This window comes from Candidatus Pelagibacter sp. PS_28 (genome assembly GCF_059417885.1).
On the sequence record NZ_CM182070.1, the window covers coordinates 574,976 to 631,426 of the forward strand.

Here is a 56,451-nt window from a genome sequence, read left to right on the forward strand (position 1 = left end):
GAAAAATTATAAAAATAAATTGAAAATTAATAAAAAATTAGGCAAAGATGTAATTACACTTTACAAATAATATTATGTTTAATGGAATAATTTTTAACCAAGGTTTAATTACTAAATTTGAAAAAAGATCAAAAGGTATTAATATTTTTGTAAAAGCTAATTTAAAATTAACACGTAAAGATTTGGGCGTATCAATTGCTTGTGATGGTGTTTGCTTAACATTAATCGACATTAAAAATCAGATAATGGAATTTTATCTTTCTGATGAAACTATACAAAGATCAAAATTTAAATTCTTAAAAATAAATGATAAAATTAATCTTGAACTTCCTTTAAAATTTGGCCAAAAAATATCAGGACATATTTGTCAAGGCCACATCGATGCAGTAGGTAAAATACAAAGTATTAAAAAAATTGATAAATCATATTTATTTGATTTTGAAATTGTTAAAAAAGAACGAGCAAATTTAATTGATAAAGCCTCTATATGTATAAATGGAATTTCTTTAACAATTTCCAAAGTTACCAAAAAAGGTTTTCAAGTTTGGATTATTCCACACACTTTTAAGCTAACTAATTTATCTTCATTAAAAAAAAGCAGTCTAGTTAATATAGAGATAGATATCTTATCTAAATACGTTAGAAATTATTTTAATGAAAAAAAATAATTATGCACCCATTGAAAGTATAATAAATATCGCAAAGAAGGGCGGTATGTTCATCTTAGTTGATGATGAGAAAAGAGAAAACGAAGGAGACTTAATAATATCGACCACTGACTCAAGTGCTAAAAATATAAATTTTATGGCAAAATATGGTCGTGGATTAATTTGTCTGGCGCTAGATAGTGTACAAGCAAAGCGATTAAATTTATCTTTGATGTCACCAATAAATCAATCAAGGAATAAAACTGCATTTACAATTTCTATTGAAGCAAAAAAAGGAATAACAACAGGTATCTCAGCAAAAGATAGAGCAAAAACAATTAAAATTGCTTCAAAAAAAAATGCAAATAAGAAAGACATAGTTTCTCCTGGACATGTTTTCCCAATTATTGCGAAAGACGGCGGCGTTTTAGTAAGAGCTGGTCACACAGAAGCCTCTGTTGATATTTCAAAACTTGCTAAAAAAAATAACTCTGCAGTTATTTGTGAAATAATGAATGAAGATGGGACAATGGCCAAAGGCCAAGATTTATTTGATTTTGCAAACAAACATAATTTAAAGATAGGTAAAATCGAAGACCTTATTGCTTATCGTTTAAAAAAAGAAAAACTAATTAAACTTAAAAAACAATCAGATATTAAAGTAAAAAATCAAAAATATAAAATTCGAATTTATGAAAACCTTTTAGATGGATCTGAGCATTTTGCTTTGATTAAAGGAAATATTAAAAAAGGGATAATACCAAGAGTTAGAGTAATTTCTTCTAACGTAGTTCAAAATTATTTAATCAATCAACAATTACCAAATTCATTTGATAAAACTTTAAATTATTTTAAAAAATTTAATAACTGTGTTTTAGTTTTTATAAAAGATACAAATTTAAAATCTGTTACACAAACACTTAAGGATTATAAAAACAAAAATTTCTATAAAAAAGGAAATGATAAACTTATAAGAAATTATGGGATTGGTGCTCAAATAATTAAAGATTTAAAGATTAAAAATATGATATTAATTACTAAGTCTCTTAAAAAAGTTATTGGTTTGGAAGGTTATGATATAAAGATTACTAAACAGGAAATTATTTAATGAAAAGAAAATATTTAATAGTTATAGCTGATTATTATAAAGATATATCAAAGGGTTTACTAAGTAGCGCAAAGAGCATATTGCCCAAATCTAGTTTAATAAAAATTATTAATGTTCCTGGTGTTTTTGAAATACCAGTTACAATTTCAAAGAATATTAAAAAATATGATGCTTTTTTAGCACTTGGTTGTGTTATTAAAGGCCAAACACCTCATTTTGATTTTATTTCTCATTCTTCAACTGAGGCAATAATGAAACTTTCTGTAGATAGTAAAAAACCCATTGGTAATGGAATTATTACCTGTCTTAATATGCGTCAAGCTATAGCTAGAAGGAATAAGGGTAGAGAAGCAGCTCAAGCTGTAATATCTGTTCTTTCTCAATAACAATGAGAACTCCATATAATCCTAATCAAAGTCCGAGGGTAATCATTATCCAAAAATTATATGGAAATTTTTTTAATGATGACACAGACTTAACTTTTCCCAAACATAGATTTAAAAAATTCATTAAAGATGTTGTTTTAGGTACCATTGAAAGAGATGAAGTTATTAAAGAAGAAGTTAAAAAATATCTAAGCGAAGATTTGCAGTTAACTAATTTAGATCAGGTTTTTCAAGTGATAGTAAAATCTGCTATTTTTGAGTTTTTATACAAACCTAAAGTTTCTTCTAAAATAATTATTAAAGAATATCTTGATGCATCAAACTTTTTTTTAGAAGTTGGTCAAACTAAATATTTAAATGCAATATTAGATAAGATAGCTAAAAAAATAAGAACTACCAATGCATGAATTTGAATTAATAAAAAATTATTTTCAAAAACTTTCTAAAAAATCACCAAGTGCCTTAAATTTGAATGATGATGTTTTTTTTGATAAAAAAAATAAATTAGCAGTATCAGTTGATACATATGTAGAGGGCAATCATTTCATAGACTTTAAAAGACCTGAGCTTGTCATTAAAAAAATAATTAGATCATCAATTTCAGATTTAATATGCAAAGGTATTAAACCAAAATATTATTTTATTTCTGGTTCTGGTAATAAAAAAAGTTTTTCTAAATTAAATTTATCAAAAATCAGCAAGTCACTTAATCAAGAACAAAATAAATATAAAATATTTTTAAGCGGTGGAGATACAGTTTTTTCTAACAAGTTAAGTTTTACAATTACTTCATTAGGTTTTGCCGACAATATTATTCATAGAAACAAAGCTAAACTTTATGATGATGTATATGTCTCTGGAAATATAGGAGACAGCTATTTAGGGCTATTAGTTTTAAAAAATAAAATTAAGCTTAATTCAAGATTAAAAAAATATTTTACTAATCAATATTTTATGCCGAATATTCAATTAAAATTAATTGATCAAATTAAAAAGTTTGCAAATACCTCAATTGATATATCTGATGGACTTATAGCGGACCTTGATAAAATGATTAATAATCAGAAATTATCTTATAAAATTTTTTTAAAAGATATTCCAATTTCAAGTAACCTAAAGAAGATACTTGCTCTAAAAAAACTATCTAAGATTAATTACATTTCTAATGGTGATGATTATCAAGTCTTATTTACAGCTTCTAAAAATAAGATGAGAATCATAAGAAAAATTGCTACTAATTGTAGAGTTAAGCTAACTAAAATTGGCACAATTCAAAGCCATGTTAAAAAATCATCCATTGTAGATGATGAAAATCGGCAATTTACCCTTAAAAATAAAGGTTATTTTCATAAGTTTTAAAAAGTTAAATATTGCCTTTTATTGCTTTTTTTGTATTGTCCGGACTTTAATGAATAAAATTTAACAACCAAACAACCAAAGGCAAAATGAACTCACTAATTGAAACAATATTATTACTTACCATAGCAGCTGGATCTCTATCAATCGTTTATGGTTTTTTTACAGGAATGAATATCCTTAACTCAAGTGCTGGAAATGCCAAGATGCAAGAAATAGCATCAGCAATTCAAATTGGTGCTAAGGCTTATTTAGCAAGACAATACAAAACAATTGCCGTGGTTGGAGTTGTTGTTTTAGTTATTATTTGCTTTGTGTTCAGTCCATTAGTTGGTTTAGGTTATTTTATTGGTGCTACATTATCAGGTATAGCTGGTTATGTTGGAATGTTAGTTTCTGTTCAAGCTAACGTTAGAACTGCTGAAGCATCAAGAAAAGGTTTAGCAAACGGTCTTGCTGTTGCATTTAAATCAGGTGCTGTAACTGGAATGTTAGTTGCTGGATTAGCTTTGCTTGCAATCGCAGTTTATTACTATTTTTTATTAAAAGCAGGTATTAATGACAGAGAAGTTGTTAATGCATTAGTTGCATTAGGCTTTGGTGCTTCTTTAATATCAATTTTTGCAAGATTAGGTGGTGGAATTTTTACAAAAGGTGCTGATGTTGGTGCTGACTTAGTTGGTAAAGTTGAAGCGGGTATTCCAGAAGACGATCCTAGAAATCCAGCTGTAATTGCTGACAATGTTGGAGATAACGTTGGTGATTGTGCTGGTATGGCAGCAGATTTATTTGAAACTTATGCTGTAACAATTGTTGCAACAATGGTTCTTTCTTCGATATTTTTTTATGGTGATTTAAATATGATGATCTATCCTCTAACTATTGGTGGTGCTTGTATTTTAACATCAATCTTAGGAACTTTCTTTGTTAAACTTGGAAAAAGTAAAAATGTTATGAACGCTTTATATAAAGGGTTTGTAGTTTCTGCTGTTTCTTCATTAATAATTTTATACCCTGTTACTGATTATGTAATTGGATTTGCAAGCGAATATACTGTTAATGGTAAAAGCTTTACTGGTATGAGTTTGTATTATTGTGGAATAATTGGTTTAGTTATTACTGGACTATTAATTTGGATTACTGAATACTACACTGGTACTGAATACAGACCAGTAAGAAGTATTGCTAAATCTTCTACAACTGGTCATGGAACAAATGTTATTCAAGGCTTAGCTGTTTCTATGGAAGCTACTGCAGTACCAGCTTTAATTATTGTTGCGGGTATATTAGCAACAAATTCAATCGCTGGTCTTTATGGTATCGCTATTTCAGTAACTACAATGCTTGCATTAGCAGGTATGGTTGTTGCGCTTGATGCTTATGGTCCTGTAACAGATAATGCTGGTGGTATTGCTGAAATGGCTAAATTACCAAATAGTGTTAGAAAAACTACTGATGCATTAGATGCAGTAGGTAATACAACTAAAGCTGTTACTAAAGGTTATGCTATAGGTTCAGCAGGCTTAGGTGCTCTAGTATTATTTGCAGCTTATGTTGAAGACATCAAGCACTTTTCAGGTGTAGCAGGTTCAAAGCTTGAAGGAATTGTTGTAACTTTTGATTTATCAAATCCTTACGTTGTAGTTGGTTTATTAATTGGTGGAATGCTTCCATATTTATTTGGATCAATGGGTATGCAAGCTGTTGGTAGAGCAGGTGGTGCAGTAGTTGTTGAAGTAAGAAGACAATTTAAAAAATATCCAGGTATCATGAAAGGTAAACAAAAACCTGATTATGCTAAATTAGTAGATTTATTAACTTTAGCTGCAATTAGAGAAATGATTATACCTTCGTTATTGCCAGTTCTTTCTCCTATTGTTTTATACTTTGTAATACTAGCTATAGGTGGTCAAGTTGCTGCTCTAGCTGCAGTAGGTGCAATGTTGTTAGGTGTAATTATTACAGGTTTATTTGTAGCTGTTTCAATGACTGCGGGTGGTGGTGCTTGGGATAATGCAAAAAAGTATATTGAGGACGGAAATCACGGTGGAAAAGGTTCTGAAGCACACAAAGCTGCTGTTACTGGTGATACTGTTGGAGATCCTTACAAAGATACTGCTGGTCCTGCTGTTAATCCAATGATTAAAATTACAAATATTGTGGCTTTACTATTGTTGGCGGTGATTGCTGGTTAAATTAATTTATTTTTTTTTTACCAAGAGGGTCGTTTATTTTTTGTCTTACTGAGTACAAAAACTCATATATAAAATTATTTTTAGAATAACTCATTTGAGTTGTGTCTTCAGAAAATTTTATATTGTTCATATCTTCCTTAGTTAAAAAAACATTTTTTGATAAAAGACCTCTATTATCAATATCCAATAGTAAGATGTTATTTTTTAACAATTCTTTTTTCCCTAAATTTGATAGTTTTGAGGAGCTAGTTTGTATTTCCATATAAATCCATAATTCCTGATTAAAAGCCCCTTTTGTTGAAGGAGGTCCTAAAAGTTCAATTATATCGTTTTTATTTGTTTTACCAATTATAAGTTTTTCATTCTTCTTTTCTAAAAAATGTACTCCATGATGTTTTATAACTTTATTTAATGTACAATTTGAAATAAATAAAAAAATAATAATTAGATAAAAATAATTTTTCATGAGCAAAGAATATTTAAATATTTACAACAATTTAGTTAAATTAACTAGAAATAAAGATTTGTATAAGAATTTTAAAAATCAGGATACTTTTTCTGATAGATTGATATTTTTTTTACTGCATTTTGCTTTTTTTTTGAAAGTTTATAAGGAAAATAATGATAAAAAAATACTACAAGAGATTTATGATTTTACCTTCAGACAAATTGAATTAAGCATCAGGGAAATTGGTTACGGTGACCAATCAATTAATAAAAAAATGAAAGATTACTTAAACTTATTCTATGGAATGATCGACAAAATTCACAGTTGGGATGAATTAGATATAGAATCTAGAAACTCTATTTTGGTAAATTTTTTAGATAATTCATCTAATATTGAGTATTTGGTTAAATATTTTGAAAATTATAGGTTAAATTTAAAAAATAATACTTTAAATTCTTATATAAAAGGTGTAGTTAAACACTAAATTTTATTATGGCTGTACCTAAACGAAAACAATCACCGTCAAGAACTGGAATGAGAAGAGCTCAGAATATGAAGTTCAAATCTACAAATATTGTTGAGGACAAGAAATCTGGAGAATACAGATTACCTCATCACTTAGATCTAAAAACAGGTATGTATAGAGGTAGACAAGTTTTAGATCCTAAGGAATAAAATTCCAAATTTAAATGAGCAAAATAATAAAAATTGCAGTCGATGCAATGGGTGGTGATAATTCACCAAAAAAAATTATTGATGGAATTAATCATCATTATAAAAGTAACTCTAATACTTTTTATCAAATTTTTGGTGATAAGGAAAAAATACAAAATTATATAAATGATCAATTACCCACATCTTCATTTGAAATAAATCACACTAAAGATTTTGTTAAAGGAACTGATAGTCCTTTAGAAGGTGCTAAAAGAGGAAAAAACACCAGTATGTGGTTAGCCATACAAAGTGTTAAAGAAAAAAAATCAGACATAGTTATTTCTGCCGGTAACACTGGAGCATTACTGGTTATTTCAAAACTTAATCTAAAGATGATTGAAAATATTGATAAACCAGCTCTTTCTGCTTTATGGCCAAATAAAAAGAATATGAGTGTTGTGCTAGATTTGGGAGCTAATATCGAATGTAGTCCAAAAAATTTAATTGATTTTTCTATAATGGGATCTTCCTTATTTAAATCTTTATATCCTGATGATACAGCTAAAGTTGCTTTATTAAATATAGGTTCTGAAGAAATTAAAGGTAATGAGACTATCAAAGAAACTTACCAACAATTAAATCAAAGAAATAACACTGACTTTGAGTTTAAGGGTTATATAGAAGGTAATCAGTTAATGAATGGCGATGTAAATGTTATCGTTGCAGATGGATTTACTGGAAATATTGCCTTGAAGACAGCTGAGGGTACTGCAAATTTTATTACAAGTGAATTAAAGAAAGCCATGACAGGTAATATTATTGGTAAAATTTCATCTTTACTAAATATTTCAAATTTAAAAAAATTTAAAGAAAGATTAGATCCAAGACTTTATAATGGTGCAATTTTCATAGGTTTAGATTCTCCTGTTATTAAAAGCCATGGTGGAACAGATTATATAGGCTTTTCAAACTCATTAAGTGTTTGCACTAGAATTGTCACTGGTAATTTAATAGAAAAGATAAGAAACAACATAAGTTAATGCAAAGAACTAACTTAACAAAAAAAGATCTTATAAATTCAATTTATATGCAAATTGGTTTTTCAAAAAATATATCTGAAAATTTGATTGATGATTTTCTAATCACAATAGTAGACAATTTAAAAATAGAAAAGAAATTAAAGCTCTCTAAATTTGGTACTTTTTCTATAAGAGTAAAGAAAAGTAGAATTGGACGAAACCCCAAAACAAAAGAACAAACAACTATATCTAATAGAGATGTCGTTTTATTTAAAGCTTCTAAGGAATTTAAAGATTTGGTAAATTCTAAGAATGATTCATAAAAATAATGATGCTTATAAGTCAATAGGTGAGGTTGCTAAAATTCTTGGTCTTGTAAACAAAAAAAAAGGAACCTTGAATACACATACTATTCGATTTTGGGAGAAGGAATTTAAGCAAATTAAGCCAAAAATTTTAAATGGTAATAGAAGATATTATAATAATGATACTATTGAGGTTTTAAAAAAAGTTAAATATCTGCTCAAAGATCAAGGAATGACTATTATTGGTGTTAAAAAAGTTCTTAATTCTGATAAATCATTAAAACTTGACGAATTACCAAATAATTCTATAAATGCTGATTATAATTTAAAAAATAAACTTAAGAAGATTTCCGATTTAATAAAAAAGATAAAAAGTTTAAAATAAAATGGCAAAAAAAACACACGTTAAAGTTAGATTAGTACCAGAGGCTAAACCTGATAGTCCTTTTTTTTATTATGTTAAAAAACCTGCAGGTGGTGAAAAAGCTAAAGTTAAATTGTCTGCAAAGAAATACAATCCTTCTACAAGAAAACATGAAATGTTTGTGGAAAAAAAATTACCTCCACACAGTAAATAGTATTATTTTTTTCTAAAATTTCTTTTTTCGTAATCAATAAAAGACCAAATCATATTTTTCCAAATTCTATTAGTGATTTTTGGGTCTATATTAGTCTGTATTGATTTTTTTTTAATCTTTTTAAGTATAAAATTGATCCTTTTTTGATCAATTATTTCTTTTTTATGTATTTTTACTTTTAGCACTTCATTGACTAGTGAGGATCTTTTTTTGATTAATTTAAGTAAATCATTATCAAGTTTATCAAGCTTAATTCTAATGAGATTTAGTTTTTTTTTATTAGTAGGCGACATTTATTCAATTGGTTATTAAGATAATTATTATAAGTATAATTTATGTTTGTAAATAGCGACAACTATATAAAATATTTAAAATTGTGGTTAATAACTTTATTTTCATTAATTGTTCTTATGGTAGCTGTCGGTGGTCTTACTAGACTAACAGACTCTGGTTTATCAATCACAGCTTGGGAGCTCTTTACTGGAATACTCCCACCTATGAATATTAATGAGTGGAATTTTTATTTCACAGAGTACAAAAAAATACCTGAATATAAAAATATTAACTCCGGCATGTCCTTAGATGAATTTAAAGTGATTTTTTATTGGGAGTATGCTCATAGATTGTTAGCAAGATTTGTAGGTTTGTTTACTTTAGTGCCTTTGCTTTTCTTTACTCTCTACTTTAAAAAAACCCTGTATTATTCAAATAAATATTATTGGATTTTTTTTCTTGTGTGTCTTCAAGGGGTCATTGGTTGGTATATGGTATCTAGTGGATTAATTGAAAATAATGACGTTAGTCACTTTAGACTCAGCATTCATTTATCTTTAGCTTTATTTATCTTATGTTTAATTTTCTGGTATATTTTAGATATTCATAAAATTAAGAAATTTGAAAATAAAATTCCAAATTTTCTTTTATTATTCATACTTAAATTGATAGTTTTACAGATTGTATTGGGTGCTTTTTTATCTGGTTTAGATGGTGGTCTCATCTATAACTCATGGCCTGATATGAATGGTAGTTTTTTTCCAAATGATGTAAGTTATGGTGATTTAATTACCACTCAATTATTTAATAACCCATCAATTATTCAATTTTTTCATAGATCAACTGCATATTTGCTTTTATTTTTTATAATCATTTTAAATTTTATCTATTTTAAAAAACAATATGATTTTAAATATGTATTATTTTTTGATGTTGCTTTCTTGTTTCAAATTTTTTTAGGAATTATAACTTTGATTTCTGGTGTAGAGATTACATACGCTTCACTACACCAGCTAGGTTCAATATTAGTTTTGAGTTCTTATTTTTTGATATTATATAAAAACTCTAACTAACTGCTTTCAAATTTCCTTTAGAAGATTTATTTAAAGCTTGGTCTAAATCCTCAATAATGTCATCTATATGCTCAATACCAATACATAATCTTACGTATCCAGGAGTTACACCTGAGGCTAACAATTCTTTTTCTGTTAACTGACTATGAGTTGTTGTTGCAGGATGAATTGCTAAACTTCTTGCATCTCCAATATTTGCAACATGATAAAACATTTTTAAAGACTCAATAAATCTCTTACCTGCTTCAATACCACCTTTGAGCTCAATACCAACTAAACCACCATTTCCTTTATTAAGGTATTTTTTAGCACGATCAGCAATTTTACCCTCATGTTCTGTTGGATAGATTACTCTTGTTACTTCTTTATTTTTCTTTAAATAGTCAACAACTTTTGATGCATTTGAGCAGTGTTGTTTCATTCTAAGAGCAACTGTTTCAAGCCCTTGAATAATTCCAAATGCGTTGTCAGGTGATAGGGCAGAACCAAGATCTCTTAGTAATGTAACCCGAGCTCTTACTGCAAAAGAAACATTAGCCCCAGTTAATTCTGGAACCACTTTTCCCCATATAGCTCCACCGTAACTTGCGTCAGGTTCGTTAAATAAAGGTTGTCTTTTGGGATCAGCTGTCCAATCAAAATTACCTCCATCAACTAAAGCTCCACCTACAACTGTACCGTGACCACCTATATATTTTGTTAATGAATAAACTACTACAGCAGCACCATGTTCTAAAGGTTTGCAAATTACAGGGGCAGCTGTGTTGTCCATTATTAATGGTATATTGTATTTTTTACCAATATCAGAAACTTCTTTAATCGGAAAAACTCTCAAATAAGGATTTGGTAAAGTTTCACCATAAAAAGCTCTAGTTTTATCATCAACAGCTTTTTCAAAGTTTTTTGGGTCAGAAGGGTCCGCATATCTAACTTCAATACCAAGTTTACTTAATGTATGCGTGAATAACGAAATAGTACCTCCGTATAAATCCGTAGAGCTCACTATATTATCCCCAGCTTGTGCAACGTTTAAAATTGCAAAAGTTGATGCGGTTTGTCCAGATGCTACTGTTAAACAGGCTAATCCTCCCTCTAATGAAGCAACCCTTTTTTCAAGAGCATCATTTGTTGGATTCATTATTCTTGTATAAATATTTCCAAATTCCTTAAGAGCAAACAAATTCGCAGCATGTTCAGTACTATCAAATTGATACGATGTTGTTCTATAAATTGGAACTGCTACTGCTTTGGTTGTTGGATCGCTTCTATAATCACCACCATGTATAGCTATAGTCTCAGGGTTTTGTCTTTTTGTACTCATCTTAATACTCCTTTTTTAGTACTTTTGCTTTATGCAAGGCGTACAATACAGTTCAAATGCGCCTACCGATAATGTGGGTAAAAAATCCTTTTTAGCAATAACTAGCCTGCAATAGGAACAAATCGGCTATATAGAAATATCATTTAAGCAAGATATTGCAAGGGAAATATAAAATTGACATTATATCTAATAATAGTATTAATCCTCGCACAATGACAAAATTTCTAAAAAGTGGTGATTTAAACAGTAACTGGTTTGAGATTGATGCTAAAAATGCTGTAGTTGGCAGATTAGCTTCTATTATCGCTATGATTGTTAGAGGAAAAAATAAAACAACTTTTACACCTCATATGGATGATGGTGATTTTGTTGTTGTTAAAAATGTTGAACAAGCAAAGTTCACTGGAAAAAAATTTAAAGATAAAAAATATTATAGACATACTGGTCACCCAGGTGGAATTAAAGAAATTACTCCTGAAAAGTTATTAGAAAAAAATAAACCTGGAGAGACATTAAAATTAGCTATTAAAAGAATGTTACCTGGTGGAGTTCTAGGAAGAAAACAATTAACTAAAGTAAAAATTTATGCTGGTGAAGAACACCCTCATGCAGCACAAAACCCAAAACTTTTAGACCTAGGTAAATTAAACAGTAAAAATTTAATAAGAAATTAATATGGAAACAGAAGCTTCACCAAATAAAGTATCTACAAAAAAACCTAAAATTAAATTAGATTTTAAAGATAGTAAATACGCAACTGGTAGAAGAAAAAAATCTATTGCAAAAATTTGGGTGAAAAAGGGTACTGGCAAAATTTACGTTAATGGCAGAACTATGGATGAGTACTTCACTAGCGGAAGTCACAAAATGCAAATCACAAGACCATTTGAGATTATAAACCAAGCAACTGATTATGATGTAAGATGTAGTGTAGCAGGCGGTGGTCACACAGGTCAAGCTGGCGCAATGGTTCATGGTATTGCTAAAGCATTAATCTTATTTGACTCAGAGAATAGAGCAGTACTTAAGACAGAAAAGCTTAATACTAGAGACTCTAGATCGGTTGAAAGAAAAAAACCTGGTCGAAGAAAAGCAAGAAGAAGCTTCCAATTCTCGAAAAGATAATTCTTTTTTAACTCTAAACTGTTATAATAAAAAAATGCCTAAGCTTAATGTTTTAGTTGCTGGATCAACAGGTTATATTGGTGTTCAATTAATTAAATTATTAGTTAAACACAGCAATGTTAACATTAAATATCTTTGTGGTAATACGTCTGTTGGAAAAAATATCTCTAGTTATGATAAATCATTAAGTTCAAAAAAATTACCTAAAATTATTAGATACAATAAAGAACTTTTGAAAAACATAGACCTTGTTTTTACAGCTCTACCTAATGGTGAAGCACAAGATATTTCAAATGATTTATTAAAGCATAATGTATTAATTGATTTAGCTGCAGACTTTAGACTTAATAAAGCATCAGATTATCTAAAATGGTACAAACAAAAACACAGATCTATCAAAAATATTAAAAAGTCAATTTATTCATTACCAGAAATCAATGGTGGTAAAGTAAAGAAATTTAATATTATTGGATGTCCAGGTTGCTACCCAACATCAATACTTTTACCACTTATTCCTTTAGTTAAAAAAAATTTAATAAAAACAGATAATGTTATTATAGATTCAAAATCTGGTTACTCTGGTGCTGGGAGAGGTGTACATAAAAAATATAAGGATAAAAATCTTTATGAATCCTTAAGTGCTTATGGTGTAGGTTTCCATAGACATAACTCTGAAATTCAACAAGAAATTGAAAACCACACTACAAATAAATTTTCTTTTACATTCACACCCCATTTAACGTCAATGTTTAGAGGGATACTTAGTACTATTTACGTAGATCTTAGCAAAGGTGTAAGTATTAAAAATTTAGAAAATACTCTAAAGAGTCAATATTCAAAAAACAGATTCGTTAAAATTTTAAAAACAAATTCATTGTTAAGTACAAATGACGTAATTAACACAAATAATTGCTCTATAGTAATTTGTAAAACTAAGTATAAAAATAGAGTTATTATTTTATCTGTTATTGATAATTTAATTAAAGGTGGGGCAGGTCAAGCAATACAAAATATGAATATCAAATTTGGTTTTAATGAAACAAAAGGATTAATTTGAAATATTTATTTTTATCTTTAATTGTATTTTTAACTTCGTGCACATTAAACAAAGAGTCTATTAATTGGAATGGAGATTCTATTAAAAAGTCTACTGACGAAAAAAAACTTTCAAAGATATTAAAAAAAACTGGTGATTACAAATCTATGACTTTTGATGAATTTAACCTCTTTCTTAAAGATTATTCAAAAAATGCAGAATACCCAGATATTAACCAATAGATGAAAAATATAATCAACATTGCTGTAGTTGGTCTAGGACAAGTTGGCATTTATTTGTTAAATGAACTTAACACTAAAAAAAAAGATATTGAACTTAAGACAGGTAAAAAGATTAAAGTAGTAGCTGTTTCAGCAAGAAGCATTTCTAAAAAAAGAAGATTTAAAGTTAATAAGAAAATATTTTTTAAAAACCCATTAGAAATTTTTAATAAGACCAAAGTAGATATTTTATTTGAAGCTATAGGTATGTCAGATGGGATTTCAAAAAAAGTTGTGGAAACTGCTTTAAAAAATAGAATACATGTAATCACTCCTAATAAAGCACTTATCTCTAAACATGGTGATTATTTAGGAAAATTAGCAGAGGATAATAATGTTAATTTAGAATTTGAAGCATCTGTTGCTGGTGGTATTCCAATATTAAGAACCATTAAAGAGGGTCTTGCGACTAACAAAATTTCTAAAGTCTATGGAATTTTAAATGGTACTTCTAACTATATTCTTTCAGAAATGGAAAATTCTAATGATAGTTTTTCTAGCGTATTAAAAAAAGCTCAAAAATTGGGATACGCTGAACCAGGTAACCCTAAATTAGATTTAAATGGTTTTGATGCTTTTGCTAAAGTAAGAATTTTATCTGCTTTAGCCTTTAATACTAAAATTTCAAAACATAAATGCTTAATGGAGGGTATTGAAAAAATTGAATTAAAAGACATAGAAATTTCCAATCAATTAAATTTACGAATCAAACTCCTTGGCATTTCAGAACTAATTAATGGCCAACTTTTTGAAACTGTACACCCATGCTTAGTTAGCAAAAGTTCCTATATTGGTAATGTTGGAGGTGTTATGAATGCTGTTATTCTCGAAGGAAAACCTGTGGGTGAAAGTATATTACAAGGAGAGGGTGCTGGCCCAGGACCTACTTCTTCATCTTTATTATCAGATTTACTTTCAATTTTAAGAGGTAATATTAAGAAGCCATTTGGCATCCCTGGCAATAAACGTACATTAATTAAATGTTACAACGTTGATAATTATGTAAATTCACTATATTTGAGATTTGAAGTTAAAGACAAACCAGGTGTTTTATCAACAATCACAAACCGACTAGCTAAGTATAAAATTTCAGTAAAAAGATTAATCCAAACTCCTGATAAAAAAAACAATAAAGCTACTATTGTTATTATTACACATAAAACTAATGAACTTAATTCCAAGATCTGTCTTTCTGTTTTTAATAAAGACAAAAATATTCTCAGATACCCAACATTGATTAGAATTTATAATTAATGGAAATATATCTAAAACTGTTTGAGGTTTTATTTCCTGTCTTTTTTGTTGTTGGTATTGGTTATTATCTTGGCAAAAATAATCCAAAATTAGACACTTCTTTTATTACTACCTTTGCAGCAAATATTGGTACTCCTGCAATGATAATATATTCTTTAACATCAACTGGAATGTCTTTTGACATTTTTAAAAATTATTTTTGGTACTATTTGATAGCAATTTTTATTTTCACAATAGTAGGTATAGTTTTTTTATTTTTTTTAAATACTAGAGATATTATTCGTGAATTACCTCCCTTTGTTATGCCTAATACTGGTAATATGGGTTTACCAATATGTTTATTCGCTTACGGCACCCAAGGTTTAGGTGTCGCTGCTGCAATTTCAGCCTTAATAGTGCTATGCCATTTTACTCTTGGAGTATTTCTTGCTGATAGAAAATTTGATTTAAGTGTAATTCTTAAAAACCCACCCTTTTATGCGATTATAATTTCAGTAATTTTTCTATACTTTAGAATAGAACTTCCTCTCTTCGTTGAAAATACAACTTTTCTACTAATGTATGCTACGATTTTTTTAATATTAATGTCTTTAGGAATTGCTCTTACTCGTTTTAAGGTTTTTTCATTCAAAAAAGCATTTATATCATCAATAGGAAGGGTAATACTTGGCCCAATAATTGGTTTTTCAATAATAAAATATTTTAACCTTTCAGGTTTTGCTGCCGGCGTTCTATTAATTCAATGTTCAATGCCGAGTGCTGTTTTAAATTATCTTGTAGCATCAATTTATTCACCAAAAAAGATTGTAGATAGTGTTGCTAGTACCATTGTTGTTTCAACAGTCATGTCTTTTTTTACTATTCCCGTTGTCGTATTCTTTGCTTTAAAGTACTTTAATTAAACTGTATCTATTGGCTTATGAAAGCCATCATATTTAACCTTTTAGCCTGGGTAATGCTTCCAATCATGGATGGTTTTGCAAAATATTTAAGTGCCGATATGCCCGTTTTACAGATCACGTGGGCTAGATATTTTTTTACGGTCGCATTCACTCTTCCAATAATGTTCTTGTTTTACAATAAGCAGCTTGTTTGGACTGATAAACCTAAGTTACAAATAATAAGAGGGTTAATACTACTTTCTGCTAATATTTGTTTTTTCTACGCAATTTCTGTTATCTCTTTAGCTAAAGCTCTGACACTTGCTTTTGTAGCACCTTTAATTGTTACTGCATTTTCTCCTATATTTTTGGGTGAGAAGGTGGGTATAAGAAGGTGGACTGCTGTTATTATAGGATTTATAGGCTCTCTAGTAGTTATAAGACCAGGTTTTGTGGAGATTAACTTGGCCAGTCTAGCTGCATTAGGAACAGGTATAATGTATGGGTTCTATTTAATAATTACACGTAAATTGAGCACTTCAGATAACCCTTTATTAACTTTATTACTAACTGGATTAGTTGGGTTAATCGCCGTTTCAGGATTAATGCCATTTGTATGGGTTAATCCAACCCCTTCTCAATGGTCTATGATGGCCTCAATAGGCGTATTTGCCTGCATTGGGCACTTATTTCTTATATTATCACTTAAATACGCTGATGCCTCTAAATTGGCTCCATTTAGCTACTTTGAAATCATTACTAATATAATTATTGGGTATTACTTCTTTAGTGACTTTCCTGATAATTGGACATTCTTAGGCTTATCCATTATTATTATGAGTGGAGTTTATATCTCAAGAAGAGAATCTTATATTAAATCCTACTGACTAGGTATTACTTGTTTACTAATATCTAATATTATACATTAATAGTATATTATATACTACTGTAATTATTAGTTTAATTATAATACTATTAATGTCTAAAAATCACAGATAAAATATAATAATATTTAAAAATAGTTAAATTATAGTTACTAAAATAGCTTAAAAATAAAACAAAAGTAGCATAAATCTATTTTTCTAACGTTGAAAAAGCGAGAATTGGGTAATTTTAATTTTTAGTAAATTAAACATAGTTTTTAAGCTGGCTAAAATGGTGATTTAGTATTGATATTAAATACTTGTTTCAATTAATAGGGTATTTTTGTTAAAATTAGAGTATTTATAGAGTAGAATAGGGGGTTAAAAAAGCTAGTAAAATGGTCTTTTTTACTCTCTCTATAATCGTTGCTATTGTTGGCAAGTAGAGCAATGCAGTATGAGAATATACTGTTTAAACGCTCATAGGATGGTCTATTTTAGCCAAAAGTCTATTTCTAGTACAACTGAAGGATGTATTACAGCAATTAAAGGAAAATATGGCAAAATACCTAAATAGTGTTTAATAGCAATGGTTTTAAACGTTTTTTGGGGTTAAAAGTACTATTTTATGAAGACTTTTTCTGATCTCAATAAACGTCGTTTTTCTTGAATTCCACCTTTTCCAGAGTATCCGCCGAGACTTCCATCTGATCTGATTACTCTATGACAGGGTATTTTGGGTGGATAAGGGTTTTTACCCACTGCATTAGCAACAGCTCTGAATGCCTTAGGTTTTCCAATCGCTTTAGCAACTTCCAGGTAGGTCTTAACTTTGCCCTTGGGTATTTTCTTTAGGTAATTCCAGACTTTTAGTTGAAACTTAGTCCCCTTTAAGTTCATAGAGTTCAAAACCTGTGTTATTGGCTATTTTATCATATAATTTTTTAGCATTTTCATTGGAAGAGTGGGTGATCCAACGAATTCCATCCCAATTATTAGCTTTAGATAAGGATTTTAGATGACTAATAAGCTTTTGAGCTATTTTTTGACCTCTAAATTCTGGCTCTACGAACAAATCGTCTAAAAAACCAATTAATTGGCCCTTAATCGGCCTTGGCATTGTTCTATAATGGGCAATTCCAACGATTTTACCCTCTAATTCAAAGCAAATACCGTTAATATCATGACTTTCATCGTGAATCCATCCCCATAAAGTGTTTAAAATTCCTTTATCCATTGGGACTTTGTAAAAATCAGCATAACCATTGTATAATTTAGACCAATTTTCCTTATCTGCTTGTTGCAATTTTCTAATCATTTAGTTTAATTTTATATTTTAATTTATTGATATTTAACAGTTTTATTAATAACCCGTTAGATAAATGTATGCTGCTACACAGATACAAAATAAAATTAAAGTACCTAAAAATTCTCGGATTGACAAAGAAATTAGATTATATTCATCGGACCAATTAAAAGTATTATAATCATTATTAATAATACAATTATAATTATATCCATATAATCAATATATTTTGTTGCTTGACATATTAAAACCTTTAATATATTACTAACGATAATTAATGGTTATCAATAGTAATAGACATGAATAAAATAATAACAGACATAAAAACATTACAGGAAGAAACATTATTAAATCTTAAAAGCTCTAAAGCTAAGAATACAATAAGAGCCTATAAGTCCGATTTTAATGATTTTGGACTGTTTTGTGCTCAAAACGGATTTAAATCTTTACCGTCAGAAGCCAAAATAATCTCATTATATTTGACACAATTATCAACTAAAGAAGTTAAGATCAGTACCATAAAGAGAAGATTGGTATCAATAGGAGTAATACATAGGCTTAAAGGTCATTATTTAGATACCAAGCATCCGTTAATTGTCGAAAATTTAATGGGTATTAAAAGAAGAAAAGGAAGCATTCAAAATGGAAAAAAACCATTATTAATCAATAATTTAAAAAGAATAATTAATGTTATAGATCAGCAAAAAAAAGAGCAGATTAAAATATTTAGAGATAGAACTATAATCTTAATTGGATTTTCAGGTGGTTTTAGAAGAAATGAAATAGTTTCACTTGATTATGATGATTTAGATTTTGTTGAAGAAGGACTTAAGATAAATATAAAACGCTCAAAAACCGACCAGTTTGGTGAAGGTTCTATAAAAGGCCTCCCCTACTTTGACAATTCTCAATATTGTCCAGTAGTTTCATTGAAGAATTGGATAGATATAGCAAAAATTAATTCTGGTTCTTTATTTAGGAGATTTTCTAAGGGTTCAAGATTAACAGAAAAAAGATTAACAGATCAAACAGTAGCTTTACTCATTAAAGAATATTTACAATTAGCTGGTATAGATAATAAAAATTATTCAGGTCACAGCTTAAGATCAGGTTTCGCTACTTCAGCAGCTGAATCTGGAGCAGAGGAGCGAAGTATAATGGCTATGACAGGGCATAAATCTTCAGAAATGGTAAGAAGATACATTAAAGAAGCAAACTTATTTAAAAATAATGCATTAAATAAGATTAAAATTTAGTTTTATTTGTCTAAATTTAAATGTTTCAAAGTATCATCATAACTTTTAATATTTAAAAAATTTTTATGATTATAATAGTAATCACTAAATTTTAATCTTTTAAAATTTTTACAGTTTAGATCAAGAATATTATGGTTTTTAATCTTTCTTATTATGGCAACACCAAAATCAATTTTACTAGTAATTATATCTAAATACGGATCACACCTTAATTCAACAATAGATTTCCAAACATCACCGTTCCAAGATCCTCTATATCTTGGTACAGCCTGATGCGCCAAACTTCTAGGAAGACAATCATGAACTAAAATAAACCCATCGTCATTTAGAATCTTTAAAGAATTCTTAATATCTTTAATAACTTGTTCATAATAATGAAGCCCGTCAATAAAAATTACATCATATTTATCGTTAGGATTATTTAAGAAAAAAATATCGCTAGTAGAGCGAATTGTGCCACCACTAATTGGGTCTACACCTACCTTGTTCTTAATTCTTATTTTAGAAAATAGTTGGTCTTTATCACAACCAATTTCAAGATAATTTTCAAAATTGTATTTATTGATTATCATTTGAATCAAATCCCAACGATAAATATTTTTAGGAAAATCAAAAAATAGTTTTTTAGAAAATCTTTCTATAAATATAAAATGATATATCCTAAAAAAGAAAAGTTTAAAAAGGTTAAGATTTTCCATATTTTTTCTAAAAAATTAACTTATATATCATAGTTACATATAATAAAATTGATATTAATCTAAAAAAATTTTTTAAAGAATTTTTAAATCTTAAGATTAATAAATTAATTATAAATCTCTGTAAATAATCAATAAAATTTTTAGAAATAATTAAAATCAAATTAATTAATAAAACATTTTTTTTCAGGTAAATATATTCAGAAATTTTATGAATTATTGATAATTTATAACTTTGGAAATAATTTTTTTTTGAAGAAGAGTTTTCTAAATGAATAACTTTAGCTGAGGGCACCTCAACTACAGTTTTGCCTTTTTTAATTATACGATCACATAAATCATTATCTTCAAAGTACATAAAAAAGTCTTTATCAAATCCTCCTAATTCCAAGAAAAAATCTCTTCTCATAAAAAGACAGCATCCAACTAGAAAATCACAGCACATATTATTTTCCGGAATATTATTTAAGGAATTGGAAAGCTTTCTCCCTTTTATTTTTTTGACATGAGAAATTGAACCGTTGGTTCTTCTTTTCATGTTAGAGTCGTATAAAGAAGGTCCTATAACACCAACATCATCATTATAATTTAAAAATTCAGAATAAAGAGTATTTATAAATTTTTCGTTAAGAAGAATATCTGGATTTACGATTAAAACATAAGGAGTTTTCGATTTATTAACACCTAAATTATTAGCCTTCCCGTAACCTAAATTTAAGTCAGGCGTAATTAGCTTTATGTTTTTAAAATCATTAATAAGAGAATTAAATTTATTCGATTTTGAATTATCAATTATAATTGTGGGAAATTTTTTTAAAGTTTCTAAATTTTGAATAATCAATTTTTCACTTTCATAACTAACAATAATAATAGTAATATCTTTATAAAAACTCATATAGTTTTTAATAATTTTACCCATTGTTTAGAAATAATACTTAATCTAAATTTTTTTGAATGATTAAATGAATCTTTAATTAACTTATTTTTCTTATACTTATTTAATGATAATAGGTAAAAAATTTTATTTTCTAAATCATCAAAATTTTTTGCTATAATGCTATTATAGTTAGAAATTGAATAATTTTTTAAAGCAGTTTTTCCAAATGTAATAATGGGTAAACCACATGAATTTGCCTCCAAAGCATTTAAGCAAAATGTCTCATCGTATCCGAGACATATCATTGCTAATGAATTTAAATATGTACTTTTAAGTTTTGATTTAGAAACACGTCCGAAAAAAAAATATTTTTAGATTTTAAAAATTTAAGTTCTGATTTTAGTTTTTTAGTATTAACACCAAAAATATATAATTTTAAAGATTTATCTCTTTGGTAAATTTTATTAACCCAAATTTCTATTAATTCATTTAATCCCCTATCCCGTTGAACTGACCAGACAAAAATTTTTTTTCTATTAAAATTTATTTTTTTTGTTATAAAAAAATCTGAAAGAAAATTTGAAATTACAAATCTTTTTTTAAACAAAAGAAAGCTATTAGTGATATTGCTAAGATAGTCACTTACAAAAACTACATAAGGTCTATGATAAATTATTGGAAAAAAATTTTTTTTTCTAATTGCTTTTTCAATTTGCAATTTATTATGAAGCCACAGAATTTTTTTTGATTTATTAAAATATGAATATAGAGACGTATCATTTGAAGAAATAATTGTATCAAACGAAAAATTTTTAGCATTCTTTTTTAGTTCGTTGATAGGTATATTGACAATCTTATCTTTAATTAATGTTTTTTTACAATTTGTTGCTAGTGTAATATTAAAATTTTCTTTACTTAAGGTCTTTGCTAATTCTATATTTAAAGATTCTATGCCACCTAATTCTTTAAGATTATTTGATTTCAAACTAAAATTTGAAGGACAGCTAAGCAATATATTCATTTAATTAAATAGTTTGATATAAAATAGGGTTAATTTAACTTTTAATAAATCTAAATAATAATTAATGTTTTTGCTTGGTTCTTTTAACAAACCCTCAAACTTAGTGTCAGATCTTAAATAGTGTTTTTTAAAAAATCTAATACTTATCCCCCACTTTTTTAAAAAGATTTTATTTCCTTTATTTCCAGTATCAGTGATTGAAAAAAAATTTTTTTCTTTTTGACGTGTAACAACTGAACCAAAATGATAAACTCTAGATTTACTAACACCTTTAAATATTCTAACTCCCAGCTTCCATAATTTCATATTTAAATCAGGGTCAGAACCTGTGCCGGGTGAAAATTCAACACTAAAGCCTCCTACTTTATTCCAAACCTCTTTATGAATAAGATGTGGTGCCCAAGTAGAACCTTGGAAATCATTACAATCAAGACTCATATAATTTTTCAATAATCTTAACTCATCAAAGGTTTTAGCAGTTTCACCAGCATAGAAATTTAGATGACCATTAAGTTTTGGATCACCATTGATCATCGTTCCCGACAAATAAAAAAGTTTAGTATTTAACTTGTTAACTACTTCAATCAGATATTGATCCCAATTAGGACAAAAATACATGTCATCATGAGCATAAAGTATTAGATCATAAATACTAATTGATGCAGCTTTATTGCAACCTACACAGATACCATCATTGATTTTGGAATAAGAAAATTTATAATTATTCTTTTTTACATAATCAAGAGTTCCATCATTTCCCTCATTAACATGTAGAATTATTTCATTTGGTAATTTTGAATTTTTTTGAATACTTTCTATAGCAAGTTTTAGATAATCTAAATTATTAAAAGTAGGAATTATTATAGATATCATTATTAATTTGTACTATTTGGTACAAAGACCAAATCGTCATGAACCCAGTTAATTAATTTATAATTGTGTTTTGTCATAAAATTATAAATTTCTGAGGATATAATGTTATCAATTTTATTCATGTAATATTCTTTAATTTTAATATCTATAAATTCTAAAACAACTAATTCAGGTTTATATTTATTTATATCGAAACCATTTAATACATTCATTTCATGACCCTCCACATCTATACTTAAATAGTTTATCTTTTGATTTTTGTATGGGCTATTTTCAATAATATCATTTAATGTACGAGTTCTTATTTTTCTAATTTCTTTAGCTTTTGCCCCAGTTTCTTTTGATAAAGTATTAATAGGTGATCTATTATGAAAAAAATATAAATCTGTATCCTCATTTTTATCTGAAATTGCAGCATTTACATTAAAATCTTTTTTTCTAAAAAAATTAAATAAATCAATACTATTAAAATCTAAATCAATATTAATTCCAGTCCAACCCCTTTTATAAAGTCTATAAGTATTATTATTTAAGAAAGGTTGGTGACAACCAATATCAATATATATGCCATACTCTTTTTTTTTGAAAAAATCATCAGCCAACATATCTAGGCCCCAATTCGAATAAAAAGTTTTTTGTTTAAGAATTTTTCTAGTTTTAAAATATTGATAGATAAAATAAAATATTTTAAAAAAATTAAATCCTTTTTTATACAAATACTTTTCTTTAAGACGTTCTTCTATCTTCATTAATTATTTTTAATTTTAGTAATAAAATTCTTAAAAGATAAACCATTAGCATCTTTATTTGATAGAATAGGTTTTATTTTAGGCCACTTGATACCAATATCAACATCGTTCCAATTTAAGGTTATTTCAGATTTTGTATTTCTATAGTTCGTGCAGTTGTAAGAGATTATATTTTCTTTTTCTAAAGCAAGAAAACCGTGTGCAAAGCCTTCAGGAATATAAATACTTTTACAGTTTTTATTGCTAAGTATCAAAGAATAATATTGTCCAAATGTTTTTGATTTAACTCTTAAATCAACCATAACATCAAAAATTTTACCTTTTATTACAGACAGGTATTTTCCTTGAGAATTTATTGTTTGAATATGTAGACCTCTTAAAACATTTTTTTTAGATTTAGAAATAATTTGACATCTAAATTTTTTCTTTATAATTTTTTCTAAATAAAGTTCTCGTAAATATCCCCTTTTATCTTTATGTAATTCACCTTCTATAACGAGCAAATCTTTAAATCTATTTTTTATAACCTTCATTAAACTATTATATATCCCACACAAAACTATTTTTACTTTTAATATCTAATGTTTTAGATAAAATAAAATCAGCAACTAAAGTTGAATTTATATATCTTAAATAAAAATCCCTACCATTTTTTGCTATTTTTTTTCTTTCTTTGTCGTCTTTCTTATATTTATTAATTTTAAAACTAAGGTCATCAATGTCTTGATAACTTACAAAGGTATTTTTAGATAAAAAATTATTAAATTGAGTTTTTTTATTAATAAATGTAAGTAGTCCATTTCCAAATAGTTGAGCCACACGATCACTACTATAATATTTCGAAGCCGGACCTCTGCTTAAATTAAGCCCCATTGAAGAATTAGATATTTTTGATAAAAAATCGTCTCCCCAGATTGGCTGCACATTGTTCATACCATATAAATCAAATTTGATATCTTTGTTTTTACTAACAAGTTTATTTATAAAAATTTCCCTATCATCATTCTTACCTATTTTTAACGAACCTCGATGTACTCCATGACTCATTGCAAAAAAAATATCATTATTACAATTCTTTTCATAATTTTTTAATGTTTCAAAAGAATGATCTGAAGGATTTGGAATAAAAAAAGAATTGTTAATTTTATATTTTAATGTATTTGGGTCACTTGTCAAAAATGTTGCATCTAAATATTTTACTTTATTATTAATTCTTTCATTATTTTTATTGTAATCTGGTCCATTTTTTACGACGGGGTCTAAAAACCATTGACATATTTTTAAGTTTTTATTTGAATTTTTTAATTCTTGTAAAGTATTATTTTCAACAGAGTCTGCATGACCTAAAATAATACAATCAGCTTTAAAATTTTTATATGTTTTAATAATTGAATTTTGTAAACTTTTTTTTCCACTAATATCTTTAAAAGATTTATTCTTATTAATGATATCTCTATCACTTATAGCCAAAACATTATGACCCAATCTGATAAATCCATTTTGTAATCTTTTTCCTGTATTGTAATGTAAACGACCATCAAAACGTTGGTTGAAATTTGTTATATGAATAATTTTTAGTGGATATTCTTTTTTGATATAAAAATTTTTTATTTCTTTAGATATGAATCTTTTTCTTAAATTATCAATAATATTAGAAATATATTTGTGAGTATAAATAAAATTATTGTAATTTTCTTTTTGAATTTTTAACAATTTTTTTTCATTTTTTATAAGATTATTAATAATATTAAATAAACTAATGTGATTTAATTTTTTTAGTATTATTGCTGAATTACTAGTTTCAGGTAAACCACCTTTGTCACTGATTATAACAGCCGAACCTCTGCTAGCAGCTTCTAAGCTTGTTCTACCAAAAGGTTCCTCCCATCTAGAACATACCACAGAAATACTAATTTCTTTTAGATTATCTAATATATATTCATTGTTTTTAAAACCTAATATTTTTAAATTTTTGTGTTTAAATGATAATCTCTCTCTTGGTTCATCTCCAAAAACTTTAGCAGACCAATTAGGATATTTATCTAATATTCTAATTATAGCCTGACCAAATATATCATATCCCTTAGCTTTATTTAATTTTCCAACAAAAGATATAATTTTTTTTTTATTTTTAAAATTAATCTTTGTTTTTGATGATGACTGAAAACAAACAGATGTTTTATTTAGTAAATTTTTGTGGTTTGATAAACCAATAAAAAAACGTTTTTGTGACCATATACTATTAAATATAATCTGATCTAAATTATTTAATAAATAAATACGCTCCTTAATTGATTTTGAACCATTCATTGATAGAGGATCATTATGAAAATATAAAAACAATTTATTCATATATTTTTTTTTAATTATTTTTATATAATTTGGCCTATTGTGAACTTCTATAAGTTCAGTATTTAATTTCCCTTGAGCTTTAAGAAAAGTTTCAACATAAATTTTACTAGTACTTTGAAATATTTTTTTATTTAATTCTAAGTTAATATAATTTTTCGATAATCTTTTTTTTGATTGAGTGTTACCAAAAATAAGAATATCTTTGTTAAAAAAACTTATATTTGTAATATCGTTTACAAATAGTGATACCGCACCTGCATATTGAGGTGAATAATTTTCTTTATAAGGCAATAATATAGAAATTTTCATTTATTATATTTTTCTAAAATCTCTTTTCTTAATACTTTATTGTGTTTTAATTTATATTCAAATGACATCGCTTCATTTTTACTTTTAAATTTTTTTTTATAAATTAATTTCCACTTGTAACCTTTAGTAGATTTTGCGCCTTTATTAGAATTGTGTTTATCTAACCTTTTATCAATATCTATAGTATATCCAACATAACTCTTTTTAGTCCCTGGAGTGATAGATTTAAGCATATATGTAAAATAATACATAAGGATTATGGCGGTCCCTGGGGGAATCGAACCCCCCTTTGCAGGATGAAAACCAGCTGTCCTAACCGATAGACGAAGGGACCACGTTGTGATCTTTTATTTTAAAAGTTATTATTTATCAAGCGCAATTAAGCTATAAGATAAGGTCTCTGATAGTTAATTGAAGAGTTTTTTTATTATTCCAGATATTTTCATTGATTTGAGCTATTACATTAATACTATTTTTATAACCCATTAAGTAATTACCAATCTTAGTGTTAATAGAATTAAATGCTATTGATTTAATCGAATATCCTGTTTTTGATTTTAGTATTGTAGATATGTGCTTGTTATTTAATAAAGTAGGTTTAATTATTTTTAAGTCTTTTATAAGAAATGTTGGCACTGGGTTTCCTGTCCCAAAAGGTTCTAATTTCCTTATATGTTCATAAAAATCTTTGTTAAATGCGAGTGATGAAATTTCTGATTCGTATGAGAAATTATTAAAATTTACTGTATTAGATCTTAAAAAATCTTTTAAGATGTAGTTTTTAAAATCTTTTAAGTTAGATTTATTTAGTGTAAATCCTGCAGCCATATTATGGCCACCACCTTTTAAAATTATACCTTGATCTAGTGAATTTTTAATTACACAACCAATATTATAATTATAAACTGATCTTGCAGATCCCTTTAATAATTCATTAGACGTGGTTATAACAATAGCTGGCTTATTGAAATAATCTTTTAATCTTGCTGAAATAATTCCAATTAGACCTTCGTTAATATTTGGATTATAATAAATAACTACTCCTTTATTTTCTTTTTCAATTTTTTGAAAATCAATTTCATTTAATATTAAAGTTTCAATTTCTTTTCTTTTATTATTCAATTTAATTAAGTGATTACACCGGTCTTTGACAACTTTATCATTATTAGAAGATAATAATTCTGTAGCATATTTAGACTTACCTAATCTGCCACCAGCATTCAATATGGGACCAATTAAATAGCCTAGATCAATAATATTAATTTTATTTTTTTTATTATTTAATTCAAATAAAGTATTAAGAGGTAAATTTTTTGTAATATCAAAATTTTTGATCACATTTAAAGCAATTAATCTATTAAGTTTTCTTAAAGGCATAACATCACAGACAGTCGCTAATAAAACATATATCAAATAATCAGAAATATTTATTTTACTTTTGATTTCCTTAATCAGTAAATCTAAAAAAAAATATGTAAGTGTTGTTGCACACAAATAGTCGTACTCTCTATAGCCATTATCTTTTTTAGGATTTATAATTGAGTTTGCATTAGGAAAGGGTTTATTAATTTCGTGATGATCAATAATTAAAGACTTTATTTCATTTTCGTTCAAAAAATCTATCGCTTCGTTAGAAGTAGAACCACAATCCACCATTATAATTAATTTCGGCTTTTCCAAGATCAGTTTTTGGAATAATTTTTTGGTAGCACCATAACCATCTTTTTCCCTGTCAGGTATATAGTAAAAAAAAGGATGATTTATATCTTCTAAAAACTTAACAAATAATGATGTAGCAGCAGACCCATCCACATCATAATCCCCTAAAATGCAAATTTTGTCATTATTATTGATAGAATTTACAACAAGATGAATAGATTGACTGAAATCTTTATTTTTTAAAAAAACGTTGTTTAAATCTAAATCTGAAGTGATTGTTGCAATTTCATTATCTTCAAATTTTCTTGAAATAATTAGCCTAGATAAAATATCACTAAAATTAAAATCTTGTTTTATTTTATCAACTAAGTTTTGATTAATTTTTTTTTGTTTCCACTCCTTACCTGAAACAGAAATCATTCTTCAATAAGATTTGTTCTTTTTATCGTTTCTTTAAATTTTAAACTTTTATGTGTAACCAATGTTTCGGTTGTATATTTGTTATTATCAATTTTTACACCTACTAACATCTCACTTGTAGTAATTCCTGTACAACAAAATATAGAGTCTCCTTTTATAATTTCATTTAATTCGTATTTTTTATTCAAATCAGTTATTCCCATATTGTTTGCATCTTTAATATCTTTGTCATTATCAAATATAAATCTCCCTTGAAAGTAACAGTCAAAAGCATCAAGGGCTGATGCTGCTAACACTCCCTCTGGACCACCACCAATACCCAAAAATATATCAACATTATATTTTGGATTTGTCACATACAATGCACCAAGTACATCACCATCTGTAATTAATTTAATATTAATACTTAGTTGCTGTAATTCATCAATTATTTTTCTGTGTCTTGGTCTGTCCATTACACATGCTGTCAGTGATGAAATATCTTTTTTTAGAAAGTCCGCAAGATTTGTTACATTTTTCTTTAATGGAAAATCTAGATCAACCAATCCTTTTTCAATTGGTCCAGTTGCAATTTTATCCATATAAGTTTCTGGTGCATTAAAAAGATTTCCTTTTTCTGCAATTGCAATAACAGATGTTGCTCCAGGTAAATTATTTGCTGCAAAATTTGTTCCTTCTAAAGGATCAACTGCAATATCAAAATAGGGTCCATTTTTATTTCCAAGTTTTTCACCTGTATAAAGCATTGGTGCCTCATCAAGTGAACCTTCACCAATAACAACTTGACCATTCATATCAATTTTATTTAATTCTGATCGCATTGTATCAACAGCCGCTTGATCTGCTGCAATCTTATCTTTTTTTCCAACCAAATAAGAAGAGGCTAGTGCTGCTTTTTCAGAAACTTTTAAAATTTGATCAACATATTTTTTATCAATAGCCATTAATCTTTTTGAGTAATCGATTCAGTAGCATTGATTTTGGATTCAAATTCTTTTAATCTTTTATAAACACTGGCTAACTCTATGATTGTAGGCCATGATCTAAAAATATATTGCATGGACCCCTCTACTCTTCCAAAAGCTCTTATAATTTGCTGCATTACACCTAATGTCACAACACCAGCAACTATTGCTGGAGCCAAAAAAACATAAGCTGAAAGAACATTAGCTTGAAGATAAGTTATACGACCTAGATTAAAATAAAAATATCTTAAGTAAGACTTAAAATGAATTTTTCTTACATCATTAAATAATTCATCTAAGTTCTTTGGTCTTACTGTTATATCATCTTCAGCTATAACAAGTAATTTTCTATAAGAAGCCTCATTCTTTTGGAGGTCATACTCAACACCAACTAATCTTAAAATTGAACCTAATATTATTAAAAAAAGAGTTCCACCTACAGTCCATATAAATGCACCTGTAACCAAACCATAATTCCAATCCCCAAAAAATAAAATAGGTATTCCAACACTTAAACCAAATAATATAGGGGTGAACTCAACAAGCATCATTATCGCTTCTATAAAACTTGTACCAAGTCCTTCCATAATTCTTGAAAACTTTATTGTGTCTTCCTGAACCCTTTGTGAAGCCCCTTCAATAGTTCGGGCCTTATCATAGACACTGTGATACCAATCAATCATTGCAGTTCTCCATCTGAATAAATAATGTGAGGTAAAGAAAGCAACAACTGTAGCTAAAGCCACATAAATACCAGCCAATGTAATAAATGATAACAAGCTTGCCCAGTACTCTCCAATTGTGATTGAGTTCGGGGCTGCTAAGGCTTTTTGTATCATGTCATAGAACTGACCAAACCATTCATTTATTTTAACATCAATTTGTACCTGAACCCAAAGCGATGAAAGAATAATAAATGAACCAACCCATGACCATAATCGCCATTCTTTTTGAGTGAAAAATTTAAACATTATTATTTTAAAAAATTATCTGCGTAAGATTTTTTAACAGTTTTTCTTTTTTGAGGTTCAATGATTTCAAAGTCAATTTTATTTTTTTTTGCATATTCTATTGCTAATTCTTTAGAAGAAAATTCTAAATTTAATTCTGAAAGAGTATTAGAGTTAGTTTCCCAACCCATTAAGGGATTAATTCCTGTATCTTCAGTTTCAAATTCAATTAACCATTTGTCTGATTTACCTAAGCCAGACTGCATTGAATTTTTAGTGGGTATATAAATCTTTGCTTTTTTCATAAAATGGTCGGGGCGGCAGGATTTGAACCTGCGACCCTCTGGTCCCAAACCAGATGCGCTACCAGGCTGCGCTACGCCCCGATTGAGGTACTAATACATTAGATATTGATAATTTCAAAGAATAAAGAACATCAAAAATAAGGCTTTTTTACAAGAATCAGATATACATCATTTATGATCATCACTTGCAATAATTGTAATAAAAAATTCGATGTAGACTCGAGTTTAATTCCCGACATGGGTCGTTTATTGCAGTGTGCTAGCTGTGATCATAAATGGTTTTTTAAAAAAGCAGTTCCTGAAAACCCAGTAAGTTCAATTGATGAAGATATTGCTAATGATAATGCTAATATTTTTGAACAAAATAATTCACCGATCATTGATGTAGAAAGTGTATCAGATGCGTCTAATGACGAAGTAGAAGTTAACTTAGAAGAAAAAAATAAAGAAAAAATTGAGATAAATAAAGGTGAAAGCAAACAAGTAAATACACAGCCAAAAAAACAAAAAAATTTTAAAATATTAAATATTTTTGTTGTATCAATTATTTCATTCGTAGCTTTTATAATTATTGTGGACACGTTTAAATATCCTATTGGGAAAATTGTCCCAAATGTCGAATTTATACTTTATAATTTGTATGAAAGTATTAAAGATATCTCATTATTTATTAGAGATTTAATATAAAATTATGATTAAAAATCTTTCAAAACCTTTTAAATGGTTTTTTCAATTAGAAGCGGCAAGTGGTCTTGTATTGTTAATTGCAGCAATTATTGCTCTGGTAATAAGCAATTCTAGTTTAAGTAATTTATATTTTGATACATTAAATCAATATCTATTTATAGGTATTAATGATTTCGGTTTAAAACTTTCCGTACATCACTGGATTAATGACTTGTTAATGGCAATTTTCTTTTTCTTTGTAACACTAGAAATAAAACGAGAGTTCATTCAAGGTGAGCTTTCTAATTTAAAAAAAGCATTGCTGCCAATTATAGGAGCTGTTGGAGGAATGGTGGTCCCTGCTCTAGTCTATGTTTTTATAAACCTTGGTAATTCTGAAACATTAAATGGTTGGGCAATTCCATCTGCTACAGACATAGCATTTTCATTGGGAATTTTATCCTTACTTGGTTCAAGAGTTCCAATTTCTTTAAAAGTTTTTTTAACGGCTCTTGCTATAATCGATGATCTTGGTGCAATATTAATTATAGCTTTTTTCTACTCAGGTGACTTAAGCATAAGCTATTTAAGTTTAATCTTAATTTCATATATTTTACTACTTACTTTAAATAAATTTGGTGTTAAAAAGTTTATTCCCTATTTAATAATTGGTGCCTTTATGTGGTTCTTCACATATAAGTCTGGAATTCACGCAACAATAGCAGGTGTTCTATTAGCTTCAACCATACCTCACAGAATTAAAGAAAAAGATTTCTCTTTATTAATTAAATTAGAACATGCAATCAGTCCTTATGTTGCTTTTATGATAATGCCTATATTTGCATTTGCTAATGCAGGCGTGTCTTTGGAGGGGCTATCATTAACTTCATTATTAGAACCTGTTCCATTAGGTATTCTTTTGGGGTTATTCGTGGGTAAACAAGTTGGGGTTATGCTTGTTTCTTTCATTGCTGTTAAATTTGGTGTGGCACAAATGCCAGATAAGTCTAGCTGGTTAAGCTTATACGGAGTTTCAATATTAACAGGAGTTGGTTTTACTATGAGCTTGTTTGTTGGAAACTTAGCCTTTGCCGAAAATATTCAATATATTGATGGAGTAAAAATTGGTGTTCTTGCTGGATCTTTATTGTCTACTGTATTCGGATATTTTATATTGTTGTATGCATCTAAAAAGTAAACCATGGTTTATAAAAATAATTTATTAATTTTATTAATTCTATCTATGTTTACATTTTTTGAAAAAGTTGATGCTAAATACGAAAAGCTATTTTTTGATCATTCGATAAAAGATATAAATAATGAAACTATTGATTTAAATCAATACAAAGGAAAAACTATACTTTTGGTAAATGTTGCTAGTAAGTGTGGATTTACCAAGCAATATACAGGTCTGCAAGAACTTTATGAAAAGTATAAAGACAGAGGCTTCTATGTAATTGGCGTTCCGTCAAATCAATTTGGTGGTCAAGAACCAGGTACTAATTCAGAAATTAAAGATTTTTGTGAAACTAATTTTAATATTACTTTTCCAATAACAGACAAGACTGATGTTAAAGGTAATAATGCACATGACTTATATAAATGGGCAAAAAAAAATTATGGTAATTCTACAGTTCCTAAGTGGAACTTTCATAAGATTTTAATTAATAAAGAAGGAAAAATACAGGACACGTTCAATTCTTTTATTACACCAATGTCAGACAAGATAACAAAACAAATAGATTTAATTCTTTAAACTAACGGTCAAACCATCAAAACCAGGAATAATATTTTTGGGTAATTTTTTCTTAAGTTTTACATAATCTAAATCGCTATGCATATTTGTTAATATAGTTTTTTTAGGAGTAAGGATTTTAACTATTTCTAAAACTTGATCTAAATTGAAATGGGCTGAATGATTACGGTACCACAGACAATCAATAATCAAATATTCTAAATTTTTTAATTTTTTGTAATCTTTTTTAAAGAATAGGCTAATATCACTTGCATAGGCTAATTTATTATTAATTAGATAGCAAATACTTTTAATCTTACCGTGTTGAACGGTTATTGATTCAATTTTAATTTTTTTATCTTTATTTATAAATTCATGTTTTTTTTTAAGGCTATTAATATTCAAAGTTGATGGATAACCATAGGATGATTTAAAACAATATTTAAAAGTTGAAAACAAATATTTCTTAGTATTGGGATCTGCATAGACTGGAATTTGTTTCTTGTTTATCAAAAAAAATGGTCGAAGGTCATTAATACCATGTGTCTGGTCAGCATGAAGATGGGTATAAAAAACTTTATTAATAGATTTAATCTTATTTTTTAGAAGTTGTGACCTCAAATCTGGCGATGTATCTATTAAAATATTTTGATCGTTAAATTTAATTAGAGCAGAACACCTTGTTCTAAAATTCTTTTTATTTCTTAAATCACAATCTCCAGAATATCCATCTGCTCTAGGTACACCCATTGAGCTACCACTACCCAAAATAATAAATTTAAGAGACATTATAGATTAAAAAGTTTATTAAAATTTTGAGTAGTTAAATCGGACATTTCTTGATCAGTTTTTTCTTTTAAAATAGATAATTTTTCTAAAGTATATTTAATAAAACTTGGTTCATTTTTTTTCCCTCTCATTGGTATGGGCGCTAAAAATGGACTATCTGTTTCAACAAGCAGTTTATCTAAGGGAATGTTTTTAAAAGTTTCCTGAAGTTCTAAACTATTTTTAAAAGTAATTATTCCGCTTGCTGAAAAAAAGGCATTTAATTCTATTAATTTATTTGCAAAATTTAACGAACCAGTAAAACAGTGCATTAAAATTTTAAGTTTTTCTGATTTATATGATTTTAAAATTTCATATGTTTCATTCTCTGCATTTCTAGAATGTATGATAATAGGCATATTAAGCTCTATAGAAGCCTCTATATGAGCTTTAAAACTATCAATTTGCCTTTCTTTATTACTATGATTATAAAAAAAATCTAAGCCTGTTTCACCAATACCAATAATTCGTTCATTTTGATTTACTTGACTTGTTATATAATTTTTATCAATTAAATGACTTTTCTCAGTTTCATGAGGGTGAATACCAAAAGTTCCATAAATCATTGGGTCGGTTTTAATAATTTTTTTTATCCTATCAAAACTTTCAGGTGTAGTGCATATGGTTAATAATTTTGAGATTCCGACTTCTTTAGATCTTTTTACAACTTCATTTAAATTTTCAAGTAAAGGTTCATGATCTAAATGACAATGAGAATCAATCATTTTTCTTTTCAATTTTTTTAAACAAAATATCTATTTTGTTGATTGGTTTTCCAGATATTAGATAGTCATGTTTTGCGATAGATTCTAAATTAATTGCATCAATATTTAAATCAAAAATCTTTAAGGCTTTTTCTATTGAGCTTGGAATTATTGGATAAAGCATAAATGAAATTTTTCTAATCATTTCTAAAGATGTATAGACAATGGTATTTAATCTATCTTTATCATCTTTTTTTTTCCAAGGCTCTTGATCGTTAAAATACTTATTTGCTTCAAATAAAGCGCTAACAATGAAATTAATATAATAATTAATATTTTGATTATCAATTTCAGTTCTTATTAGATCTAAATTATCAGTAAATTTATTTAGCATCACTAAATCTTCATCATTAAATTTTGTATTATCTGGTACTAATGAAGAGCAATTCTTCTCAGCAAATGCAGTCACTCTTTGACATAGATTGCCATAATTATTAGCCAAATCACTATTGATGCAATCCTCTAATCTATCTTGTGAAATATTACCATCATTTCCAAATGAAACTTCTTTAATCAAATAATATCTTAATGGGTCAAGTCCATAAATTTCGATAATATCTAAGGGATCAAGAATATTTCCTTTTGATTTTGACATTTTTTCATCACCAGATAAAATCCAGCCATGACCATATACTTTTTTAGGTAAAGGTATTTTTGCAGCCATTAAAAATGCTGGCCAATACACAGAGTGAAATCTTAATATATCCTTACCTATTAAATGAACAGATGCAGGCCAAAATTTTTTAAACAGCTCATCATTTGTGTCTGGGTAGTTTAAAGCACTTATATAATTGGTTAGTGCATCAAGCCAAACATAAATTACATGATCTTGACTATTAGGAACCTTGATGCCCCAAGAGAATGCTTTACGGCTTATGGATAAGTCTTTTAACCCACCTTTTACAAAACTAATTACTTCATTTTTTCTGGATTTTGGTGAAATAAAGTCTGGGTTTTTTTCATAATAATTTAGTAGTTTATCTTGCCACTTAGATAATCTAAAAAAATAAGACTCTTCTTCTATCCATTCGACCAGAGAACCAGATGAAATGGCGATTTTAACATTTTCTTTTTCAATAATTTCTTCATTACTGTAATAAGCTTCATCAGAAACAGAATACCAACCAGAGTATTTTGATAAATAAATATCGTCATTTTTTTCAAGTTCATTCCATAGATGTTGAACTGTTTTTTTGTGTCTTTCTTCGGTAGTTCTAATGAAATCAGTATTAGATAAATTTAATGTTTTTGAAAGATCTCTAAACGTTTGACTAATTTCATCACAAAAAGTTTGGGGATCAATTTTTTTTCTCTCTGCTGCTCGTTGTATTTTTAAACCATGCTCATCAGTACCTGTTAAAAAATGAACATTGAACCCGTCTATACGTTTAAATCTTGCAAAAAAATCAGCAACAATACTTGAGTATGCATGACCCATGTGAGGTCTTGCAGAAGGGTAATAGATTGGTGTAGTGATATAGTAATTTTTATCCATTTATAACAATTTTGATTTAAATTCTAAAAATAAACTTTCTTCATCTAGATTAAATTTTTCCGTATCATAAATTTTTTTTATAAATTTTTGATAAAAATTAATTAATGTAACCTTCGAATTTGTTATCAGATATTTTTTCAAAAAGAATAACTCGATTAGATTTATTAATAAAATTTTGACAGGTTTATTTTTCTTATAATGATTATTTTCTATTATCGATCTTATAAAGCTTGAAATAGAGTGACTTTTTAAATTAATTGATTTTTCTTCAGCAAAATTAAACAAACTAATGATTTCACCAGGTGAATTATAAAAACTTAGTAAGTCATAATTAATAAAATCAAGTACATTTTTATCCAGTATTAAATTTGAAATACTTAAGGACTCATTAAATGTAAAATTAATCTTGAATGTTAAACATCTTGATTTTAGTGTGGGTAGTATATTTTTTTCACTATTATTTATTAAGATAAAAAAAACATTTTCATTTGGTTCTTCAATAATTTTAAGTAATGCGTTGACAGAATTCTTATTTAGATTTTCAACGTTATCTATTAAAATAAATCTTGCCATATTATTAAATGTTGATTTATTTGTGTAACTAATCATTTCACGTATTTGACCTACATCAATGCTTTTTTTTTCTGTTAATAAATCTATTAAATAGAAATTTGGATGGGAGTTATTTTGCAAAAGTTTATAGGATTTATTGTCCTTATTGATGCAAAAATTTTCTAAATTATATTTATAATCCTCATTTTCGGATAAAATATAGTTGATTAAATGATAGGCTAATGTTGATTTTCCTGAACCTTTTTTTCCAGACAGTAAAATTTTATTAGGCAATTTTTTGAGCTTATATAGTCCACTTAATTCATGAAAAAAATTTTCCATACCATAAATTTTAGTGTTTTCAGATGGTTTTAAATTCATAAATCTAAATTAAGTCGTTAATTTTATTTAATATTATATTTTCATTAAGATCTATATCTAGATTTGAATTTATTCTAATATATTTTTTAGGATTTTTTTTTAATATCTTTATAAAACCATTTTGTACTTTTTCATAAAATTTACTGTTAAATTTATCATATCTGTTAAGCTTTTTTCTTAGTTTAAGCCTTTTTTTCATATTTGATAAATTTACTGTATTTAAAAAAGTAAAATCAATTTTAATATTTTTTAAAAGGTGATTGTTAATATTTTGTATAAACTTAAGGTTTACACCCATACCATAATGTTGGTAGGCAATAGTTGAATCTGAAAACCTATCTATCAATATTATTTTTTTACCAACGTTTTTTCTTATAATTTCTATATTTTCACTTCTTGCCGAAAGATAAAGTAGTAAATCAGTTTCTTTATTAAATGTAGATTTGTTATTAAGAATAAGATTTCTTATTTTTTCTGAATTTGCACTGCCACCAGGTTCTCTAATTTGAATAAATTTAATTTTTTTACGTGCTAAGTATTTAGCAACATTTTTAATATGATGAGATTTACCTGTCCCCTCTATACCTTCAAAAACAATTATTGGTTTTTTAGACATCGCCCCAAATTAAAAAATTAATTGATTTCATTAACCGTGAAAAAACATTTAATTTCTTAACATCTTCATAAGCAAGTAGATCATATTCCTCGATAAGTTCACCATCAAAGATTAGCTTTAATTTTCCTAAGATATCATCTTTTTTAATTGGTGCTTGAATTGGACCATTATAATTCAATGATACCTTCAATAGTCTTTTTTTTGCTTTAGGAATAGTTTTGTAGATATCATTTTTTATATAGGTTTTAACAGTATCCTTTTTACCCAACCAAACATCAATGTCTTCTATTGGTGTGTTTGCTTTTGTAATTTCAACCAGGTCAAAATTAGTTAAACCCCATGTTAAAAGTTTGGCACTTTCGCGAGATCTATCATTTTTAGTATTGAAGCCACTACCTACAGCTATTAGTCGTCTACCATTTCTTTCAACAGATGATGCCAGTGAATATTTTTCAACAGCTAAATAACCAGTTTTAATTCCATCTGCCTCAAGGCTTTTATATAATAACGGATTTCTATTACCTTGAGTAATGGGATCACCCCCTGTTCTATCCCAAGTAAATTCTTTTTCTGCAAAATACTTATATTCTTCAGGAAACTCTTTAATAAGATAATTAGACATAAGCATAATATCTCTTACAGTTGATAGGTTTTCAGTATCATTAATTCCTGATGAGTTAGCAAAATTAGTATTATTCATTCCTATTTCTTTAGCTTTAGCTGTCATCATCACTGCAAATTCATCCTCTGTTCCAGCTATACCTTCTGCTAACGCAACACATGCGTCATTACCAGATGCAACAATTATTCCCCTAAGTAAATTTTCCACACTAACTTCATCACCAACCATTATAAACATAGATGAATAGCCAGCTGATGAAAGTCTCCAGGCATTCTCTGATACTAAAAATTTTTCATCTAAACTTAGATCACCACTTCTAATTAAATCAAACGCAATAATGGCTGTCATAATTTTTGTCATTGATGCAGGGTAAATTGATTTATCGGCATCTTTTTCAAATAATATTTCACCAGAAAGATAATCTTGTAATATTGCTGTTCTCGCCTTTACATCAAATGCAGCATTAGCATTAGCTGTTAGTAATAGCGTCAATATAATTGTTATAAGTCTTAATTTAATCATTTTTTATAATCTCAATATTTTCAAATTCAAGTATGCTTATATCATTAAATGATTTTTGTAGAGAGTTAATGTTATTAAAAGGACCTACATATACTCTATATTTTTTTTCATTAATTTTTTTGATTTTGACATTTTTAATCATGGTTTCTTTTACGATTCTATCGACTAGCAAAGATGCTGTATTATTAAAATAAAAATCGGCTATTTTTATTTCATAAGAAAACTTTTTACTTAATTCATTTTTAGTATTTGTTTGTTTAGTGTTAAGATCACTAATATTAATATTGTTAACTGGTGCTTTGTTAGCAACTTTTTTTTCTTCTTCAAATGTTTTTGCTCTTTTTGCAACAAATATTGCATCTTCTAGAACTTCTAAAATCTCTACATAAGGTTCATTTTCATTCAAACCAATTTCATCTGCTATTCTCAATGATAATACTGCATTATTAAATAAAGGATAATCAGCATTACTACCAACAGTGCCTATAATTGATTTGTTATTTAAAATATTAGTAATTTTAACAATTGTATTTTTTTTTAAATTTTTTTGAAAAATAACTAAGCTTCGTTCATCAATTTTTTTGGAAATAACCTTATCATAATAAAACTTATCATTATAAATAAGGCTAAATCCTTTATTTATAAATGGATTTTCCAATGAATTAAGATTTTTATTTTTGGTTGAGGTAGTTGCTGTACAGTTATTTAATAAAATTAAACAGCATAGAGTTAATAGTTTTTTATAAAGCATTTTCAAACTTTTCTTTTAATGTGCATACTGCGAGACTGAATCTTAAAGATCTATTCCATTGTAGTATTTTTTCATAATTATCAAAAACAATGTAGGCCGGATCTAAGTTTTGTGCATCTGGTATTATATCTTTGTCTGGCGTTATTATTGATGCAATCAAATTTTCATTAATAGAATTAAAACTATCTTGATTAATTATATATTTCTTTAAAAGCTTAAATTTAATTTTATTGTGAAGTTTTTTTGCAGATATATTTAATATATTGTTAGGTATATTTTCTTTTAATTTTACTTTAATGAAACAAGGTTGGTTTTTTTTCCATCCTATTTTATTTATGTAGTTTGCTGCAGATGCAAATGAATCTTTAGTTGATTTAAGCTCAATAATATTATTTTTATCATAGTCTATTGCATAGTTGTCTATTGTTGATGGCATAAATTGAAAAAAACCAAAGGCACCTGCCCATGATCCATATAAAATGTTATGGTCTATTTTCCCCTCATCTATTAATTGAAGAATAGTAATTAATTCTTTGGTAAAGAAATCAGATCTACGTTGATCATAACTTAAAGTTGCAAGTGATGATAATATATCCATTTTTCCAACATAAGTTCCAAAATTAGTCTCTATTCCCATTAATGCTAAAAGTAACTCTTTCTCAACAGAAAATTTATTATCTACCGAATTTATGAAATCTTTATTTAATTCATAAAGTTTAATGCCCGCACTTACTTTTTGTTTAGAAGTTCTTTTGGATATGTAAGTTTTAGTATCTTCATAAAACTCAGGTTGAAAACGGTCATATTTTATTACATCAGGTAAAAATACAACATCAGACATTGCTAAATTGAATGTCTTTTCTGAAATTTTTTTTTCTAAAGCATAGGCTTTGAAATTAACCAACCACTCCTTAAATTCTTTTTCATTGGCATTTAGTGTTCCGTGAATAAATGTGAAAAATATAACTATAAGATATTTAATTATGTTCATATAAATCTTTTAAATAAATAATTACAGCAATCCATATTAAAATGAAACTTAATGATTTATCGAAAGAAAAAGCCTCATCATAATAAAAAAAGCCCAATAAAAATTGAAATGTTGGGGTTATGTAGAAAATCATTCCAGTGGGTCCAAGGCCACACAACTCAACACCTCTTACATATAGAAATAGAGGTATAACAGTCATTGGTCCAGCTAACATTAGTATAAACATTAATGAAGGCTCATTAATACTAAAAATATTTAAATTATTTTTAAAAAGTAAAAAAAAAGCAAATAACGCAAATGGTAATATAAAAAGACTTTCTATTAAAAGTCCAACATCGGTATCGACATTTACTTTTTTTCTAAGAAGATTGTAAAAACCCCAACTTAGAGCTACAATTATTCCAACCCATGGTATTGAATGAAAACTTTTAAACAAAAGAAATGATATAGACAGCAAAACAAGAAGTATGGAAAGACCTCTTCTTTTATTAATTTTTTCACCATAAAAGATATATCCTAGAAATACGCTTAAGATTGGCATAATAAAATAACCAAAGCTTGCATCGATAATTTTTTCTGTGCCCACTGCATAAATCCAGGTTGCCCAATTTATAAAAATTAGTAAGCTTGAAAAAAATAAATAAATTATATTTCTTTTATTTTTTATAATTTCAAAAAAAATATCCCATTTAGAAAAATAAAAAGTAGTTATTATTAAAGCTACAGATGTCCACACACAACGATGGATCACTACCTCTATAGATCCTGCAAATGAAATATATTTGAAGTAAATAACACCAATAACACCCCACCAAAAAGAACCTAGTGCAGTTAATCCTATACCTGTATTGAATTTTTGCTTTTCCACAGTAATAAATTTATACCTATTAAACGATTATCTGTTTAATTTATCAATTTTATTGTTGAATTAAAAATTTATAATAATAAAACGTTGCTAACGGAGAGATGGCAGAGTGGTTGAATGCACCGGTCTTGAAAACCGGCAAAGGGGCAACTCTTTCCTGAGTTCGAATCTCAGTCTCTCCGCCACTATTCACTTGCATAATTATAATTTTTAAACATCTCTGAAACCTTGTTTAATTCAATTTGAATTGTTGGATTTTGACCTTGATTAAATTTATAAAGATTCTCATCATCAAAGTCTAACAAATCACACAAAAGGGTTAGCTCTTGTTCATTAAACTGATCAATATATTTTTTAGTAAATGAACCTAACAATTTATCCATTTCTTTAGTGCCTCTATAGTTAGCTCTATAAGTTATTTTATTTTTTAAATCCTTTATATTAATGGTCATAATATTTAATATATTACAACTAATATGAAAAATAAGAATAATTATGATTATTTATTAGCTGATCTAACAAAATTAAATGGTGTGGGTAAAAAAACCATGGAAATTTTGAAGAAAAAAAAAATAAATAATATTTTTGACTTGCTCTGGAGACTGCCTAAATCATATACAGACAGAACGCTCGTTAGTAAAGTTTGCGATCTTCAAATAGGTGTAATCCAAACTATCAGGATTGTTCCATTAAAATATCAATTTCCAAGAGTTAGAAACTTACCTAATAGAGTTAATTGTATTGATGAAACTGGAAAGATTGATTGTATATTTTTTAATAGTCATGAAGGATATGTAAGAAAAATTTTACCACTAAATGAAGAAGTGACAATTAGTGGGAAGATAGGCAATTATAAAGGACGATATCAAATAACAAATCCCACATATATTTCACAAGACAGTTCATTAATTGAAAATATTGATAATAAATACTCATTAACAGAAGGTATTACTGAAAAAACCTATAATAAAATTATAAATCAAATTTTAAAAAACATACCTATTTTACAAGAGTGGCACGATAAAGATATTCTAAAAATTTTTAATAATGAAAGTTGGAATGAATCTATAATAAAGTTACATGATCCAAAAAATATTGAAAATTATAAATCCGACTTTTATAAAAGACTTGCTTATGATGAAATATTAGCATCTTTTTTAGTTAATTCAGAAATTCGAAAAAAAATTAAGAAAATTAAAAAAATTTCTAAAAACTTCAGTGAAAAAGCTCATAAGAATATAGTTAATAAATTAAACTTTACACTTACCAATGATCAAAAAAATTCATTGGATGATATTAATAAGGATCTAAATTCTAAAAGTAAAATGTTTAGACTTTTACAAGGTGACGTTGGGAGTGGTAAAACTATTGTCGCATTAATTTCTTCGTTGAATGTCATTAGTTCAGGGTTCCAAGTTGCATTAATGGCTCCTACTGAAATATTGGCAAGACAGCATTATACTTTAGCAAAAAAACTATTTCCTGAAGATATAAAAATTGAATTACTTTCTAGTAAGAGTGAAAATAGTGAAAAAAAGAGAATTATAAAAAACTTGGAAAACAATGAAATTCAAATGGTATTTGGCACGCATGCAATTTTTCAAAAAAAAATAATTTTTGCAAACCTTGGTTATATTATAATTGATGAACAGCACAAATTCGGTGTTAGACAAAGAAAACTTTTATCAGATAAAGGGGGTGATAATTGTGATGTTCTTTTAATGTCAGCGACACCAATTCCGAGAACTCTAACGATGTCAGTTTATGGTGATATGGATGTTTCTATTATTAAAGAAAAACCAAGTAATAGAAAAGAAGTTAAAACTTATAGTAAATTAGAAAGTAAAATAGATGATGTTATCAACTTTGTAAAAAAAGAAATAAAAGAAGGAAACCAAATCTTCTGGGTGTGTCCTTTGATAGAGGAGTCAAAAAAATTAGATCACCAATCATCAGTTACGAAATATAAATTTCTTAATGAAATTTTCCCAAATAAAGTTGCACTATTACATGGGAAAATTGAAAATGAAGAGAAGGAGGAAATATTAAATAAATTTCTTAATAAAAAATATTCAATTTTAGTTTCAACGACAATTATAGAAGTTGGTATTGACTTTCCTAATGCTAATGTAATCATAATAGAAAATGCCAACAAATTTGGATTATCTCAGTTACATCAATTAAGAGGAAGAGTTGGACGTGGAACAAAACAAGCAAGCTGTATATTGATGTTTAAGTCAAATTTAAGCGTGAATGCTAAAAAAAGAATTAATATTTTAAAAAACTCTAATGATGGTTTTGAAATTTCAGAAGAAGATATGAAGTTAAGAGGTTTTGGTGATTTACTTGGTTTTAAGCAAAGTGGAATTAAAAATTTTAGGTTAGCAGACCCCATTCAAAATGAAGATTTATTTTTAATGGCAGAGAAACAAATTAAAAAGATAGAATTAGAAAATACTGATATTAAAAAATATAAAGCTTTACTCAAGTTATATGATCAAGCAGATATAATTAATGATATGGTTTAACTTTTAGGCTTAGAGGTTCCAGCTGAGACTATAAATTTTGATGCTTCTTCAAATGTCATATCTAAATAGATCAAATCATCTTTCGGTATCATTAATAAAAACCCACTTGTTGGGTTTGGAGTTGTTGGAACAAAAACATTAACTAAGTTAATATTTGTTTTGGCTTTAATTTCACCTGAATTTTCTTTCGTAGCAAAACCTACGGCCCAAGATCCTTTTCTTGGATACTCAACTAGTACAACACTTTTTTTATTACCTTCTTGCTCCCGAAAAGAATCTGTCATTTGTCCAATGGCAGAGTAGATTGTTCTTAATATTGGCATTCTTTTAAACAAATCATCAATTATTTGTAAAAATTTTTTACCTATAAAAGTTAAAGAAAGGCCACCAACAACTGTAATAAAAAGAATTGTTAAAATTATTTCAATACCTGGTATCGCATAAGGAAGATAAGTATTAGGATTTAGACCTGATGGTACTAATTTAGTAGAAAAATTAATTAAAAATTTACTTAAATAAAGAGTAAAACCAATTGGAATTAAAACAATTACACCAGTAAAAAAATAGTTCCTTAATCTTAAAGCAGATGATTTTTTCTTCTTAATAGACATAAAAATTTAATGATAGCTAGAATAAATTACAAAAGATACAGCTATAACAAAAAGCACAACCAAGATTTTATTGTTTAAATTCATAAAAGTATATATTTATATGATTATCAAAATTTTAATAAAATGAATAGAAGAAAATTTTTAAATTATATTGGATGTGGATGTTCGGGCTTAATGCTCGGTGCTTGTTCTACGGCTCCAATAACAGACAGAAGACAATTGAAAATTATACCTGAATCAAAATTAAATGCTCAGGCAGCTCAAATTTTTGAAAAAGTTAAAGAAAAAGAAAAAATGAGTAATGACACTAAAACACTCAATGAAATTAAAGATATTGGAAAAAGAATGGAAGACGCTATATCTGAGTATTTTTATAGAGCAGGTCAAAATGATCCAACTGTTAATTTTGATTGGGAGTATATTTTAATAGATAACAAAAAAGTAAAAAATGCTTGGTGCATGCCAGGTGGTAAAATAGCCGTGTACACAGGAATACTTGATGTTACAAAAAATACAAACGGTCTTGCCTCAGTTATGGGTCATGAGATTGCACATGCTGTTGCTAAACATTCAGTTGAAAGAGCCAGTAGAAGTGCACTTTTACAAACTGGAACTTCTTTGATCGATATTTTTTCAGGTGGAAAGTTAGGGCAAATCAATCAAGCTACAGGCATGAACACCGTAGGTCTATTATCGCAAATAGGAATAATGAATCCTTTCTCAAGGACTCAAGAAAGTGAAGCTGATTACCTGGGAATGATTTTTGCATCTTTATCTGGCTTTGATATAAGGGAAACTAAAAAGTTATGGGAAAGGATGAAGGCAGAAAATAAAGGCAAAGAACCACCTCAATTTATGAGCACCCACCCATCATCCTCAAAAAGAATAAAAGATTTATCAGAATGGGAAAATAGTGTCATTTTAGACTATCCACCGATTATAATTAGCTAATATTTAAAAGATTTTTTTAGTGGTGAGCCCTGATGGACTCGAACCATCGACCCATTCCTTAAAAGGGAATTGCTCTACCAACTGAGCTAAGGGCCCACATATAAATTATTAAAGTTGAGATAAAAGTTTTTTTTATTTAATTTTAAAAAAAAACTTTTGGTGAAGTCTTCTTTAAAATTTTTAAATTTCTTTACACTTAAAAATTTAAACAATAAAAAAATATCTAACTTAAATAATTTTTATTACCAAAAAGCAATTATTTATTCCATAACATCGGAAATTGCAAATATTTAAATTACAACTTATCAATGTATTCATCATGAAATTTATCAAATGTTCCTTTTTTAATATTTTCTCTAATAGATGACATTAATTCTTGATAAAAGTTGATGTTATGTAGGGTTAAAAGTGTCGAACCTAGGATTTCATTTGTATTGAAAAGATGATTTAAATAGTTTTTTGAATACTTATTAAGACTTAAATTTGAACAATCAGGATCAAGTGGTTCATTGTCATTTTTATATTTATTATTTTTGATATTCATACGGCCATTCCATGTAAAAGCTAAACCAGTTCTTCCAGATCTGGTAGGCATTACACAATCAAACATATCAACACCTCTCTTAACGGCTCCAAGAATATCAGCAGGGGTTCCAACCCCCATTAAATACCTAGGTTTGTCATCTGGCATAATATTTTTTAAATCATCTAAAACATTAAACATTTCATTTTGACTTTCTCCTACAGCAAGTCCTCCAATCGCATATCCATCAAAGCCAATTTTAATTAACTCATTAAGAGATTTTGTTCTTAGATCTTTGAATAAACCACCCTGGACTATTCCAAATAAAGCTTTATGCGGATTTAATCCAAAAGCTATTTTAGATCTTTCAGCCCAATAAATGGATAGTTCCATAGATTTGTTAATTACTTTAAAGTCAGTAGTTTTCTTAGGACACTCATCCATAATCATAACAATATCCGAATCTAAACCTTTTTGAACTCTTATGCTTTCTTCTGGACTTAATATAAATTTTTTACCATCTACATGAGAGTTAAATATTGCACCCTTTTCTCTGTCTACTTTGTTTAATTTAGAAAGAGACATAACTTGAAACCCGCCAGAATCTGTAAGTATGGGAAGCTTACAATTCATAAATTTATGTAGACCACCAGCAGAAATAATTCTATCAACACCTGGTCTGATCATTAAATGATAGGTATTTGATAAAATTATTTCAGACCCAGTTTTAACAATATCATCAATTAAACATGCTTTAACTGTAGCTTGTGTTCCAACAGGCATGAAAGCAGGTGTTTGAATATTGCCTCTATGAGTTTCGATTACTCCAACTCTAGCAAATTTATCGCTCTCTAAGACATTAAATTTGAAATTCTTTAACGCCATGAAATTTGTGAACTAAAATTATTTAAAGCTAATGATCTTATCTGGGTTAGAAACAGAACCGTTATTGTTTTGATCTCCTCTTTTGATTTTATCAACAAGATCCATGCCTTCAATAACTTTACCAAATACCGTATATTGTCTATCTAAAAAAGACGCCTCTTTAAAACATATAAAAAATTGGCTGTTTGCACTATTTGGATCTTGTGATCTAGCCATAGATAGCGTTCCTCTTTCATGAGGTAAATCACTAAATTCCTCTTTAAGATCAGGTAAATCAGAGCCACCCATTCCAGCTCTTCTTAAATCAAATTGATCATTAGAAGAGTTACCAAACTGAACATCACCAGTTTGCGCCATAAAGCCATCAATTACTCTGTGAAATACAACACCATCGTATTTACCATCTTTTGCTAATTGCTTAATTCTTTTGACATGATTAGGTGCCACATCTTCAAAAAGTTCTATTTTAACGTCTCCATCTTTAAGCTTTAAAATCATAATATTCTCCTCTGCGATTGTGTTGTTGGTTAGTATAAATAATAAAATTAAAAATTTTGTTATAAGTTTATTCATATTTTTCTTTTAAAGATTTTATTGTACTTTTTGTAGTAAATTTTTTGATATCACCTTTTAGTCTAACTATTTCTTTAACAAATCTTGATGAAATGATTTGATTTTCAACATCAGACATTAAAAAAATTGTTTCTATATTATTGTTCAATTTTCTATTCATTCCAGCTAGTTGAAATTCATATTCGAAATCAGATACTGCTCTTAAACCTCTTAAAATAATATTAGATTTATATTTTTTGCATAAATCAGTTGTCAATGATGTAAATGAAATAACTTCAATCTTCTTTTTATCAAACTTTAAATCAACAAATAAGGCTTTTTTAATTAATTGTACTCTTTCAAGTGAATTGAAAAGATAATTTTTATTAGCGCCATCAGAAGCAGCAATAATAACTTTATCAAATAATTTTAAAGCTTTATTTATAACATCAATATGACCAAAAGTAATTGGGTCAAATGTTCCAGGATATACGGCAACTTTTTTCATTACTCCAAGTTATCATCAATTTTTATTGCTGAAACAACTTTTTCATCACCAGATAATTTGATAATTCTTACACCTTGAGTATTTCTTCCCGCTGTTCTGATTTCTTTAACGGCAACTCTAATCACTCTACCTTTATTTGTTGAAATCATCACATCATCTCCCTCTATAACAGGAAATGACGAACATATACTGCCATTTCTAGGTGAGTTAACAATTCCAATTATGCCTTTACCACCTCTATTGGTAACTCTATATTCATTGTTTAAAGTTTTTTTGCCGTATCCATTTTCTGTAATTGATAAAACAAACCTTCCATCAGATTTAGTATCTTTTTTTATTTTTTCTTTATTTGTTATTGAAAGAGAAACAATCTCATCATTAGGAGATAGCTCTATACCCTTTATACCTTTTGAGGATCTACCCTTAAATATTCTTAGTTTTTTTGATTCAAATCTAATGCATTTACCATTTTTTGTACTTAGCATTACATCTTGATCATCTTTACAAATTTCAACTCCTACGATTTTATCATTGGGATCTAATTTTATTGCAATTTTTCCAGCTGAATTAATGGAAGAAAAGTCTTCTAGACTGTTTTTTCTAACCTTGCCCTTTGCAGTTGCAAAAACAATTTGAAGATTTTTCGTATCACTTTCATCATCAGGGAATGGCATAATTGAACTGATTGATTGATGATTTTTTAAAGGTAAGATATTAAATAGAGATTTACCTTTTGATGTAGTTGATCCCTCAGGTATCTTCCAAGCTTTAATTTTGTAGACAAGTCCTTCTGTCGAAAAGAAAAGAACAGAAGTGTGTGTGTTAACTGATAAAGTTTGTACTACAGAATCTTCATCTCTCGTTGTAATCCCAGATTTACCCTTGCCACCTCTTTTTTGTTGTTTAACGCTGCTTAATGCTCCTCTTTTAATATATCCCTGAAGTGTAACTGTAATAATAACAGACTCTTTTTGAATAGTTTCTTCAATATCATAGTTTAAAATAGCATCTATAATTTTAGTTCTTCGTGGTACAGCAAATTTTTCTTTAATAGTTTTAAGCTCTTCACTTATTACGTTTAAAAGTTCTTTTTTGGAATTAATTATTTTCTTATATCCCTTAATTAAATCAGCTAATTTTTTAATTTCGACTTCTATTTCATTAATACCAAGAGCTGTAAGTTTTTGAAGTCTAAGTTCTAAAATAGCAATTACTTGAGGGTCAGATAATGAGTATAAATTTTTCCCCTTCTTATCTTCGACAAGTGAAATTAACTTTAAAGATTTATTAATTTTCCACTTAGTGTTTAATAATGATTTTTTAGCATCATCAGGAGTTTTTGAAGACCGTATAATTTTTATAATCTTATCTAAATTCTCAACAGATACAGATAACCCAATCAAAATATGAGCTCTGTCCTCTGCTTTTTTTAAGTCAAATTTAGTTTTCTTAATAACAACATCTTCACGAAACGTTAAAAAATTTGTTAAAAACTCTTTTAAATTACATATTTTAGGTTTGCCATCAACGATTGCTAAAGTATTAAAACCAAAAGAACTTTCTATCGAAGTATTTTTATAAAGTAATCGCTTAATAGTTTCTGGCTCAACACCATTTCTTAAATCAATTGCTACTCTAATCCCTTCTCTATTAGACTCATCCCTAATATCTTTTATTCCTTCAATTTTTTTCTCTCTAACAAGTTGGGCAATTCTTTCATTTAAAACTGATTTATTTACTTGATAAGGTACAGAAGTAATAACTAATCTTTCTCTACCATTTTTTTGTGCTTCAACACTTATTTCACCTCTAATTTTAAATGACCCACGACCTACATTATATCCTGCCTTAATAATTTCTTTCCCAATGATGACACCACCTGTAGGAAAATCAGGACCTGGAATGTGTTTCATTAATTCTTTAATCTTAATATCTTTATTTTCAATTAAGGCTAATGTTCCATCAATGATTTCACCTAAATTATGTGGAGGTATGCTTGTTGCCATTCCAACTGCTATACCACCAGCTCCATTAACCAATAAATTGGGATATTGAGCGGGTAAAACTGATGGTTCTTTTTCTGTTTCATCGTAGTTACTCTTGTATTCGATGGTATCCTTTTCAATATCGTCTATTAAGTATTGCGAAACTTTAGCTAATCTAGTCTCAGTATACCTCATAGCCGCAGCTGGATCTCCATCAATAGATCCAAAGTTACCTTGGCCCTGAACAAGAGGTAAACTCATAGAAAAATCCTGAACCATTCTAACTAGAGCATCATAAACAGACTGATCTCCATGTGGGTGATATTTACCAATAACATCTCCAACTATTCTTGCAGATTTTCTAAATTGTTTTGACCAATCGTAACCACCTTTATACATGGCAAATAATATTCTTCTATGAACAGGTTTAAGTCCGTCCCTAACATCAGGAAGAGCTCTACTCACAATTACACTCATCGCATATGACAAATACGATGAACTCATCTCATCATGCATTGAGATAAGTTTAATATTTTTATCTTTAGGTATTTCTGTGTCTTTCATAGAAACTAAAATGGAATTTCGTCATCCATATCATTTGAAGTTTGTGGACTATCTTCAAAATTATTAGCAGGTGCTTGTGAGTTATCATTTTGGATTCCACCACCTGTATTTCCTCCACCTAACATTGTTAGTGAAGAGTTATATCCTTGAATTACAATTTCTGTAGAATATTTGTCTTGTCCAGATTGTTCATCTTTCCATTTTCTAGTAGTTATTTGTCCTTCAACATAAATTTGAGCTCCTTTTTTTAAATATTGCTGCACAACATTTACTAACCCATCATTGAATACAACTATTCGGTGCCACTCCGTTTTTTCTTTTTTTTCACCTGTTGTCTTGTCTTTCCATGATTGACTTGTTGCTAAACTCAATCTTGCAACGCTTTTGCCGTTTACCATTTGTTTAATTTCAGGGTCTGCGCCTAAACGCCCAATTAATAATACTTTATTTAAACTTCCAGCCATAATATTTTATAAGTGTTTATTTATTTATTTAGTTTTTATATCACAATATAAACTCAATATTAATTTTATTAATTTAAAGCAACTAAAATTATGATCAAAAAGATAGTTATCAAGGGTGCAAAGGAGCATAATTTAAAGAATGTTTCTGTAGAAATACCCAAAGATCAATTTGTTGTTATTACTGGACTTTCCGGTTCTGGAAAATCTTCATTAGCGTTTGACACTATCTATGCAGAGGGACAAAGAAGATATGTTGAAAGTTTATCTGCTTATGCTCGTCAATTTTTAGATAAAATGAAAAAACCTAACGTTGATCTTATTGAAGGATTGAGTCCAGCAATAGCTATTGAACAAAAAAACACATCAAAGAACCCAAGATCAACTGTTGCTACAGTTACAGAAATTTATGATTATATGCGTGTGCTCTATGCGAGAGCTGGTGTGCCCTATTCACCCTTTACTGGAAAACCAATAACATCACAAACAATTACACAGATTGTCGATTTAATAAAAAAACTTCCCAAAAAATCTACAATTTATATATATGCGCCAGTGGTCCGTGGCCGTAAAGGTGAATATAGAAAAGATATTTTAAGCTATAAAAGAAGAGGCTTTAGAAAAATTAAAATTGATGAGATTCTTTATGACATAGATAAAGCACCTGAATTAGATAAAAAACTTAAGCATGATATATCTGTTTTAATTGACAGAATTGTTTTGAACTCAAATCTAGGAAATCGTTTAGCTGAAAGTATTGAAACAGCTGTAAATTTATCAAATGGTCTTGTATTTGTTGAGTACGAAGACGAAACTTTACCTCAAAAATTTAGAAAAATTGAAAAATTAATTTACTCAACAAAATTTGCATGTCCAGAAAGTGGTTTTACAATCGAAGAAATTGAACCAAGACTTTTTTCTTTTAATAGTCCATATGGGGCTTGTGCTGAATGTGAGGGTATTGGGATTAAATTAAATGTAGATCCAAATTTAGTAGTTCCTGATGAAAAAAAAAGTATAGCTGATGGTGCTATAGAACCGTGGGCTAAATCAACCACACTATATTATGCTCAAACATTAGCCTCTATTGCTAAGCACTATGGATTTTCTTTAGATGAAAAATGGAAAAAATTACCCAAAAAATTTAAAGATGTGATTTTATTTGGATCAGACGAAGAAGAAATAAAATTTGTCTATGATGATGGATATGAAAAATACTCTCATAAAAAAACTTTTGAAGGTGTCATAAACAATCTTGAAAGAAGATTTCTTGAATCTGACAGTGAGTGGAAGAGAGAAGCTATAGCAGAATATCAATCAGACTCTGCATGTGAAGGTTGTAATGGTAATAGACTAAAAGAGGAAGCTTTATGTGTTAAAATTGATAATCAAAATATAAGCGATGTTACAAAAAAATCTATTTTAGATGCTGCTAACTGGTTTAAAGGGTTGGAACAAAATCTTGATAAAAGACAATTTAAAATAGCAGAACATATCTTAAAAGAAATTAATGAGAGGTTAACGTTTCTTTTAAATGTTGGACTTGAGTACTTAACTTTATCAAGAGAGTCAGGGACTCTTTCCGGTGGAGAGGCACAAAGAATTAGGCTTGCTTCACAAATTGGTTCAGGATTGACAGGAGTATTATATGTTCTTGACGAACCTTCTATAGGTTTGCACCAAAAAGATAATGTTAAACTAATTAATGCATTGAAAAGACTAAGAGATCTTGGAAACACAGTAATCGTTGTTGAGCATGACACTGAAACTATGGAAAATGCTGACCACATAATAGATTTAGGACCAGAAGCTGGTACTAACGGTGGTGAGATCATTGCACAAGGAACTTATAACGAGATACTTAAAAATAAAAATAGTATCACTGGTCAATACCTATCTCATAAAAAATATATAGAAATTCCAAGAACTAGAAGACTTGCTAAGAATGGTAGATTTGTAGAAATTAATGGAGCTAGTGGAAATAATTTGAATAACGTTAATCTTAAAATTCCAACAGGAAGCTTTACATGCGTGACTGGAGTTTCTGGCAGTGGTAAATCTACATTAATATTGCAAACATTATATCATGCATTAAATTTAACCTTAAATAACAAAGCTAGAAAAGTTCCAAAAGCGTTTAAAGGTTATAAGGGTGTTGAGCTTATAGATAAGATAATTGATATAGATCAATCACCAATTGGGAGAACACCAAGATCAAATCCAGCAACCTATACTGGAGCCTTTGGGCCTATTAGAGATTGGTTTACGGCACTACCTGAGTCAAAAACAAGAGGATATAAACCTGGAAGATTTTCATTTAATGTTAAAGGTGGAAGATGTGAAGCTTGTGAGGGCGATGGAGTAATTACATACGAGATGCATTTTTTACCTGATGTTTATATACAATGTGATGAATGTAAGGGAACTAGGTATAATAGAGAAACTCTTGAAATAAAGTTTAAGGATAAAAGTATAGCCGATGTATTAAATATGTCTGTTGATGAAGGATGTGAATACTTTGAAAATATTTCAAATATAAAAACCAAACTATTAACATTAAAAAAAGTTGGACTTGGTTATATAAAGATTGGACAACAGGCTACAACATTATCTGGTGGAGAGGCTCAGCGTATTAAGTTGGCCAAGGAACTATCGAAAAGATCTACAGGAAGAACTATGTATATTTTAGATGAACCAACTACTGGACTTCACCAACATGATATTAAAAAATTATTAGAAATACTACATACGTTTGTGGCTCTAGGAAATACTGTTGTTGTTATTGAGCATAATTTAGATGTAATTAAAACAGCTGATTATATTGTTGATATGGGTCCTGAGGGTGGTGTCAAAGGAGGAAATATTATCGCAGAAGGCAAACCTGAGGATATTATAAAAATAAAAGGTAGTTATACTGGGGAATTCTTAAAACCTATGCTGGAAGAAAAATTTAAAAAGAAGTTAAAGATTTAAAAAATTAGTGTATAAGTGATTCTAATTATGGGTAATTTACTATCATCTCTTCCAAAGACAATTCATGCATCATTAGCTTTAGCTATTATCCTTTTTCTAGGATTATTTTATGGTAATGGTGGTTTTGATTTTGATACAATTTTTTGGAGTTGGTTAACAAGATTTATTCACGTAACGGTTGCTATTATGTGGATTGGACTTCTTTGGTATTTTAACTTTGTTCAAATTCCAAACATGCCTAAAATTCCTGACGAACAAAAACCTGCTATAGGTAAAGTTATTGCGCCAGCAGCTTTGTTTTATTTTAGATGGGCAGCTTTACTAACAGTATTGTCTGGATTGATTTTAGCTTATTTAAATGGTTATTTACATGATGCTATGACTTTAGGTGGTGGTGGAAAAAGTACAGCTATTGGTATTGGAATGTGGCTTGGCTTATACATGGCTTTTAATGTTTGGTTTATAATTTGGCCAAATCAAAAAAGAGCACTAGGTATTGTTGAGTGCGAACCTGATGTTAAAGCAAAATCAGCAAGGACAGCAATGTTGTTTTCAAGAACAAATACTCTTTTATCGTTACCAATGTTACTTTCAATGGTAGCAGCTCAAAATCTTTATTAGATCTATTCTGTATCTTCTTTTAGGATTGTTTTTTGGGAAACTCTAAGTTTCACAAGTATAGGATTAGCTATATAAATTGAAGAATAAGTTCCAAATACAACACCCATTATCATAGCTAGAGAAAAACCTTTTAATATTTCTCCACCAAATAAATAAATTGAAACTAAAGCAAGCAATGTTGTGGCTGATGTAATTATAGTTCTAGAAAGTGTTTCATTGATTGAGATATTTGTAAGTTCATAAATCTTGATATCAGAAAACTTTCTTAAATTTTCTCTAACTCTGTCATAAATGACAACAGTATCGTTCATTGAATAACCAACTATAGTTAAAACGGCGGCAACTATTGATAGATTTATTTCCAAACTAAATAATGAAAAAAGACCAAGTGTTATAATGACATCATGAAATAGAGCTAAAATAGCACCTAAGCTAAATTGCCATTCAAATCTTATCCATATGTAAAATAACATTGCAGCTAGAGACAATGCAATTGCAATAATACCAGACTTTAATAATTCAGAACTAACTTTTGGACCTACATTTTCAACTCTTCTGAAATTAAAAGAACTCCCCAATGAAGATGTTAAATCTTTTTTTATAACTTCTATAGCGTTTGCACTTGTATCTTTTTTCTCTATTTTTATTAAAAAATCATTTTCATTGCCAAATTTTTTAATATTAAAATCTCCTAAATTCATTTTGTTAAAAGATTGCCTTAAAGAAGTAACGTTAATATTTTTATCGTTAGACCTTAGTTCTATTAAAGTTCCACCTTTAAAATCTACGCCAAAATTAAGTCCTTTAAAAAATAATAATAGAACAGATGCAACAACTAAACTTAAAGAGATTAGATTAAATAGTTTATAAAATTTATTAAAATTAATCATTATATTAGTTCAGTCTTTTCTTTATTTCTTACGACATAAAGACCCGTAAGCATTCTTGCAATAAAATAAACTGAAAACAGTGTTGTAAAAATTCCTACAGCTAAAGTCACAGAGAAACCTTTAACAGGTCCAGAGCCCATAAAGAATAAGATTACAGCTGCAATTAATGTGGTTATATTTGCGTCTATAATTGCAGTTTTTGATTTCACATAACCTGTATCAAAAGCTATAATATTATTTTTTTCTTTCTTGCATTCTTCTTTAATTCTTTCAAAAATTAATACGTTAGCGTCAACTGCCATACCAACCGTTAAAATGATACCTGCTATTCCAGGAAGTGTTAATGTTGCTTCAAATAAAGTTAAAATACCGACTAAAAAAAATAAGTTAATTAATAGTGTTATGTTAGCAATTAGACCAAAAATTCTATATTTAACAAACATAAAAATTATCACTAATAAGAAACCAATCATAAGGGCTATAACTCCTGCATTAATTGAATCTTGACCAAGGTCAGGTCCAACTGTTCTTTCTTCAATAATGTTAAGTGGAGCTGGTAACGCTCCTGATCTTAGAAGTAATGCCAAGTCTGTTGCAGATTGAAATGTAAAATTTCCACTGATCTGACCATTTCCACTTGCTATAGTATCTCTTATTACTGGAGCACTAACAATTTTACCATCTAAAACTATTGCTAATTGTTTGCCAATTCCTGTACTGGTTGCTTTACCAAATCTTTTTGCCCCCACTCTATCAAGTGTAAATGATACTACTGTTTCGTTGGTTTGATTATTCATTTGTGGTTGAGCATCCAATAAATTCTCACCATTTAAGATTATTCTTTTGCTAACCATTGCTTCGCTAGTTCCATCTTCAAATTGAAGCATTTCAGTACCAAAAGTGTCATTATTATTTTGAGTTACAAATCTAAATGTTAAATTTGCAGTTTTTCCTAAAAGTGACTTGATACGCATGGGATCATCAAGACCAGGAAGCTCAACTAGAATTCTATTATTACCTCTTTTCAGTATATTAGGTTCATTTGTACCAACTTCATCAACTCTTCTTCTA

The 56,451-nt window shown here is 28.0% G+C and carries 65 protein-coding genes, 4 tRNA genes and 1 riboswitch (2 of these 70 only partly in view); of the genes, 30 read left to right on the forward strand and 39 right to left on the reverse strand.

Features of this window, described 5'->3' with window-relative positions:
* The 7 genes from ribD to AC5SMR_RS03140 form a co-directional block, all read left to right on the forward strand.
* Positions 1-70, forward strand: partial view of a bifunctional diaminohydroxyphosphoribosylaminopyrimidine deaminase/5-amino-6-(5-phosphoribosylamino)uracil reductase RibD gene (ribD, locus tag AC5SMR_RS03110; protein ID WP_494577323.1) — the final stretch only. Its footprint begins 1,031 nt before the window's first position; 70 of the gene's 1,101 nt are visible here — the last part of the coding sequence; its start codon lies beyond the left edge, outside the window; its stop codon occupies positions 68-70.
* 4 nt (positions 71-74) lie between these two features.
* Positions 75-668 (forward strand): riboflavin synthase, encoded by a 594-nt coding sequence (locus AC5SMR_RS03115; protein WP_494577324.1) that lies wholly within the window; start codon positions 75-77, stop codon positions 666-668.
* A complete protein-coding gene (gene ribB, locus AC5SMR_RS03120; protein WP_494577325.1) occupies positions 655-1,755 on the forward strand; it encodes a 3,4-dihydroxy-2-butanone-4-phosphate synthase in 1,101 nt (366 codons plus the stop codon). The genes AC5SMR_RS03115 and ribB overlap by 14 nt, the downstream gene beginning before the upstream one ends.
* Complete coding sequence (gene ribH / locus AC5SMR_RS03125; protein ID WP_494577326.1) at positions 1,755-2,141, forward strand: 6,7-dimethyl-8-ribityllumazine synthase; 387 nt, start codon at positions 1,755-1,757, stop codon at positions 2,139-2,141. Before ribB ends, ribH begins: the two co-directional genes overlap by 1 nt.
* Positions 2,142-2,143: 2 nt before the next feature.
* Entirely contained in the window at positions 2,144-2,548 is a 405-nt protein-coding gene (locus AC5SMR_RS03130) for a transcription antitermination factor NusB (protein ID WP_494577327.1), read from the forward strand.
* A complete protein-coding gene (gene thiL / locus AC5SMR_RS03135) occupies positions 2,541-3,500 on the forward strand; it encodes a thiamine-phosphate kinase (protein WP_494577328.1) in 960 nt (319 codons plus the stop codon). Before AC5SMR_RS03130 ends, thiL begins: the two co-directional genes overlap by 8 nt.
* 86 nt (positions 3,501-3,586) lie before the next feature.
* Positions 3,587-5,692, forward strand: a complete 2,106-nt coding sequence (locus tag AC5SMR_RS03140; RefSeq protein ID WP_494577329.1) for a sodium-translocating pyrophosphatase — start codon at positions 3,587-3,589, stop codon at positions 5,690-5,692.
* A 1-nt stretch (position 5,693) separates the two neighbouring features.
* Here the strand turns inward: AC5SMR_RS03140 and AC5SMR_RS03145 are convergent, their stop codons facing one another.
* The gene (locus AC5SMR_RS03145; protein WP_494577330.1) at positions 5,694-6,158 is read right to left on the reverse strand and encodes a hypothetical protein; all 465 of its coding nucleotides are present in this window, start codon (positions 6,156-6,158) and stop codon (positions 5,694-5,696) included.
* Here AC5SMR_RS03145 and AC5SMR_RS03150 point away from each other — a divergent pair.
* The 6 genes from AC5SMR_RS03150 to AC5SMR_RS03175 are packed head-to-tail and all read left to right on the forward strand — an operon-like array spanning position 6,157 to position 8,696.
* A complete protein-coding gene (locus AC5SMR_RS03150) occupies positions 6,157-6,624 on the forward strand; it encodes a ubiquinol-cytochrome C chaperone family protein (RefSeq protein WP_494577331.1) in 468 nt (155 codons plus the stop codon). The genes AC5SMR_RS03145 and AC5SMR_RS03150 overlap by 2 nt on opposite strands.
* 8 nt (positions 6,625-6,632) lie before the next feature.
* Entirely contained in the window at positions 6,633-6,815 is a 183-nt protein-coding gene (gene rpmF / locus AC5SMR_RS03155; protein WP_011282128.1) for a 50S ribosomal protein L32, read from the forward strand.
* A gap of 14 nt (positions 6,816-6,829) precedes the next feature.
* Positions 6,830-7,834, forward strand: a complete 1,005-nt coding sequence (plsX, locus tag AC5SMR_RS03160) for a phosphate acyltransferase PlsX (RefSeq protein WP_494577332.1) — start codon at positions 6,830-6,832, stop codon at positions 7,832-7,834.
* Positions 7,834-8,136 (forward strand): HU family DNA-binding protein, encoded by a 303-nt coding sequence (locus AC5SMR_RS03165; RefSeq protein ID WP_494577333.1) that lies wholly within the window; start codon positions 7,834-7,836, stop codon positions 8,134-8,136. The genes plsX and AC5SMR_RS03165 overlap by 1 nt, the downstream gene beginning before the upstream one ends.
* Complete coding sequence (locus AC5SMR_RS03170; protein ID WP_494577334.1) at positions 8,126-8,503, forward strand: MerR family transcriptional regulator; 378 nt, start codon at positions 8,126-8,128, stop codon at positions 8,501-8,503. The genes AC5SMR_RS03165 and AC5SMR_RS03170 overlap by 11 nt, the downstream gene beginning before the upstream one ends.
* A 1-nt stretch (position 8,504) precedes the next feature.
* Positions 8,505-8,696 (forward strand): 50S ribosomal protein L33, encoded by a 192-nt coding sequence (locus AC5SMR_RS03175; RefSeq protein ID WP_006996892.1) that lies wholly within the window; start codon positions 8,505-8,507, stop codon positions 8,694-8,696.
* 2 nt (positions 8,697-8,698) lie between these two features.
* Here AC5SMR_RS03175 and AC5SMR_RS03180 read toward each other — a convergent pair whose 3' ends face one another.
* A complete protein-coding gene (locus tag AC5SMR_RS03180; RefSeq protein WP_494577335.1) occupies positions 8,699-8,989 on the reverse strand; it encodes a chorismate mutase in 291 nt (96 codons plus the stop codon).
* 42 nt (positions 8,990-9,031) lie between these two features.
* Here AC5SMR_RS03180 and AC5SMR_RS03185 point away from each other — a divergent pair, with 42 nt between their 5' ends.
* Positions 9,032-10,042, forward strand: coding sequence for a COX15/CtaA family protein (locus AC5SMR_RS03185; protein WP_494577336.1), 1,011 nt, complete (start codon positions 9,032-9,034; stop codon positions 10,040-10,042).
* On the opposite strand, the gene AC5SMR_RS03190 is transcribed toward AC5SMR_RS03185, so the two are convergent.
* Positions 10,035-11,363, reverse strand: a complete 1,329-nt coding sequence (locus tag AC5SMR_RS03190; RefSeq protein WP_494577337.1) for an O-acetylhomoserine aminocarboxypropyltransferase/cysteine synthase family protein — start codon at positions 11,361-11,363, stop codon at positions 10,035-10,037. The genes AC5SMR_RS03185 and AC5SMR_RS03190 overlap by 8 nt on opposite strands.
* A 4-nt stretch (positions 11,364-11,367) precedes the next feature.
* Positions 11,368-11,436, reverse strand: a riboswitch (SAM riboswitch).
* A gap of 139 nt (positions 11,437-11,575) precedes the next feature.
* Between AC5SMR_RS03190 and rplM the strand changes: the two genes are divergently transcribed.
* The 7 genes from rplM to AC5SMR_RS03225 are packed head-to-tail and all read left to right on the forward strand — an operon-like array spanning position 11,576 to position 16,827.
* On the forward strand, positions 11,576-12,037 hold the full coding sequence (rplM, locus tag AC5SMR_RS03195; protein ID WP_006996896.1) for a 50S ribosomal protein L13: 462 nt from the start codon (positions 11,576-11,578) through the stop codon (positions 12,035-12,037).
* A gap of 1 nt (position 12,038) precedes the next feature.
* Positions 12,039-12,488, forward strand: a complete 450-nt coding sequence (rpsI, locus tag AC5SMR_RS03200) for a 30S ribosomal protein S9 (RefSeq protein WP_494577338.1) — start codon at positions 12,039-12,041, stop codon at positions 12,486-12,488.
* A gap of 34 nt (positions 12,489-12,522) precedes the next feature.
* Entirely contained in the window at positions 12,523-13,545 is a 1,023-nt protein-coding gene (gene argC / locus AC5SMR_RS03205) for an N-acetyl-gamma-glutamyl-phosphate reductase (protein WP_494577399.1), read from the forward strand.
* Positions 13,542-13,766 carry a hypothetical protein gene (locus AC5SMR_RS03210; RefSeq protein ID WP_494577339.1) on the forward strand — a complete coding sequence of 75 codons (225 nt, stop codon included), beginning with the start codon at positions 13,542-13,544 and terminating at the stop codon, positions 13,764-13,766. Before argC ends, AC5SMR_RS03210 begins: the two co-directional genes overlap by 4 nt.
* A complete protein-coding gene (locus AC5SMR_RS03215; protein ID WP_494577340.1) occupies positions 13,767-15,059 on the forward strand; it encodes a homoserine dehydrogenase in 1,293 nt (430 codons plus the stop codon).
* Positions 15,059-15,961, forward strand: coding sequence for an AEC family transporter (locus AC5SMR_RS03220; RefSeq protein WP_494577341.1), 903 nt, complete (start codon positions 15,059-15,061; stop codon positions 15,959-15,961). Before AC5SMR_RS03215 ends, AC5SMR_RS03220 begins: the two co-directional genes overlap by 1 nt.
* 17 nt (positions 15,962-15,978) lie before the next feature.
* A complete protein-coding gene (locus AC5SMR_RS03225) occupies positions 15,979-16,827 on the forward strand; it encodes a DMT family transporter (RefSeq protein WP_271622879.1) in 849 nt (282 codons plus the stop codon).
* A 597-nt stretch (positions 16,828-17,424) separates the two neighbouring features.
* Here AC5SMR_RS03225 and AC5SMR_RS03230 read toward each other — a convergent pair.
* Both AC5SMR_RS03230 and AC5SMR_RS03235 read right to left on the reverse strand, forming a co-directional pair.
* Positions 17,425-17,703, reverse strand: a complete 279-nt coding sequence (locus AC5SMR_RS03230; protein WP_271626362.1) for a methylated-DNA--[protein]-cysteine S-methyltransferase — start codon at positions 17,701-17,703, stop codon at positions 17,425-17,427.
* Entirely contained in the window at positions 17,684-18,121 is a 438-nt protein-coding gene (locus AC5SMR_RS03235; RefSeq protein WP_494577342.1) for a GNAT family N-acetyltransferase, read from the reverse strand. Before AC5SMR_RS03235 ends, AC5SMR_RS03230 begins: the two co-directional genes overlap by 20 nt.
* 287 nt (positions 18,122-18,408) lie before the next feature.
* Here AC5SMR_RS03235 and AC5SMR_RS03240 point away from each other — a divergent pair, with 287 nt between their 5' ends.
* Entirely contained in the window at positions 18,409-19,365 is a 957-nt protein-coding gene (locus AC5SMR_RS03240; protein WP_494577343.1) for a site-specific integrase, read from the forward strand.
* Positions 19,366-19,367: 2 nt separating this feature from the next.
* Here AC5SMR_RS03240 and AC5SMR_RS03245 read toward each other — a convergent pair whose 3' ends face one another.
* The 15 genes from AC5SMR_RS03245 to AC5SMR_RS03315 all read right to left on the reverse strand — a co-directional run bounded on the left by AC5SMR_RS03245 (position 19,368) and on the right by AC5SMR_RS03315 (position 30,621).
* A complete protein-coding gene (locus AC5SMR_RS03245; protein ID WP_494577344.1) occupies positions 19,368-20,063 on the reverse strand; it encodes a class I SAM-dependent methyltransferase in 696 nt (231 codons plus the stop codon).
* 7 nt (positions 20,064-20,070) lie between these two features.
* Positions 20,071-20,979 carry a glycosyltransferase family 2 protein gene (locus AC5SMR_RS03250; protein ID WP_494577345.1) on the reverse strand — a complete coding sequence of 303 codons (909 nt, stop codon included), beginning with the start codon at positions 20,977-20,979 and terminating at the stop codon, positions 20,071-20,073.
* A complete protein-coding gene (locus AC5SMR_RS03255) occupies positions 20,952-21,242 on the reverse strand; it encodes a glycosyltransferase (protein ID WP_494577346.1) in 291 nt (96 codons plus the stop codon). Before AC5SMR_RS03255 ends, AC5SMR_RS03250 begins: the two co-directional genes overlap by 28 nt.
* 11 nt (positions 21,243-21,253) lie before the next feature.
* Positions 21,254-21,958 (reverse strand): glycosyltransferase family protein, encoded by a 705-nt coding sequence (locus tag AC5SMR_RS03260; RefSeq protein WP_494577347.1) that lies wholly within the window; start codon positions 21,956-21,958, stop codon positions 21,254-21,256.
* The gene (locus AC5SMR_RS03265; protein WP_494577348.1) at positions 21,959-22,831 is read right to left on the reverse strand and encodes a glycosyltransferase family 2 protein; all 873 of its coding nucleotides are present in this window, start codon (positions 22,829-22,831) and stop codon (positions 21,959-21,961) included. It abuts the gene before it with no gap.
* Between the two features lie 2 nt (positions 22,832-22,833).
* Positions 22,834-23,580 carry an FkbM family methyltransferase gene (locus AC5SMR_RS03270; protein ID WP_494577349.1) on the reverse strand — a complete coding sequence of 249 codons (747 nt, stop codon included), beginning with the start codon at positions 23,578-23,580 and terminating at the stop codon, positions 22,834-22,836.
* A complete protein-coding gene (rfbC, locus tag AC5SMR_RS03275) occupies positions 23,580-24,113 on the reverse strand; it encodes a dTDP-4-dehydrorhamnose 3,5-epimerase (RefSeq protein ID WP_494577350.1) in 534 nt (177 codons plus the stop codon). Before rfbC ends, AC5SMR_RS03270 begins: the two co-directional genes overlap by 1 nt.
* Positions 24,114-24,120: 7 nt before the next feature.
* Complete coding sequence (locus AC5SMR_RS03280) at positions 24,121-26,241, reverse strand: glycosyltransferase (RefSeq protein WP_494577351.1); 2,121 nt, start codon at positions 26,239-26,241, stop codon at positions 24,121-24,123.
* Entirely contained in the window at positions 26,238-26,474 is a 237-nt protein-coding gene (locus tag AC5SMR_RS03285) for a GIY-YIG nuclease family protein (protein WP_494577352.1), read from the reverse strand. Before AC5SMR_RS03285 ends, AC5SMR_RS03280 begins: the two co-directional genes overlap by 4 nt.
* 26 nt (positions 26,475-26,500) lie before the next feature.
* A tRNA-Glu gene (locus tag AC5SMR_RS03290) sits at positions 26,501-26,575 on the reverse strand.
* A 50-nt stretch (positions 26,576-26,625) separates the two neighbouring features.
* On the reverse strand, positions 26,626-28,320 hold the full coding sequence (gene recJ, locus AC5SMR_RS03295) for a single-stranded-DNA-specific exonuclease RecJ (protein ID WP_494577353.1): 1,695 nt from the start codon (positions 28,318-28,320) through the stop codon (positions 26,626-26,628).
* Positions 28,317-29,264 (reverse strand): class II fructose-bisphosphatase, encoded by a 948-nt coding sequence (glpX, locus tag AC5SMR_RS03300; protein ID WP_494577354.1) that lies wholly within the window; start codon positions 29,262-29,264, stop codon positions 28,317-28,319. The genes recJ and glpX overlap by 4 nt, the downstream gene beginning before the upstream one ends.
* Positions 29,264-30,256 carry a putative transporter gene (locus AC5SMR_RS03305; RefSeq protein ID WP_494577355.1) on the reverse strand — a complete coding sequence of 331 codons (993 nt, stop codon included), beginning with the start codon at positions 30,254-30,256 and terminating at the stop codon, positions 29,264-29,266. The genes glpX and AC5SMR_RS03305 overlap by 1 nt, the downstream gene beginning before the upstream one ends.
* 2 nt (positions 30,257-30,258) lie before the next feature.
* Positions 30,259-30,540, reverse strand: coding sequence for an ETC complex I subunit (locus AC5SMR_RS03310; RefSeq protein ID WP_006996913.1), 282 nt, complete (start codon positions 30,538-30,540; stop codon positions 30,259-30,261).
* A gap of 4 nt (positions 30,541-30,544) precedes the next feature.
* A tRNA-Pro gene (locus AC5SMR_RS03315) sits at positions 30,545-30,621 on the reverse strand.
* 93 nt (positions 30,622-30,714) lie between these two features.
* Here AC5SMR_RS03315 and AC5SMR_RS03320 point away from each other — a divergent pair.
* The 3 genes from AC5SMR_RS03320 to AC5SMR_RS03330 are packed head-to-tail and all read left to right on the forward strand — an operon-like array spanning position 30,715 to position 32,962.
* The gene (locus AC5SMR_RS03320) at positions 30,715-31,227 is read left to right on the forward strand and encodes a zinc-ribbon domain-containing protein (protein ID WP_494577356.1); all 513 of its coding nucleotides are present in this window, start codon (positions 30,715-30,717) and stop codon (positions 31,225-31,227) included.
* Between the two features lie 4 nt (positions 31,228-31,231).
* A complete protein-coding gene (gene nhaA, locus AC5SMR_RS03325) occupies positions 31,232-32,404 on the forward strand; it encodes a Na+/H+ antiporter NhaA (protein ID WP_494577357.1) in 1,173 nt (390 codons plus the stop codon).
* A 3-nt stretch (positions 32,405-32,407) separates the two neighbouring features.
* Complete coding sequence (locus AC5SMR_RS03330; RefSeq protein ID WP_494577358.1) at positions 32,408-32,962, forward strand: glutathione peroxidase; 555 nt, start codon at positions 32,408-32,410, stop codon at positions 32,960-32,962.
* Here the strand turns inward: AC5SMR_RS03330 and AC5SMR_RS03335 are convergent.
* From AC5SMR_RS03335 to rarD, 9 genes are read right to left on the reverse strand one after another with little or no spacing between them, the layout of a single operon-like run.
* On the reverse strand, positions 32,951-33,730 hold the full coding sequence (locus AC5SMR_RS03335; protein ID WP_494577359.1) for an MBL fold metallo-hydrolase: 780 nt from the start codon (positions 33,728-33,730) through the stop codon (positions 32,951-32,953). The two genes, AC5SMR_RS03330 and AC5SMR_RS03335, sit on opposite strands and share 12 nt — an antisense overlap.
* Positions 33,730-34,494: a TatD family hydrolase gene (locus AC5SMR_RS03340; protein WP_494577360.1), complete on the reverse strand. Its 765-nt coding sequence runs from the start codon at positions 34,492-34,494 to the stop codon at positions 33,730-33,732. Before AC5SMR_RS03340 ends, AC5SMR_RS03335 begins: the two co-directional genes overlap by 1 nt.
* Entirely contained in the window at positions 34,487-36,028 is a 1,542-nt protein-coding gene (gene metG, locus AC5SMR_RS03345) for a methionine--tRNA ligase (RefSeq protein WP_494577361.1), read from the reverse strand. The genes AC5SMR_RS03340 and metG overlap by 8 nt, the downstream gene beginning before the upstream one ends.
* Positions 36,029-36,961 (reverse strand): DNA polymerase III delta subunit-related protein, encoded by a 933-nt coding sequence (locus AC5SMR_RS03350; RefSeq protein ID WP_494577362.1) that lies wholly within the window; start codon positions 36,959-36,961, stop codon positions 36,029-36,031. It lies immediately after the preceding gene.
* A gap of 4 nt (positions 36,962-36,965) precedes the next feature.
* On the reverse strand, positions 36,966-37,577 hold the full coding sequence (gene tmk, locus AC5SMR_RS03355) for a dTMP kinase (protein ID WP_494577363.1): 612 nt from the start codon (positions 37,575-37,577) through the stop codon (positions 36,966-36,968).
* Entirely contained in the window at positions 37,570-38,721 is a 1,152-nt protein-coding gene (locus AC5SMR_RS03360; protein ID WP_494577364.1) for a D-alanyl-D-alanine carboxypeptidase family protein, read from the reverse strand. Before AC5SMR_RS03360 ends, tmk begins: the two co-directional genes overlap by 8 nt.
* On the reverse strand, positions 38,714-39,472 hold the full coding sequence (locus AC5SMR_RS03365; protein ID WP_494577365.1) for a hypothetical protein: 759 nt from the start codon (positions 39,470-39,472) through the stop codon (positions 38,714-38,716). The genes AC5SMR_RS03360 and AC5SMR_RS03365 overlap by 8 nt, the downstream gene beginning before the upstream one ends.
* Entirely contained in the window at positions 39,462-40,463 is a 1,002-nt protein-coding gene (locus AC5SMR_RS03370) for a lytic murein transglycosylase (protein WP_494577366.1), read from the reverse strand. Before AC5SMR_RS03370 ends, AC5SMR_RS03365 begins: the two co-directional genes overlap by 11 nt.
* Positions 40,450-41,331 carry an EamA family transporter RarD gene (gene rarD / locus AC5SMR_RS03375; RefSeq protein ID WP_494577367.1) on the reverse strand — a complete coding sequence of 294 codons (882 nt, stop codon included), beginning with the start codon at positions 41,329-41,331 and terminating at the stop codon, positions 40,450-40,452. The genes AC5SMR_RS03370 and rarD overlap by 14 nt, the downstream gene beginning before the upstream one ends.
* 92 nt (positions 41,332-41,423) lie before the next feature.
* On the opposite strand from rarD, the gene AC5SMR_RS03380 reads away from it, so the two are divergent.
* Positions 41,424-41,513: transfer RNA gene (locus tag AC5SMR_RS03380), tRNA-Ser, on the forward strand.
* Here AC5SMR_RS03380 and AC5SMR_RS03385 read toward each other — a convergent pair.
* Positions 41,514-41,780, reverse strand: a complete 267-nt coding sequence (locus AC5SMR_RS03385) for a succinate dehydrogenase assembly factor 2 (protein ID WP_018414115.1) — start codon at positions 41,778-41,780, stop codon at positions 41,514-41,516.
* 24 nt (positions 41,781-41,804) lie between these two features.
* Between AC5SMR_RS03385 and AC5SMR_RS03390 the strand changes: the two genes are divergently transcribed.
* Positions 41,805-43,856, forward strand: coding sequence for an ATP-dependent DNA helicase RecG (locus tag AC5SMR_RS03390; RefSeq protein ID WP_494577368.1), 2,052 nt, complete (start codon positions 41,805-41,807; stop codon positions 43,854-43,856).
* Here the strand turns inward: AC5SMR_RS03390 and AC5SMR_RS03395 are convergent.
* Positions 43,853-44,467, reverse strand: a complete 615-nt coding sequence (locus AC5SMR_RS03395) for a DUF502 domain-containing protein (protein WP_494577369.1) — start codon at positions 44,465-44,467, stop codon at positions 43,853-43,855. The genes AC5SMR_RS03390 and AC5SMR_RS03395 overlap by 4 nt on opposite strands.
* A 123-nt stretch (positions 44,468-44,590) precedes the next feature.
* On the opposite strand from AC5SMR_RS03395, the gene AC5SMR_RS03400 reads away from it, so the two are divergent.
* Positions 44,591-45,418, forward strand: a complete 828-nt coding sequence (locus AC5SMR_RS03400; RefSeq protein WP_494577370.1) for a M48 family metallopeptidase — start codon at positions 44,591-44,593, stop codon at positions 45,416-45,418.
* 20 nt (positions 45,419-45,438) lie between these two features.
* Here the strand turns inward: AC5SMR_RS03400 and AC5SMR_RS03405 are convergent.
* From AC5SMR_RS03405 to ssb, 6 genes are all read right to left on the reverse strand, one after another.
* Positions 45,439-45,514 (reverse strand) — tRNA-Lys (locus AC5SMR_RS03405).
* A 199-nt stretch (positions 45,515-45,713) separates the two neighbouring features.
* Entirely contained in the window at positions 45,714-46,826 is a 1,113-nt protein-coding gene (gene tgt / locus AC5SMR_RS03410) for a tRNA guanosine(34) transglycosylase Tgt (protein ID WP_494577371.1), read from the reverse strand.
* An 18-nt stretch (positions 46,827-46,844) separates the two neighbouring features.
* On the reverse strand, positions 46,845-47,399 hold the full coding sequence (locus tag AC5SMR_RS03415) for a peptidylprolyl isomerase (protein ID WP_494577372.1): 555 nt from the start codon (positions 47,397-47,399) through the stop codon (positions 46,845-46,847).
* Positions 47,392-47,886: a pantetheine-phosphate adenylyltransferase gene (gene coaD, locus AC5SMR_RS03420; protein ID WP_011282085.1), complete on the reverse strand. Its 495-nt coding sequence runs from the start codon at positions 47,884-47,886 to the stop codon at positions 47,392-47,394. The genes AC5SMR_RS03415 and coaD overlap by 8 nt, the downstream gene beginning before the upstream one ends.
* A complete protein-coding gene (gene gyrA, locus AC5SMR_RS03425) occupies positions 47,886-50,435 on the reverse strand; it encodes a DNA gyrase subunit A (RefSeq protein WP_271486805.1) in 2,550 nt (849 codons plus the stop codon). The genes coaD and gyrA overlap by 1 nt, the downstream gene beginning before the upstream one ends.
* A gap of 5 nt (positions 50,436-50,440) precedes the next feature.
* Positions 50,441-50,899 (reverse strand): single-stranded DNA-binding protein, encoded by a 459-nt coding sequence (ssb, locus tag AC5SMR_RS03430; RefSeq protein ID WP_494577373.1) that lies wholly within the window; start codon positions 50,897-50,899, stop codon positions 50,441-50,443.
* Positions 50,900-50,989: 90 nt separating this feature from the next.
* Here ssb and uvrA point away from each other — a divergent pair, with 90 nt between their 5' ends.
* Positions 50,990-53,869 carry an excinuclease ABC subunit UvrA gene (uvrA, locus tag AC5SMR_RS03435; protein WP_494577374.1) on the forward strand — a complete coding sequence of 960 codons (2,880 nt, stop codon included), beginning with the start codon at positions 50,990-50,992 and terminating at the stop codon, positions 53,867-53,869.
* A 27-nt stretch (positions 53,870-53,896) separates the two neighbouring features.
* Positions 53,897-54,490: a urate hydroxylase PuuD gene (locus tag AC5SMR_RS03440; protein WP_020169407.1), complete on the forward strand. Its 594-nt coding sequence runs from the start codon at positions 53,897-53,899 to the stop codon at positions 54,488-54,490.
* Between the two features lie 2 nt (positions 54,491-54,492).
* Here AC5SMR_RS03440 and secF read toward each other — a convergent pair whose 3' ends face one another.
* A complete protein-coding gene (secF, locus tag AC5SMR_RS03445; protein ID WP_020169406.1) occupies positions 54,493-55,380 on the reverse strand; it encodes a protein translocase subunit SecF in 888 nt (295 codons plus the stop codon).
* Positions 55,380-56,451, reverse strand: partial view of a protein translocase subunit SecD gene (gene secD / locus AC5SMR_RS03450; RefSeq protein ID WP_494577375.1) — the 3' portion only. The gene runs 482 nt beyond the window's last position; only the last 1,072 of its 1,554 coding nucleotides appear in the window; its start codon lies beyond the right edge, outside the window; its stop codon occupies positions 55,380-55,382. The genes secF and secD overlap by 1 nt, the downstream gene beginning before the upstream one ends.

What these genes read in the sequence shown, in the direction of transcription:
- AC5SMR_RS03115 (WP_494577324.1), top strand. Translation starts at nt 75, where the DNA reads ATGTTTAATGGAATAATTTTTAACCAAGGTTTAATTACTAAATTTGAA.
- ribB (WP_494577325.1), top strand. Translation starts at nt 655, where the DNA reads ATGAAAAAAAATAATTATGCACCCATTGAAAGTATAATAAATATCGCA.
- ribH (WP_494577326.1), top strand. Translation starts at nt 1,755, where the DNA reads ATGAAAAGAAAATATTTAATAGTTATAGCTGATTATTATAAAGATATA.
- AC5SMR_RS03130 (WP_494577327.1), top strand. Translation starts at nt 2,144, where the DNA reads ATGAGAACTCCATATAATCCTAATCAAAGTCCGAGGGTAATCATTATC.
- thiL (WP_494577328.1), top strand. Translation starts at nt 2,541, where the DNA reads ATGCATGAATTTGAATTAATAAAAAATTATTTTCAAAAACTTTCTAAA.
- AC5SMR_RS03140 (WP_494577329.1), top strand. Translation starts at nt 3,587, where the DNA reads ATGAACTCACTAATTGAAACAATATTATTACTTACCATAGCAGCTGGA.
- AC5SMR_RS03150 (WP_494577331.1), top strand. Translation starts at nt 6,157, where the DNA reads ATGAGCAAAGAATATTTAAATATTTACAACAATTTAGTTAAATTAACT.
- AC5SMR_RS03145 (WP_494577330.1), bottom strand. Translation starts at nt 6,158, where the DNA reads ATGAAAAATTATTTTTATCTAATTATTATTTTTTTATTTATTTCAAAT.
- rpmF (WP_011282128.1), top strand. Translation starts at nt 6,633, where the DNA reads ATGGCTGTACCTAAACGAAAACAATCACCGTCAAGAACTGGAATGAGA.
- plsX (WP_494577332.1), top strand. Translation starts at nt 6,830, where the DNA reads ATGAGCAAAATAATAAAAATTGCAGTCGATGCAATGGGTGGTGATAAT.
- AC5SMR_RS03165 (WP_494577333.1), top strand. Translation starts at nt 7,834, where the DNA reads ATGCAAAGAACTAACTTAACAAAAAAAGATCTTATAAATTCAATTTAT.
- AC5SMR_RS03170 (WP_494577334.1), top strand. Translation starts at nt 8,126, where the DNA reads ATGATTCATAAAAATAATGATGCTTATAAGTCAATAGGTGAGGTTGCT.
- AC5SMR_RS03175 (WP_006996892.1), top strand. Translation starts at nt 8,505, where the DNA reads ATGGCAAAAAAAACACACGTTAAAGTTAGATTAGTACCAGAGGCTAAA.
- AC5SMR_RS03180 (WP_494577335.1), bottom strand. Translation starts at nt 8,989, where the DNA reads ATGTCGCCTACTAATAAAAAAAAACTAAATCTCATTAGAATTAAGCTT.
- AC5SMR_RS03185 (WP_494577336.1), top strand. Translation starts at nt 9,032, where the DNA reads ATGTTTGTAAATAGCGACAACTATATAAAATATTTAAAATTGTGGTTA.
- AC5SMR_RS03190 (WP_494577337.1), bottom strand. Translation starts at nt 11,363, where the DNA reads ATGAGTACAAAAAGACAAAACCCTGAGACTATAGCTATACATGGTGGT.
- rplM (WP_006996896.1), top strand. Translation starts at nt 11,576, where the DNA reads ATGACAAAATTTCTAAAAAGTGGTGATTTAAACAGTAACTGGTTTGAG.
- rpsI (WP_494577338.1), top strand. Translation starts at nt 12,039, where the DNA reads ATGGAAACAGAAGCTTCACCAAATAAAGTATCTACAAAAAAACCTAAA.
- argC (WP_494577399.1), top strand. Translation starts at nt 12,523, where the DNA reads ATGCCTAAGCTTAATGTTTTAGTTGCTGGATCAACAGGTTATATTGGT.
- AC5SMR_RS03215 (WP_494577340.1), top strand. Translation starts at nt 13,767, where the DNA reads ATGAAAAATATAATCAACATTGCTGTAGTTGGTCTAGGACAAGTTGGC.
- AC5SMR_RS03220 (WP_494577341.1), top strand. Translation starts at nt 15,059, where the DNA reads ATGGAAATATATCTAAAACTGTTTGAGGTTTTATTTCCTGTCTTTTTT.
- AC5SMR_RS03225 (WP_271622879.1), top strand. Translation starts at nt 15,979, where the DNA reads ATGAAAGCCATCATATTTAACCTTTTAGCCTGGGTAATGCTTCCAATC.
- AC5SMR_RS03230 (WP_271626362.1), bottom strand. Translation starts at nt 17,703, where the DNA reads ATGAACTTAAAGGGGACTAAGTTTCAACTAAAAGTCTGGAATTACCTA.
- AC5SMR_RS03235 (WP_494577342.1), bottom strand. Translation starts at nt 18,121, where the DNA reads ATGATTAGAAAATTGCAACAAGCAGATAAGGAAAATTGGTCTAAATTA.
- AC5SMR_RS03240 (WP_494577343.1), top strand. Translation starts at nt 18,409, where the DNA reads ATGAATAAAATAATAACAGACATAAAAACATTACAGGAAGAAACATTA.
- AC5SMR_RS03245 (WP_494577344.1), bottom strand. Translation starts at nt 20,063, where the DNA reads ATGGAAAATCTTAACCTTTTTAAACTTTTCTTTTTTAGGATATATCAT.
- AC5SMR_RS03250 (WP_494577345.1), bottom strand. Translation starts at nt 20,979, where the DNA reads ATGGGTAAAATTATTAAAAACTATATGAGTTTTTATAAAGATATTACT.
- AC5SMR_RS03255 (WP_494577346.1), bottom strand. Translation starts at nt 21,242, where the DNA reads ATGATATGTCTCGGATACGATGAGACATTTTGCTTAAATGCTTTGGAG.
- AC5SMR_RS03260 (WP_494577347.1), bottom strand. Translation starts at nt 21,958, where the DNA reads ATGAATATATTGCTTAGCTGTCCTTCAAATTTTAGTTTGAAATCAAAT.
- AC5SMR_RS03265 (WP_494577348.1), bottom strand. Translation starts at nt 22,831, where the DNA reads ATGATATCTATAATAATTCCTACTTTTAATAATTTAGATTATCTAAAA.
- AC5SMR_RS03270 (WP_494577349.1), bottom strand. Translation starts at nt 23,580, where the DNA reads ATGAAGATAGAAGAACGTCTTAAAGAAAAGTATTTGTATAAAAAAGGA.
- rfbC (WP_494577350.1), bottom strand. Translation starts at nt 24,113, where the DNA reads ATGAAGGTTATAAAAAATAGATTTAAAGATTTGCTCGTTATAGAAGGT.
- AC5SMR_RS03280 (WP_494577351.1), bottom strand. Translation starts at nt 26,241, where the DNA reads ATGAAAATTTCTATATTATTGCCTTATAAAGAAAATTATTCACCTCAA.
- AC5SMR_RS03285 (WP_494577352.1), bottom strand. Translation starts at nt 26,474, where the DNA reads ATGCTTAAATCTATCACTCCAGGGACTAAAAAGAGTTATGTTGGATAT.
- recJ (WP_494577353.1), bottom strand. Translation starts at nt 28,320, where the DNA reads ATGATTTCTGTTTCAGGTAAGGAGTGGAAACAAAAAAAAATTAATCAA.
- glpX (WP_494577354.1), bottom strand. Translation starts at nt 29,264, where the DNA reads ATGGCTATTGATAAAAAATATGTTGATCAAATTTTAAAAGTTTCTGAA.
- AC5SMR_RS03305 (WP_494577355.1), bottom strand. Translation starts at nt 30,256, where the DNA reads ATGTTTAAATTTTTCACTCAAAAAGAATGGCGATTATGGTCATGGGTT.
- AC5SMR_RS03310 (WP_006996913.1), bottom strand. Translation starts at nt 30,540, where the DNA reads ATGAAAAAAGCAAAGATTTATATACCCACTAAAAATTCAATGCAGTCT.
- AC5SMR_RS03320 (WP_494577356.1), top strand. Translation starts at nt 30,715, where the DNA reads ATGATCATCACTTGCAATAATTGTAATAAAAAATTCGATGTAGACTCG.
- nhaA (WP_494577357.1), top strand. Translation starts at nt 31,232, where the DNA reads ATGATTAAAAATCTTTCAAAACCTTTTAAATGGTTTTTTCAATTAGAA.
- AC5SMR_RS03330 (WP_494577358.1), top strand. Translation starts at nt 32,408, where the DNA reads ATGGTTTATAAAAATAATTTATTAATTTTATTAATTCTATCTATGTTT.
- AC5SMR_RS03335 (WP_494577359.1), bottom strand. Translation starts at nt 33,730, where the DNA reads ATGTCTCTTAAATTTATTATTTTGGGTAGTGGTAGCTCAATGGGTGTA.
- AC5SMR_RS03340 (WP_494577360.1), bottom strand. Translation starts at nt 34,494, where the DNA reads ATGATTGATTCTCATTGTCATTTAGATCATGAACCTTTACTTGAAAAT.
- metG (WP_494577361.1), bottom strand. Translation starts at nt 36,028, where the DNA reads ATGGATAAAAATTACTATATCACTACACCAATCTATTACCCTTCTGCA.
- AC5SMR_RS03350 (WP_494577362.1), bottom strand. Translation starts at nt 36,961, where the DNA reads ATGAATTTAAAACCATCTGAAAACACTAAAATTTATGGTATGGAAAAT.
- tmk (WP_494577363.1), bottom strand. Translation starts at nt 37,577, where the DNA reads ATGTCTAAAAAACCAATAATTGTTTTTGAAGGTATAGAGGGGACAGGT.
- AC5SMR_RS03360 (WP_494577364.1), bottom strand. Translation starts at nt 38,721, where the DNA reads ATGATTAAATTAAGACTTATAACAATTATATTGACGCTATTACTAACA.
- AC5SMR_RS03365 (WP_494577365.1), bottom strand. Translation starts at nt 39,472, where the DNA reads ATGCTTTATAAAAAACTATTAACTCTATGCTGTTTAATTTTATTAAAT.
- AC5SMR_RS03370 (WP_494577366.1), bottom strand. Translation starts at nt 40,463, where the DNA reads ATGAACATAATTAAATATCTTATAGTTATATTTTTCACATTTATTCAC.
- AC5SMR_RS03385 (WP_018414115.1), bottom strand. Translation starts at nt 41,780, where the DNA reads ATGACCATTAATATAAAGGATTTAAAAAATAAAATAACTTATAGAGCT.
- AC5SMR_RS03390 (WP_494577368.1), top strand. Translation starts at nt 41,805, where the DNA reads ATGAAAAATAAGAATAATTATGATTATTTATTAGCTGATCTAACAAAA.
- AC5SMR_RS03395 (WP_494577369.1), bottom strand. Translation starts at nt 44,467, where the DNA reads ATGTCTATTAAGAAGAAAAAATCATCTGCTTTAAGATTAAGGAACTAT.
- AC5SMR_RS03400 (WP_494577370.1), top strand. Translation starts at nt 44,591, where the DNA reads ATGAATAGAAGAAAATTTTTAAATTATATTGGATGTGGATGTTCGGGC.
- tgt (WP_494577371.1), bottom strand. Translation starts at nt 46,826, where the DNA reads ATGGCGTTAAAGAATTTCAAATTTAATGTCTTAGAGAGCGATAAATTT.
- AC5SMR_RS03415 (WP_494577372.1), bottom strand. Translation starts at nt 47,399, where the DNA reads ATGAATAAACTTATAACAAAATTTTTAATTTTATTATTTATACTAACC.
- coaD (WP_011282085.1), bottom strand. Translation starts at nt 47,886, where the DNA reads ATGAAAAAAGTTGCCGTATATCCTGGAACATTTGACCCAATTACTTTT.
- gyrA (WP_271486805.1), bottom strand. Translation starts at nt 50,435, where the DNA reads ATGAAAGACACAGAAATACCTAAAGATAAAAATATTAAACTTATCTCA.
- ssb (WP_494577373.1), bottom strand. Translation starts at nt 50,899, where the DNA reads ATGGCTGGAAGTTTAAATAAAGTATTATTAATTGGGCGTTTAGGCGCA.
- uvrA (WP_494577374.1), top strand. Translation starts at nt 50,990, where the DNA reads ATGATCAAAAAGATAGTTATCAAGGGTGCAAAGGAGCATAATTTAAAG.
- AC5SMR_RS03440 (WP_020169407.1), top strand. Translation starts at nt 53,897, where the DNA reads ATGGGTAATTTACTATCATCTCTTCCAAAGACAATTCATGCATCATTA.
- secF (WP_020169406.1), bottom strand. Translation starts at nt 55,380, where the DNA reads ATGATTAATTTTAATAAATTTTATAAACTATTTAATCTAATCTCTTTA.